This window comes from Alkalilacustris brevis, assembly GCF_003350345.1.
Lineage (GTDB): Bacteria > Pseudomonadota > Alphaproteobacteria > Rhodobacterales > Rhodobacteraceae > Alkalilacustris > Alkalilacustris brevis.
Genome location: NZ_QNVJ01000054.1, coordinates 55,471 through 110,809, shown reverse-complemented (window position 1 = coordinate 110,809; position 55,339 = coordinate 55,471). Strand labels below are relative to the sequence as shown.

The 55,339-nt window shown below is 65.7% G+C and carries 57 protein-coding genes (2 of these 57 running past the window's edge); 20 read left to right on the top strand and 37 right to left on the bottom strand.

Annotation, left to right across the window (positions count from 1 at the left end):
- The 6 genes from DQ229_RS08330 to DQ229_RS08305 all read right to left on the bottom strand — a co-directional run.
- A protein-coding gene (locus tag DQ229_RS08330) for an extracellular solute-binding protein (protein ID WP_114965807.1) crosses the window boundary here: on the bottom strand, positions 1–105 show its beginning. It extends 888 nt beyond the left edge of the window; the window shows 105 of its 993 coding nt (coding positions 1–105); it begins with the start codon at positions 103–105; its stop codon lies beyond the left edge, outside the window.
- A 220-nt stretch (positions 106–325) separates the two neighbouring features.
- A complete protein-coding gene (gene cueR / locus DQ229_RS08325) occupies positions 326–730 on the bottom strand; it encodes a Cu(I)-responsive transcriptional regulator (RefSeq protein WP_114965806.1) in 405 nt (134 codons plus the stop codon).
- A gap of 22 nt (positions 731–752) precedes the next feature.
- On the bottom strand, positions 753–3,311 hold the full coding sequence (locus DQ229_RS08320) for a heavy metal translocating P-type ATPase (protein WP_114965805.1): 2,559 nt from the start codon (positions 3,309–3,311) through the stop codon (positions 753–755).
- 56 nt (positions 3,312–3,367) lie between these two features.
- Positions 3,368–4,729, bottom strand: a complete 1,362-nt coding sequence (locus DQ229_RS08315; RefSeq protein ID WP_114965804.1) for an MATE family efflux transporter — start codon at positions 4,727–4,729, stop codon at positions 3,368–3,370.
- Positions 4,722–5,231 (bottom strand): PaaI family thioesterase, encoded by a 510-nt coding sequence (locus DQ229_RS08310; RefSeq protein ID WP_114965803.1) that lies wholly within the window; start codon positions 5,229–5,231, stop codon positions 4,722–4,724. The genes DQ229_RS08315 and DQ229_RS08310 overlap by 8 nt, the downstream gene beginning before the upstream one ends.
- Positions 5,228–5,689, bottom strand: coding sequence for a PaaI family thioesterase (locus DQ229_RS08305; protein ID WP_114965802.1), 462 nt, complete (start codon positions 5,687–5,689; stop codon positions 5,228–5,230). Before DQ229_RS08305 ends, DQ229_RS08310 begins: the two co-directional genes overlap by 4 nt.
- Positions 5,690–5,994: 305 nt before the next feature.
- Here DQ229_RS08305 and DQ229_RS08295 point away from each other — a divergent pair, with 305 nt between their 5' ends.
- From DQ229_RS08295 to DQ229_RS08280, 4 genes are all read left to right on the top strand, one after another.
- Complete coding sequence (locus DQ229_RS08295) at positions 5,995–6,438, top strand: MerR family transcriptional regulator (protein WP_238381003.1); 444 nt, start codon at positions 5,995–5,997, stop codon at positions 6,436–6,438.
- Positions 6,439–6,557: 119 nt separating this feature from the next.
- Entirely contained in the window at positions 6,558–6,770 is a 213-nt protein-coding gene (locus DQ229_RS08290; protein ID WP_114965799.1) for a hypothetical protein, read from the top strand.
- Between the two features lie 23 nt (positions 6,771–6,793).
- On the top strand, positions 6,794–8,005 hold the full coding sequence (locus DQ229_RS08285; protein ID WP_114965798.1) for an acetyl-CoA C-acetyltransferase: 1,212 nt from the start codon (positions 6,794–6,796) through the stop codon (positions 8,003–8,005).
- Between the two features lie 48 nt (positions 8,006–8,053).
- On the top strand, positions 8,054–10,231 hold the full coding sequence (locus DQ229_RS08280; RefSeq protein ID WP_114965797.1) for a 3-hydroxyacyl-CoA dehydrogenase NAD-binding domain-containing protein: 2,178 nt from the start codon (positions 8,054–8,056) through the stop codon (positions 10,229–10,231).
- Here the strand turns inward: DQ229_RS08280 and DQ229_RS08275 are convergent.
- Entirely contained in the window at positions 10,228–10,878 is a 651-nt protein-coding gene (locus tag DQ229_RS08275; RefSeq protein WP_114965796.1) for a sulfotransferase family 2 domain-containing protein, read from the bottom strand. The two genes, DQ229_RS08280 and DQ229_RS08275, sit on opposite strands and share 4 nt — an antisense overlap.
- A 162-nt stretch (positions 10,879–11,040) precedes the next feature.
- On the opposite strand from DQ229_RS08275, the gene DQ229_RS08270 reads away from it, so the two are divergent.
- On the top strand, positions 11,041–12,063 hold the full coding sequence (locus tag DQ229_RS08270) for a M48 family metalloprotease (protein ID WP_114965795.1): 1,023 nt from the start codon (positions 11,041–11,043) through the stop codon (positions 12,061–12,063).
- A 268-nt stretch (positions 12,064–12,331) separates the two neighbouring features.
- Here DQ229_RS08270 and DQ229_RS08265 read toward each other — a convergent pair whose 3' ends face one another.
- The 5 genes from DQ229_RS08265 to DQ229_RS08245 form a co-directional block, all read right to left on the bottom strand.
- Positions 12,332–13,405 carry an SPOR domain-containing protein gene (locus DQ229_RS08265; RefSeq protein WP_114965794.1) on the bottom strand — a complete coding sequence of 358 codons (1,074 nt, stop codon included), beginning with the start codon at positions 13,403–13,405 and terminating at the stop codon, positions 12,332–12,334.
- A 98-nt stretch (positions 13,406–13,503) separates the two neighbouring features.
- Entirely contained in the window at positions 13,504–14,133 is a 630-nt protein-coding gene (gene upp, locus DQ229_RS08260) for a uracil phosphoribosyltransferase (RefSeq protein ID WP_114965793.1), read from the bottom strand.
- Positions 14,126–15,115, bottom strand: coding sequence for an adenosine deaminase (locus DQ229_RS08255; RefSeq protein WP_114965856.1), 990 nt, complete (start codon positions 15,113–15,115; stop codon positions 14,126–14,128). Before DQ229_RS08255 ends, upp begins: the two co-directional genes overlap by 8 nt.
- Positions 15,115–16,317: a phosphopentomutase gene (locus DQ229_RS08250; RefSeq protein WP_114965792.1), complete on the bottom strand. Its 1,203-nt coding sequence runs from the start codon at positions 16,315–16,317 to the stop codon at positions 15,115–15,117. The genes DQ229_RS08255 and DQ229_RS08250 overlap by 1 nt, the downstream gene beginning before the upstream one ends.
- 1 nt (position 16,318) lies before the next feature.
- Positions 16,319–16,711: a cytidine deaminase gene (locus tag DQ229_RS08245; protein WP_162300803.1), complete on the bottom strand. Its 393-nt coding sequence runs from the start codon at positions 16,709–16,711 to the stop codon at positions 16,319–16,321.
- Between the two features lie 157 nt (positions 16,712–16,868).
- On the opposite strand from DQ229_RS08245, the gene DQ229_RS08240 reads away from it, so the two are divergent.
- The gene (locus DQ229_RS08240) at positions 16,869–19,148 is read left to right on the top strand and encodes an NADP-dependent malic enzyme (RefSeq protein WP_114965790.1); all 2,280 of its coding nucleotides are present in this window, start codon (positions 16,869–16,871) and stop codon (positions 19,146–19,148) included.
- 44 nt (positions 19,149–19,192) lie between these two features.
- Here DQ229_RS08240 and dxs read toward each other — a convergent pair whose 3' ends face one another.
- The 6 genes from dxs to DQ229_RS08210 form a co-directional block, all read right to left on the bottom strand.
- Positions 19,193–21,121, bottom strand: a complete 1,929-nt coding sequence (gene dxs / locus DQ229_RS08235) for a 1-deoxy-D-xylulose-5-phosphate synthase (RefSeq protein ID WP_114965789.1) — start codon at positions 21,119–21,121, stop codon at positions 19,193–19,195.
- A gap of 48 nt (positions 21,122–21,169) precedes the next feature.
- Entirely contained in the window at positions 21,170–22,042 is an 873-nt protein-coding gene (locus DQ229_RS08230) for a polyprenyl synthetase family protein (RefSeq protein ID WP_114965788.1), read from the bottom strand.
- Positions 22,039–22,281, bottom strand: a complete 243-nt coding sequence (locus DQ229_RS08225) for an exodeoxyribonuclease VII small subunit (protein ID WP_114965787.1) — start codon at positions 22,279–22,281, stop codon at positions 22,039–22,041. The genes DQ229_RS08230 and DQ229_RS08225 overlap by 4 nt, the downstream gene beginning before the upstream one ends.
- On the bottom strand, positions 22,278–23,213 hold the full coding sequence (locus DQ229_RS08220) for a histone deacetylase family protein (RefSeq protein ID WP_114965786.1): 936 nt from the start codon (positions 23,211–23,213) through the stop codon (positions 22,278–22,280). Before DQ229_RS08220 ends, DQ229_RS08225 begins: the two co-directional genes overlap by 4 nt.
- Before the next feature lie 62 nt (positions 23,214–23,275).
- Positions 23,276–23,989, bottom strand: coding sequence for a response regulator (locus tag DQ229_RS08215; protein WP_114965785.1), 714 nt, complete (start codon positions 23,987–23,989; stop codon positions 23,276–23,278).
- Positions 23,986–24,495, bottom strand: coding sequence for a MarR family winged helix-turn-helix transcriptional regulator (locus DQ229_RS08210; RefSeq protein ID WP_114965784.1), 510 nt, complete (start codon positions 24,493–24,495; stop codon positions 23,986–23,988). The genes DQ229_RS08215 and DQ229_RS08210 overlap by 4 nt, the downstream gene beginning before the upstream one ends.
- A 176-nt stretch (positions 24,496–24,671) precedes the next feature.
- On the opposite strand from DQ229_RS08210, the gene DQ229_RS08205 reads away from it, so the two are divergent.
- Complete coding sequence (locus DQ229_RS08205; RefSeq protein WP_114965783.1) at positions 24,672–25,541, top strand: branched-chain amino acid aminotransferase; 870 nt, start codon at positions 24,672–24,674, stop codon at positions 25,539–25,541.
- A 123-nt stretch (positions 25,542–25,664) separates the two neighbouring features.
- Here the strand turns inward: DQ229_RS08205 and DQ229_RS08200 are convergent, their stop codons facing one another.
- The 7 genes from DQ229_RS08200 to DQ229_RS08170 form a co-directional block, all read right to left on the bottom strand.
- Positions 25,665–25,877 (bottom strand): hypothetical protein, encoded by a 213-nt coding sequence (locus DQ229_RS08200; RefSeq protein WP_114965782.1) that lies wholly within the window; start codon positions 25,875–25,877, stop codon positions 25,665–25,667.
- 106 nt (positions 25,878–25,983) lie between these two features.
- Positions 25,984–26,538: an ActR/PrrA/RegA family redox response regulator transcription factor gene (locus tag DQ229_RS08195; RefSeq protein WP_114965781.1), complete on the bottom strand. Its 555-nt coding sequence runs from the start codon at positions 26,536–26,538 to the stop codon at positions 25,984–25,986.
- A 98-nt stretch (positions 26,539–26,636) separates the two neighbouring features.
- Positions 26,637–27,053: a cupin domain-containing protein gene (locus DQ229_RS08190; RefSeq protein ID WP_114965780.1), complete on the bottom strand. Its 417-nt coding sequence runs from the start codon at positions 27,051–27,053 to the stop codon at positions 26,637–26,639.
- Between the two features lie 11 nt (positions 27,054–27,064).
- Complete coding sequence (locus DQ229_RS08185) at positions 27,065–28,435, bottom strand: NAD-dependent succinate-semialdehyde dehydrogenase (protein ID WP_114965779.1); 1,371 nt, start codon at positions 28,433–28,435, stop codon at positions 27,065–27,067.
- A complete protein-coding gene (locus DQ229_RS08180) occupies positions 28,432–29,220 on the bottom strand; it encodes a TIM barrel protein (protein ID WP_114965778.1) in 789 nt (262 codons plus the stop codon). Before DQ229_RS08180 ends, DQ229_RS08185 begins: the two co-directional genes overlap by 4 nt.
- Positions 29,220–30,281, bottom strand: coding sequence for an Ldh family oxidoreductase (locus DQ229_RS08175; RefSeq protein ID WP_114965855.1), 1,062 nt, complete (start codon positions 30,279–30,281; stop codon positions 29,220–29,222). Before DQ229_RS08175 ends, DQ229_RS08180 begins: the two co-directional genes overlap by 1 nt.
- A 32-nt stretch (positions 30,282–30,313) precedes the next feature.
- On the bottom strand, positions 30,314–31,384 hold the full coding sequence (locus tag DQ229_RS08170) for an isocitrate/isopropylmalate dehydrogenase family protein (protein ID WP_114965777.1): 1,071 nt from the start codon (positions 31,382–31,384) through the stop codon (positions 30,314–30,316).
- A gap of 124 nt (positions 31,385–31,508) precedes the next feature.
- Between DQ229_RS08170 and DQ229_RS08165 the strand changes: the two genes are divergently transcribed.
- Positions 31,509–32,183, top strand: coding sequence for an IclR family transcriptional regulator (locus DQ229_RS08165; RefSeq protein ID WP_114965776.1), 675 nt, complete (start codon positions 31,509–31,511; stop codon positions 32,181–32,183).
- Positions 32,184–32,247: 64 nt separating this feature from the next.
- Here DQ229_RS08165 and DQ229_RS08160 read toward each other — a convergent pair whose 3' ends face one another.
- A complete protein-coding gene (locus tag DQ229_RS08160; protein ID WP_114965775.1) occupies positions 32,248–34,230 on the bottom strand; it encodes a hypothetical protein in 1,983 nt (660 codons plus the stop codon).
- Positions 34,231–34,382: 152 nt separating this feature from the next.
- Entirely contained in the window at positions 34,383–35,609 is a 1,227-nt protein-coding gene (locus tag DQ229_RS08155; RefSeq protein WP_114965774.1) for an ATP-grasp domain-containing protein, read from the bottom strand.
- Positions 35,610–36,108: 499 nt separating this feature from the next.
- Between DQ229_RS08155 and DQ229_RS08150 the strand changes: the two genes are divergently transcribed.
- Positions 36,109–37,422: a sodium-dependent transporter gene (locus DQ229_RS08150; RefSeq protein ID WP_114965773.1), complete on the top strand. Its 1,314-nt coding sequence runs from the start codon at positions 36,109–36,111 to the stop codon at positions 37,420–37,422.
- 77 nt (positions 37,423–37,499) lie between these two features.
- The gene (locus DQ229_RS08145; RefSeq protein ID WP_114965772.1) at positions 37,500–37,928 is read left to right on the top strand and encodes an acyl-CoA thioesterase; all 429 of its coding nucleotides are present in this window, start codon (positions 37,500–37,502) and stop codon (positions 37,926–37,928) included.
- 8 nt (positions 37,929–37,936) lie between these two features.
- Here DQ229_RS08145 and DQ229_RS08140 read toward each other — a convergent pair whose 3' ends face one another.
- The gene (locus tag DQ229_RS08140; protein ID WP_114965771.1) at positions 37,937–38,587 is read right to left on the bottom strand and encodes a carbonic anhydrase; all 651 of its coding nucleotides are present in this window, start codon (positions 38,585–38,587) and stop codon (positions 37,937–37,939) included.
- Positions 38,588–38,739: 152 nt separating this feature from the next.
- Between DQ229_RS08140 and DQ229_RS08135 the strand changes: the two genes are divergently transcribed.
- A complete protein-coding gene (locus DQ229_RS08135) occupies positions 38,740–39,129 on the top strand; it encodes a hypothetical protein (RefSeq protein ID WP_114965770.1) in 390 nt (129 codons plus the stop codon).
- 100 nt (positions 39,130–39,229) lie between these two features.
- On the opposite strand, the gene DQ229_RS08130 is transcribed toward DQ229_RS08135, so the two are convergent.
- From DQ229_RS08130 to DQ229_RS08115, 4 genes are all read right to left on the bottom strand, one after another.
- On the bottom strand, positions 39,230–39,466 hold the full coding sequence (locus DQ229_RS08130; protein ID WP_114965769.1) for a hypothetical protein: 237 nt from the start codon (positions 39,464–39,466) through the stop codon (positions 39,230–39,232).
- A complete protein-coding gene (locus DQ229_RS08125) occupies positions 39,463–40,125 on the bottom strand; it encodes an acyl-homoserine-lactone synthase (protein WP_238381002.1) in 663 nt (220 codons plus the stop codon). Before DQ229_RS08125 ends, DQ229_RS08130 begins: the two co-directional genes overlap by 4 nt.
- A gap of 133 nt (positions 40,126–40,258) precedes the next feature.
- Entirely contained in the window at positions 40,259–40,960 is a 702-nt protein-coding gene (locus tag DQ229_RS08120) for an autoinducer binding domain-containing protein (protein ID WP_114965768.1), read from the bottom strand.
- A gap of 216 nt (positions 40,961–41,176) precedes the next feature.
- Positions 41,177–42,133, bottom strand: coding sequence for an L-malyl-CoA/beta-methylmalyl-CoA lyase (locus DQ229_RS08115; protein ID WP_114965767.1), 957 nt, complete (start codon positions 42,131–42,133; stop codon positions 41,177–41,179).
- 282 nt (positions 42,134–42,415) lie between these two features.
- Here DQ229_RS08115 and dgcN point away from each other — a divergent pair, with 282 nt between their 5' ends.
- The 3 genes from dgcN (at position 42,416) to DQ229_RS08100 (ending at position 45,406) form a co-directional block, all read left to right on the top strand.
- Positions 42,416–43,420 (top strand): N-acetyltransferase DgcN, encoded by a 1,005-nt coding sequence (dgcN, locus tag DQ229_RS08110; RefSeq protein ID WP_114965766.1) that lies wholly within the window; start codon positions 42,416–42,418, stop codon positions 43,418–43,420.
- A 101-nt stretch (positions 43,421–43,521) separates the two neighbouring features.
- Positions 43,522–44,487 (top strand): N-acetyl-D-Glu racemase DgcA, encoded by a 966-nt coding sequence (gene dgcA / locus DQ229_RS08105; RefSeq protein WP_114965853.1) that lies wholly within the window; start codon positions 43,522–43,524, stop codon positions 44,485–44,487.
- A gap of 67 nt (positions 44,488–44,554) precedes the next feature.
- Positions 44,555–45,406 (top strand): D-amino-acid transaminase, encoded by an 852-nt coding sequence (locus DQ229_RS08100; protein ID WP_114965765.1) that lies wholly within the window; start codon positions 44,555–44,557, stop codon positions 45,404–45,406.
- 25 nt (positions 45,407–45,431) lie between these two features.
- Here DQ229_RS08100 and DQ229_RS08095 read toward each other — a convergent pair whose 3' ends face one another.
- Complete coding sequence (locus DQ229_RS08095; RefSeq protein WP_114965764.1) at positions 45,432–45,746, bottom strand: DUF1244 domain-containing protein; 315 nt, start codon at positions 45,744–45,746, stop codon at positions 45,432–45,434.
- Between the two features lie 165 nt (positions 45,747–45,911).
- Here DQ229_RS08095 and pyk point away from each other — a divergent pair, with 165 nt between their 5' ends.
- From pyk to rplT, 4 genes are all read left to right on the top strand, one after another.
- On the top strand, positions 45,912–47,357 hold the full coding sequence (gene pyk / locus DQ229_RS08090; protein WP_114965763.1) for a pyruvate kinase: 1,446 nt from the start codon (positions 45,912–45,914) through the stop codon (positions 47,355–47,357).
- A 40-nt stretch (positions 47,358–47,397) separates the two neighbouring features.
- The gene (locus DQ229_RS08085; RefSeq protein WP_114965762.1) at positions 47,398–47,622 is read left to right on the top strand and encodes a hypothetical protein; all 225 of its coding nucleotides are present in this window, start codon (positions 47,398–47,400) and stop codon (positions 47,620–47,622) included.
- Positions 47,623–47,756: 134 nt separating this feature from the next.
- The gene (rpmI, locus tag DQ229_RS08080) at positions 47,757–47,957 is read left to right on the top strand and encodes a 50S ribosomal protein L35 (RefSeq protein WP_114965852.1); all 201 of its coding nucleotides are present in this window, start codon (positions 47,757–47,759) and stop codon (positions 47,955–47,957) included.
- 12 nt (positions 47,958–47,969) lie between these two features.
- A complete protein-coding gene (gene rplT, locus DQ229_RS08075; protein ID WP_114965761.1) occupies positions 47,970–48,332 on the top strand; it encodes a 50S ribosomal protein L20 in 363 nt (120 codons plus the stop codon).
- 84 nt (positions 48,333–48,416) lie between these two features.
- Here rplT and DQ229_RS08070 read toward each other — a convergent pair whose 3' ends face one another.
- Positions 48,417–49,190, bottom strand: a complete 774-nt coding sequence (locus DQ229_RS08070; protein ID WP_114965760.1) for a glycerophosphodiester phosphodiesterase family protein — start codon at positions 49,188–49,190, stop codon at positions 48,417–48,419.
- A 40-nt stretch (positions 49,191–49,230) separates the two neighbouring features.
- The gene (locus DQ229_RS08065; protein ID WP_238381001.1) at positions 49,231–50,286 is read right to left on the bottom strand and encodes an MBL fold metallo-hydrolase; all 1,056 of its coding nucleotides are present in this window, start codon (positions 50,284–50,286) and stop codon (positions 49,231–49,233) included.
- A 186-nt stretch (positions 50,287–50,472) separates the two neighbouring features.
- On the opposite strand from DQ229_RS08065, the gene DQ229_RS08060 reads away from it, so the two are divergent.
- Positions 50,473–51,450, top strand: coding sequence for an L-threonylcarbamoyladenylate synthase (locus tag DQ229_RS08060; protein WP_114965850.1), 978 nt, complete (start codon positions 50,473–50,475; stop codon positions 51,448–51,450).
- Here DQ229_RS08060 and DQ229_RS08055 read toward each other — a convergent pair.
- Complete coding sequence (locus DQ229_RS08055; RefSeq protein ID WP_114965759.1) at positions 51,447–52,019, bottom strand: YqgE/AlgH family protein; 573 nt, start codon at positions 52,017–52,019, stop codon at positions 51,447–51,449. The two genes, DQ229_RS08060 and DQ229_RS08055, sit on opposite strands and share 4 nt — an antisense overlap.
- Before the next feature lie 169 nt (positions 52,020–52,188).
- Between DQ229_RS08055 and DQ229_RS08050 the strand changes: the two genes are divergently transcribed.
- A complete protein-coding gene (locus DQ229_RS08050; protein ID WP_238380999.1) occupies positions 52,189–52,986 on the top strand; it encodes a protein-disulfide reductase DsbD domain-containing protein in 798 nt (265 codons plus the stop codon).
- A 40-nt stretch (positions 52,987–53,026) separates the two neighbouring features.
- Here the strand turns inward: DQ229_RS08050 and DQ229_RS08045 are convergent, their stop codons facing one another.
- On the bottom strand, positions 53,027–55,339 hold the 3' portion of the coding sequence (locus DQ229_RS08045; RefSeq protein WP_238380998.1) for an efflux RND transporter permease subunit. It continues 1,158 nt past the right edge of the window; only the last 2,313 of its 3,471 coding nucleotides appear in the window; its start codon lies off the right edge, out of view; its stop codon occupies positions 53,027–53,029.

Below are 55,339 nucleotides of genomic sequence, written 5' to 3'. Positions count from 1 at the left end.
GACGAGCGTTTCGCCCCGGCCCGAATAGAGTGTCAGTTGCTGCGCGCTCAGCGGCGTTGCCGCTACTGCTGCCAGCGCGAGTATGGTGTTGCGAATACCATTCATGTTGAACCCTTTTCCATTTCTGCTGCGACAATGTCGCAATCCCTTGCAGGAACAGGATCCCGGTAGAATGCCCCTCAAGGCGGAGCGCCTGCCTCTCGCGCCCGTCCCCATGACGGCCGCTCAATTCCTACGCAAGTACTCGGGTATTTGAGGCCGCCGGGACAGTCAACTGAAATTATCAGGAATTCGGCGCGCCATGATGCGCCAGGCTGTCACACTCTCATTCGCGGGCTTTTGCGGGGGCATCGGCCAGATCGCGCAGGATCGGGCAGTCGGGCCGGGTATCGCCCGCGCAGGCGGCAACCAGCGTGGAAAGCGTCGCGCGCATTTCTTCCAATGCGGCGATCTTCGCCTCGATCCGGTGCAGGTTTTCCTTCGCGACACGCTTCACATCCGCGCTGGCGCGGCTGCGGTCTTCGTAAAGCGCAAGCAGGGTGCGGCAATCATCGATGCTGAAACCCAGTGCGCGGGCGCGGGCGAGAAAAGCCAGCTTATGCAGATCCGATTCGCGAAAGGCCCGATAGCCGTTGGCATCACGCGGCGGCCGGACAAGCCCGATCTCCTCGTAATAGCGGATGGTCTTCGCCGGCAGCCCGGATCTGGCGGCAACTTCACCAATGTTCATGGCCGTTCCCCTTGCCTGTGCATTATTGCGCCGGGGCCGGAGCACCGCGCGCGGCCGGCATTTCGCGCGGCGGCTCCGATGCTGCCGCAGCGGTCGCCTGCGCAGCCAGAACCGGGCGCAGGCGGCGCAGGCGCAACGCATTGGTCAGCACGCAGACACTCGATGCGGCCATCGCCCCGGCCGCCAGCATCGGCGACAGCAGCACGCCCGCCACCGGGTAAAGCACCCCGGCTGCCACCGGAATCAGCGCGGTATTATAGCCGAAAGCCCAGCCCAGGTTCTGCCGGATATTGCGCATGGTGCGGCGGCTGACCTCGAGCGCGTTGACGACACCACCCAGATCGCCCGACATCAGAACCACATCGGCGCTTTCGATCGCGATGTCGGTGCCGCTGCCGATGGCAATGCCCACATCGGCCTCGGCCAGCGCGGGCGCATCGTTGATGCCGTCGCCCACAAAGGCGACCTTGCCTTGCCCGCGAAGTTTGCGCAGCGTCTCGACCTTGCCGTCGGGCATCACTTCGGCCTCGACAGTGTCGATGCCCAGCTCGGCCGCGATGTGCTCGGCGGTGGCACGCGCATCGCCGGTAATCATCGCCACCCGCAGCCCGCGGGCCTTGAGTGCCGCAATCGCCGGCGCAGTAGAAGGTTTGAGCGGGTCGGACACCCCGATCACAGCGGCAAGCTGCCCGTCGATGGCAGCAAAGAGCGGCGTGCGCCCGGTCTTTGCCAGCGCGTGGGCGCGGGCCTCCAGCGGCGCAACCTCAACCCCCTCCTGCGCCATGAAACGGGCCGCACCGATGCGCAGCGCGCGCCCTTCGACCGTGGCGGCGACACCCATGCCGGTGCGCGCGTCGAACGCTTCGACCTCGGGCCAGTCGATGCCGCGTGCCTCGGCCCCGCGCAGGATCGCCTGGGCGATGGGATGCTCGGAGCGCGCCTCGACCGCCGCGACCAGCCGCAGCACGGCATTGGCCTCGAACCCTTCGGCAGGGTCGAGGTCGGTCAGTTCCGGGCGGCCACGGGTGAGCGTGCCAGTCTTGTCGAAGGCCACCACTGAAACCCGATCCAGCGCCTGCAACGCATCGCCCCGGCGAAACAGGACGCCCATCTCAGCCGCGCGGCCGGTGCCCACCATGATCGAGGTGGGCGTGGCCAGCCCCATCGCGCAGGGGCAGGCGATGATCAGCACCGAGACCCCCGCCACCAGCGCCATGGTCAGCGCGGGATCGGGGCCAATCGCCAGCCAGACCGCCACCGTGACAACGGCCACGGCCATGACCGCCGGGACGAAATAGAGCGTGACGCGATCCACCAGTGCCTGGATTGGCAGTTTGGCGCCCTGGGCTTCTTCGACCATGCGGATGATCTGGGCCAGCACCGTATCGGCCCCCACGGCCACGGCGCGATAGCTCAGGCTGCCGGTGCCGTTCACCGTGCCGCCCACCAGCCGCGCGCATTCGGCCTTTTCCGCCGGCACCGGCTCGCCCGTGATCATGCTCTCGTCGACCCATGAGCGGCCCGAAATCACCTCGCCATCGACGGCGACCTTCTCGCCGGGGCGCAGACGCAGGACATCGCCGGGCTGGATCTGGTCGACCGGCACTTCGTGCAGCTTGCCGTCGCGCTCCACCGTCGCGCTGCGGGCGCGCAGCCCCATCAGCTTTTCGATGGCGGCCCCGGTGCGGCCCTTGGCGCGCGCCTCAAGCCAGCGCCCCAGCAAGATCAGCGTGACGATCACCGCCGCCGCCTCGTAATAGATGTTGCGCGTGCCTTCGGGCAGAAGCCCCGGCAGGAAGGTGGCCACCACCGAATACCCCCAGGCCGCGCCGGTGCCGATGGCCACCAGGGCGTTCATGTCGGGTGCACCACGCAGAAGCGCCGGGAAGCCCGCCCTGTAAAACCGCAGCCCCGGTCCGAACAGCACCGCGGTGGTCAGCACGAACTGGATCACCCGGTTGGCCTGCATCCCGATGGTTTCGTGAATCCACTGACCGAAGGCGGGGATCAGGTGATGCCCCATTTCCAGCACGAAAACCGGCAGAGTCAGCGCCACCGCCAGCCAGGTGGCGCGACGCAGGGTTGCAATCTCGGCCTCGCGGCGGGCGCCGGTGCTTGCGGCTGCGCCTTCTGCGCCGGTATCGCCGCTGTCACGAAGGCGCGCGGCATAGCCCGCTTCGCGCACGGCTTCGATCAGGGCGGAAGGGTCGGCCACGCCGATCACGTGGCGTATCTGCGCGGTTTCGGCGGCAAGGTTTACACTGGCCTGCACCACGCCCGGCACGGCCATCAGCGCGGCTTCGACCCGGCCCACGCAGGAGCCGCAGTGCATTCCCTCGATTTCAAGGGTCAGGTCGCCTTCGGCGGGCGGATAGCCCGCTTTGCGCAGCGCCGCGATGACGGCGCCGGGCTCGGCCCCTTCGACACGCAGCGTCTTGGCCGCAAGATTGGCGGAAACCCTGCCTGCGTCAGGAATAGTCGCGACCGCCCGCTCAACCCTGCCTACGCAACCGCCACAGGTCATGCCGTCGATCTGGAAGGTGATCGCTTCACCCGAATTTGATGCGTTACTAGTGTTCATGTGCTTCTTTGCCCCTGCCGATCTGCAGGGATATGGGCCTTCCAGCTACTGGAAGGTCAAGCCCCTGCGCGGGACGCATGTGCCTCTTCATGGGCGATCCGGTGCTCGAGCCCGGGATAGTAGAGACCCAACCCCACGGCCCGCACCGCATTCAGCACCAGAACCCCCGCCCATAACCCGTAGTTTTCGACAAAGGGGATCAGCACCATCACTGTCACGCCATAGGCGATGGCCGCGATCAGCATGGTGATGCGCATGGCGCGGGTTTCGGTCGCGCCGATGAAGATGCCATCCAGCATGTAGGCTGGCAGGCTAACCATCGTCGCGGCGACGACCCAGGGCAGAAAAATGCGCGCCTCCGCCTGCACGCCGGGTTCTTTCGCCATCAGATCGATGACCCACGGCCCACCCGCCAAGTAAGCCAGCGAAAGCCCCCCTGCCATCACCAGGCCCCACAAGCTCGAAAGCCAGGCGGCCCGGCGCAGCGAGCGGACCGACCGCGCCCCCGCCGCCTGCCCCACCAGCGCCTCGGCGGCAAAGGCAAAACCATCGAGCGCGTGCGAACTGATGTGCAGGAATTGCAGCAGCACCTGGTTCGAGGCCAGCGTCACATCGCCGAAACCGGCAGCGATGAATACAAAGCTGATGAAGCTGATCTTGAGCAGGATGGTGCGGATCATGATGTCGTTGTTCACCCGCATCATCCGCTTGAGCCGCGCGCGGTCGAACACCCGCGGCCAGTCGCGCCAGGCATTGCCCGCAAAGGCCGCGCGGCACAGCCACAGCCCGATCATCAGGCCCGAGATCTCGGCGATCAGCGTGGCGATGGCGACGCCGGGCACGCCCCAGCCCAGCCCCAGCACGAACCACAGATCGAGCGTGATGTTCAGCCCGTTGATCCACAGTTGCAGCCCCAGCACGGCGCGCGTGCGCTCGGTGGCGATCAGCCAACCGGTCACCGCGAACAGCCCGATGGTGGCAGGCGCGCCCCAGATGCGGATCGTCAGATAGCTGCGCGCCAGGTCCTCGACCTCGGCACTGGCCGGGGCCATGAGGAACGCACCGCCAATGATCGGCACCTGCAGCAAGATCAGCGTAAACCCGGCGACGAAGGCGATCATCAGTGCCCGCATCAGGATCGCGCCCGTTTCCGCCGGGTCGCGCGCCCCGCGCGCCTGTGCCACCAGCCCTGTCGTGCCCATGCGCAGAAAGGCGAAAATCCAGTAGACCGAGGTGATGACGATCGCCCCGATCCCCACGGCGCCGATGGCTGCGGCACTGCCAAGCTGCCCCACCACGCCGGTATCGACTGCGCCCAGGATCGGCACGGTGGCATTGGCCAGCACGATGGGGATGGCGATGTTCAGCACCCGCCGATGCGTCAGCGGGCCGATGGGGGATTGCGCGCGCTCAGCCATCCTTGCGCCCTGGCATGAGGAAATGCACCGTCGCCTGCGCGAAGGGTTTTGCGCGACTTTCCTGCCAGGCCTCGGCCCGCACCGAGGCATAACGCCGCCCGGCCCGGATCACGAAAGCCCGCGCACAGGCATCGGCGGGCTGGCCGGCGCGCAGATAGTCGATGCTGAAATCAATGGTGCGCGGCAAGGGCGGCAGGCTGTCGCCGCCGCCTTCGGTTCCGGTTGCGGGCAGCGTTTCCAGATCTGCCCAGATCAGGGTTCGAGACAGTTCCAACAGCGCGCTGATTTCCAGAAGTGCGGCCGTCGCCCCGCCATGCAGCGCCGGCACCATGGGGTTGCCGATCAGCTTACCCGAGAACGGCAGCACCAAGGTCAGCTCATCGCCATGCCGATCAAGCCGAACGCCCAGGAAATCCAGAAAGGGCACGCGCCCGGCCAGCGTTCCCAGAAGCGCGTCGCGGCGCAATTCCATGCGCTGGGGGTCTGCGGCCGGGGCGCTCATGATGCAGGCACCGTGGCGGGCAGATCGCGTTCGGCGGTGAAGGCCCCCGTGGCGCTGGCAACCGGGCGCGCGGCGTCTTCGTCAGTGGCCACCGCACGCACGAACACGACCGAGCGGGTGACATGATAGCATTCGGCCCGCGCGGTAATGCGCTGCCCCGGCGTGGCCGGGCGCATGTAATCGATGCGCAGATCGAGCGTCGCGGCCGCATGCACGCCCGGCACGCTCAGCACCGCGGCGCCGCCCGAGGTATCCATCAGCGCCGAAACCGCCCCGCCATGAATGACCCCGCTGTCAGGATCGCCCACAAAGCGCAAATCATAGGGCATCGACATGGTGGCCTTCCCCTCCCCGATGGCATCAAGCCGCATCCCCAGCGCACGCGCGTAGGGCAGGGTATCGAGAAATTCGCGGGCCATGCGTAATGCGCTGTCATCGCGGGTACCTTTCGGGCTCATCGGTGCATCCCCTTTCCGCCACAGTCTTCGCCGTTGCGGCAAATGGGCGCAAGGCCGATTTCGGCCGGGCAGATCACGGGCAGGGGCACCCCGGCATTCCGCCCGGTTTTACAGGCGGCAACGCCAGAGGCACCGCCCCGCGCAAAAACGGGTATGGAGCGCCGGAGGGAAAAATGATCAAAAAACTTCTTGCCTTGCCCCATGACGCTGCGTCATTTTGACCATCAGGTAAACTTTGCTTGCCTCTCGCGACCCTCAGGAGCAGATGCAGGCCCGAAAACTCAAAGTAAAACAGACGATCCGACATGACCCGACTGAGCCAGATGACGCCGACCTGTTCGCAAAAGCTTCTGACCATCCGCGAAATGTGCGACCGCTTCGATGTGACACCCCGCACCTTGCGCTTTTACGAAGCGAAGGAGTTGATCGCGCCGCTGCGCGAGGGCCAGAAGCGGCTGTACACGAAACGTGACCGCGCAAGGATGAAGCTGATCCTGCGGGGCAAGCGCTTTGGCTTCTCGCTCGAGGAAATCCGCGAGTTGCTTGAGCTTTACCGCCGCGACGACCGTGAGCTGACGCAATTGCGGCGCACCCGCGAACTGGCGCTTGAGCGCCTGTCCGACATGGAACGGCAGCGCGCCGAGCTGGACGAGGCCATCACCGAATTGAAGTCGGAATTGGCCTGGGCCACCGATGTTCTGGAAAAGGGCGACCTGGAGGCCGCCCGCGTAAGACACGCAGTGGGCTGAACGCGCCGGCACGGCCAAACGCAAGAACGGGCGCGGCGCAATTTCCGAGTCGTCAGGTGATTCCACATCACTCCAAATTGCTCTAGGCTGGGCGCAGGATTTTCCGACGCGAGGGCCCAATGCCGAAACGTCTGCGTCTGACCCGCCGCTTTCCCGTCGCGATGACCGAAGACGGCTATCGCCGGCTACGCCGCTTTGCCCATGATGCCGGGCTGGACGAGGGCGAAGCGCTGTCCTTCCTGTTCGAGAACTTCGATTCCATAACCCATCACGAAAATCTCACCCACCGGTTGCGGCTGTTCAACAGCGAACTAGCCGCGCGCAAACGCTGACCGGGGGCACGGGAGTTTCGGGCATGAGCGACGCCTATATCTTTGACTCGGTGCGCACCCCGCGCGGCAGGGGGCGGGCCGACGGCGGCCTGCACGAGGTGACGGCGCTGCGACTTTCGGCGCTGGTGCTGGATGCGCTGCGCAACCGGTGCGAAATTGCCCCCGACGCCATCGAAGACGTGATCTGGGGCAACGCCACGCAGGTGGGCGAACAGGGCGGCTGCCTTGCGCGCAGCGCCGCGCTGGCCTCGGGTTTTGCCGATACGGTGCCAGGGCTTTCGATCAACCGCTTCTGCGCCAGCGGGCTCGAGGCGGTGAACCTGGCTGCCGCACAACTGCGCGCCGGTCTGGGCGAGGCCTATGTCGCCGGCGGGGTCGAGATGCTCAGCCGCGTTCCGATCGGCTCGGACGGGGCGGCCATTGCCGTCGATCCAACGCTTGCGATGGAAAAGTGCCTTGTCCCGCAAGGCATCGCCGCCGACCTGATCGCCACCCTGCACGGGTTCGGCCGCGAGGATGTCGATGCCTATGCCGTGCAATCGCAGCAGCGCGCGGCAGCGGCCTGGGAAGACGGGCGCTTTCACAAATCGGTCGTTCCGGTGCGCGACATTAACGGGCTGATGATCCTTGATCGCGATGAACATATGCGCCCGGAAACCGACATGGCGGCGCTGGCCGCGCTCAAACCCGCCTTCCGCGAGCAGGGCGAGGGGATGCCGGGCTTCGACGCGGTTGCCCTGATGCGCTATCCGCAGCTTGAGCGGGTGAACCATGTGCATCACGCGGGCAATTCCAGCGGTATCACCGATGGTGCGGCGGGAATGCTGATCGGCACGCGGGCCTTTGGCGAACGCTACGGTCTGCGCCCGCGCGCGCGCATCCGCGCCACCGCCCGCGTCGGCACCGACCCCACCATAATGCTGACCGGCCCCGTTCCCGCCACCCGCCGCGCGCTGGAGGCAGCAGGCATGGAAATCGGGGACATCGACCTTTTCGAGGTGAACGAGGCATTCTCAGCCGTGGTTCTGCATTTTCTTCAGGCTTTCGGGGCTGACCCCGAACGGGTCAACGTGAATGGCGGTGCCATCGCGATGGGCCACCCGCTGGGGGCGACCGGCACGATGATCCTCGGCACGTTGCTCGATGAACTTGAACGCCGCGATGCCGCCACGGGGCTTGCGGTGCTGTGTGTCGCCACCGGCATGGGTGCGGCCACGGTAATCGAAAGGGTATAGGGCCATGCGGATTGCCACTGTTCGCCCCCCTGTCGTGAAAGACGCGCCATGAGCGATTTCCACTATCGCCTTGGCAAGGATGGCGTGGCCGTCATCACCTGGGACATGGCCGCGCGCTCGATGAACGTGATGACGCTGGCCGGGCTTGAAGACCTCGATGCGCTGATCGGCATTGCGCTGGACGAACCAGAGGCCAAAGGCGTCGTGATCACCAGCGGCAAGCCGGATTTCGCGGGCGGCATGGACCTTGGCGCGCTGGTCGCGCTCAGGCAGCAGGCCGGCGGCTTTCCCGCGCAGGGGCTGTTCGAGGGGCTGATGCGCATTCACCGGCTCTTTCGCCGAATCGAACAAGCGGAAAAGCCCGTTGCCGCTGCGCTGCCTGGCACCACTGCGGGCATCGGGCTCGAGCTTGCGCTTGCCTGTCACCACATCATCGCCGCCGACCGTGCCGAGGCGCGCATCGGCCTGCCGGAAATAAAGGTGGGCCTGTTTCCGGGCGCCGGGGGCACCACGCGACTGGTGCGAAAGCTGGGGCTGCTTGCCGCCGCGCCGTTACTGCTGGAGGGCGGGATGCTGCCGCCGAGGGCCGTGAAATCCCTGGGCGTGGTCGATGACCTTACCCCGCCCGAGGCGGTGCTTGAAACAGCCCGCGACTGGGTGCTTGCCGCCGGGCCCGACGAAATCACCAAGCCCTGGGACCGCAAGCGCCACCGCATTCCCGGCGGCGGGCCGTATTCTCGCGAGGGGTTCGAGCTTTTCGCCGGGGCGGCAGCCATGGTGAACGGACGCACGCAAGGTGTGTATCCAGCGGCGCGCGCAGCCCTCAGCGCAATCTACGAAGGCGCGCTGGTGCCTTTCGACACCGCACTCAGGATCGAGGCGCGCTGGTTCGTCAACACCCTGCTCCACCCCAGTGCCGAGGCGATGATCCGCACGCTGTTTCTGGACAAGCAGGCCATCGAGAAAGGCGCGCGCCGCCCCGCCACGCACCCCGTCGGCAAACCCGTAAAACGGCTTGGTGTGCTCGGCGCGGGAATGATGGGCGCAGGCATCGCCCATGTCGCGGCGCGCGCCGGTGTCGAGGTGGCGCTTCTGGATGCCGACGCGGAAGCGGCAGAGCGCGGCAAGGCAGCCTCGGCGCGGCTGACCGAACAGGCGGCAAGACGCGGCAGCCTCAATCCGGGGGCCGCCGAGGCCGTGCAGGACCGGATCACCCCCGGCACCGATTACACCGCGCTCGCCGATTGCGATCTGATCATCGAGGCCGTGCCCGAAGACCCCGGCCTGAAGGCGCGTGTGCTGGCACAGGCCGAGGCGGCCGCCGGGCCTGACTGCGTGATCGCCAGCAACACCTCAACCCTGCCGATCACCGATCTGGCGCGCGCCTTGCAGCGGCCGGGGCGATTCCTGGGGCTGCATTTCTTCTCGCCCGTGGAAAAGATGCTCCTGATCGAGGTGATCCGGGCCGGAGAAAGCGGCGACGCTGCGGTGGCGCGGGCGCTCGACTTCGCAGGGCAGATCGGCAAGACGCCGATCCTGGTGCGCGATGCGCGGTTCTTCTATGCCAACCGCTGCATCATTCCCTATCTCCACGAAGGGTTGCGGCTGCTGGATGAAGGGGTGGCGCCTGCCCTGATCGAGAACGCCGCCCGGCTGACAGGGATGCCTGTGGGGCCGCTGCAACTGCTCGATGAAGTGTCCATCGAGCTGGCTGCGGGCATCGCCCGCGCAACCCGCGCGGCAATGGGGGCACGCTACCCGGACGCAGCCGCGGATCGCATCCTGTCCGCCATGCTCGACGCAGGCCGCGCCGGGCGCAAGGCGGGCGCAGGCTTTTACGACTATGACACGCGCGGCAAACGGCAGGGCCTTTGGCCGGGGCTTGCAGAACTGGCCGGAGGGGCACGGGTGGACCCCGACCTGGCAGAGGTTAAGGACCGGCTCCTGTTCGTGCAGGCACTGGAAGCCGTGCGCGCGCTGGAGGATGGCGTGCTTGAAGACATCCGCGAAGGTAACCTTGGCGCGGTGCTGGGCTGGGGGTTCGCGCCGTGGTCGGGGGGGCCGTTCTCGTGGCTCGACATGCAGGGGATCGACACGGCACTGGCCCGAAGCGAGACATTGCAGGCCACCCACGGCCCGCGCTTCACCCCGCCGAAACTTCTGCATGACATGGCCCGCGACGGGCGGCAGTTTCACGCACCATTGGCGGGGCAAGGCGCCGCCTAACCGAAGGAATACCCAAAGCGCGCGATATCCACCTGGCACAACTCGGCGATCCGCTCGGCATCTGCCACGCTGTAGTAGCTGCGGTAATCGCGCGGGCGGTTGGATTGATTGACCCGCTCAAGCGGCGGCAGGCGCAGGCCCAGCCGGGCCTCGACCTGGCGCAAATCGTCCTGCAGGTGCTCGAACCGCAGCCAGAGGTCGCAATGTTCCCGCCCGGCGCCGTCGCACAGGTAGCTGACATAGGGGTTGGCGCGCTGCGCGGCCCCGGTCATCGGATGCGCCAGGAATGCCGGAAAATCGCACGATTGCGCCAGCCGCACCGCCGGGTGATCGAAGCCTTGGTCACGCAGCCAGCAATAGTAGCTGACCATCCTGTCCCAGGGGTTGCGCACGATAGAAAAGATGAACATGCCGCCAAGGACCTCGCGCGTGACCAGCCCTTCGATATCAGCCAGGGCCGAATGCTTCCACAAGCGCCCGGCGGTACGCACCCCTTTCAGGCGGTGGCGGCGCCGCTGCGCCTTGGGCGTGTCGCCGATCAGGATGTCATCGGCTTTCGCCCGTGCCTCCAGCGCCAACGCCACCGCGGTTCCGCCTGTTTTCGGGATATGCACGAAAACATACCCGCGGCCCGGCGAAATGATCATCGCCCTGCCCCTCCCTGGTCATCGCGGCGCGTCGTCATCAGCATTGCGCGCGGCGCACAGGCACGCAAGCAGCGATTGTGACGCGCGGCGCGCTGGGGTATCCTGCGGCAAAAGCCGCGGCAGGCGCGGTTTCACGGCAAACGGGCAGGGCCGGATCGCCCAATGACGGCGCTCAAGAAATACGCAAAGCTGGAATGCCCCGGCCTCTGGCGGGCCTCGCCCGGGGATCAGCGGCGCGATGTCATCGTTTCGCTTGGCGAGGCCTCGCTCGTGCTATCCGACAGCCGCAGCGAAACGCCGCTGGCGCATTGGTCGCTGCCAGCGGTCCGCCGCCGCAACCCCGGCACGATACCCGCCGTGTTCAGCCCTGACATCGACGCGGCCGAGACGCTGGAACTGAACGAGCCGGCAATGATCGAGGCACTGGAAACCGTGCAGCACAGCCTGCGCCGGGGGCGGCAGGGGCTGCTGCGGTTGCGGGTGGTGCTTTCACTGGGAATACCGGCGTTCCTGTTGCTCTTCTTCGCCTTTTCGCTGCCTGACGCGGTGATCCGCCATGCCTCGTCGGTGCTGCCCCAGGCAAAGCGGGCGGAGATCGATCAGGTCATCCTCGCCGATCTGCGGCGCGAAGGGTACGAGATCTGCGCCGCGCCCGCCGGGCTGCGCGCGCTCAACCGGCTGCAGGAGCGGCTGCTTGGCCCGCGCGCGCCACGCATTGCCGTTCTGGGCGAAGGCGCGCTTTCGGGCGGGCTGGCCCTGCCGGGTGGCACCATCCTGCTTGCGCAATCGGCAATCGACAACCACGACACGCCCGAAATCGCCGCCGGGCATATCCTTGCCGCACGGATGCAGGCCGAAACCGATGCGCCCCTGCGAGCGGCCCTGCAGGCCGCGGGTCTGCGCGCCGTGGTCGTGCTTCTGACCACCGGCGATCTGCCCGAAGGCGCCCTGCGCGGACACGGCAGCACACGGCTGGCCGCCCCCACCGTCACGCCCGACCATGACACCCTGCTTGCCCGGTTCGAGGCAGCGGGGGTCGCCTCCACGCCCTTTGCCTATGCGCTCGACCCCTCAGGCGAATCCACGCTGCGCCTGATCGAGGCCGACCCCTACCGCAACGCATCCCCCCCCACGCTGCTAAGCGACGGAGATTGGGTCAGCCTGCAAGGGGTCTGTGGCGGCTGAGCATTTGGCGGGAGGAATGGCCTCACACCCCTTGGCCGCCGGTTAAATGGTGCGCCAAGCCGCGCCATCGAAAGGCCGCGGGCTGTCGATCCGGACAGCGGAACGGAGCGCTTTATCCCGGCAAACCCGCAAGACATGCAAAAAATGCGCCTGCGCCTGCCAAATCGACAGGCCGGAGGGGCGGCCTGTCGATGGCGCGGCGGGCCTGCGGCCCTTTATTCCGCGAAAATGTTTCTGGCGTTTCCCTTCCGCAAACCCCGATAACGCCCTAACGGCGGATAAACGCATCTGCGAAACCCGCCTGGCGCGCAGCCTGAAGTGCCGAGTTCAGATCGCCCTGCGCCGCAAGCGGGCCGATGGAAACCACCTGAAGGGTCTGGCCGCCCGCGCGCATCTGTCTGGTCGCCACAGGCAAGCCCATCGCCTTGAAACGCTCCGCCGTGCCGCGCGCGTTATCGGGCACACCGAAGCTGCCCACCTGCACATAACTGCCCGGGACCGAGGCTTCGGTGCGCACGGGCGCCTCGGGCACCGGCACCGTGGCCGAAGGGCTGCGTGTAGAAACGCTGGCCGTATAGGGCCGGGTGGCAGCCGGGTTTTCGACAAGCTGCGCGGGCACGGTATCGGTCCAGACGCGGCGCATCTGCGCGTCCCCCGCGGCGGTGCGCGGGCCGCGATGCGGGTTAAGCCGGTCATCGTTCCAGGCGGGCCGATAGCCTTCAGGGATCGGCCTTGGCGCAACTCCCTGCGAAACGCGCAGGGGGCTGCCCGGGCCAACACTCGGCTGCCCGTCAACGGGGTGCTCGGCCTGCGGCCCGCAGCGCACGGGTGTGGCGCCGGTGCGCGACTGCTCGCGTCCGACCGGGTCGTAATTCGGGCAATGGTCAACCGCCCCTTCGGCCACGTGAAGCGGCGCGGCCTTTGCCGGCGCAGGTGCCGGAGCCTCGAGCGCGGGGGCCGGCGCAGCCGCAGCCCGCGGTGTGGGCTGCCGGGCAGGCGCGGCCGGTGCAGGAGCGGGCACGGGATCGGCCGCCGCCGTGGTGGCAGGCGCCTCGTCCGGCACAGGCGCTACTCTCTCGTCGGGCGCGCCAGCCATCTGCACGGTGGGCACAAGCCCGCAGATCGGGTTGCGATCCTTGTCGAAGCGCGGCACCCAGTTCAGCTGCCCGCCAAAGCCTGCACGGATGAAGGCGCAGCCCGTGCTGTCAACATACTGCACACCGGTGAAGGAGCTTGGCGGCAACTCGGCCGGAACATAAGGATCACGCCCGCTCTGCGCATTGGCGGCCATGGCAGTCGTCGCAGCCGCCAGCGCGGCGAAGCCGAAAATTCGTCCGAACATCACTTTCCCCCGTGGCAATTCAGGCAAAAGCATGACGTTTGAGCGCGCTTTAGTAAAGGGGTCAGGCCGCAGCCCCGAATGCCCGCAACTCAGCGCGCCTACCGGGTGCCGTACATCCGGTCGCCAGCATCCCCAAGGCCCGGAACGATATAGCCCTGCTCGTTGAGCTTTTCGTCAAGTGCGGCGGTCACGACCGGCACGTCAGGGTGCGCTTCGGCCATGCGGCGCACGCCTTCGGGTGCGGCCAGAAGGCACAGAAAGCGGATGTTGCGTGCGCCCGACTGCTTCAGCAGGTCGATCGCCGCCGCCGAGGAATTGCCCGTGGCCAACATGGGATCGACCACGATCACCAGCCGCTCGCCCAGATCGGACGGCACCTTGTAGTAATACTGCACGGGCTTGAGCGTCTCTTCGTCGCGGTAAAGCCCGACAAAGCCGACCCGCGCCGAGGGAATGAGTTCGAGAATGCCATCGAGCAGCCCGTTGCCCGCGCGCAGGATCGACACCAGCGCCATCTTGCGGCCCGCCAGAACGGGCGCGTCCATTTCGCACATCGGGGTTTCGATGCGGCGGGTGGTCATTTCCTGCTCGCGGGTGATCTCATAGGCCAGCAAATTGCTGATCTCGCGCAGAAGCTGACGGAAAACGGCGGTCGAGGTCGCCTTTTCGCGCATCAGGGTCAACTTGTGTTGCACCAGCGGGTGGCGCACGACGGTCAGGTTATCCATGGTCAGGGGTCTCCAGTCTTTGCAGGATGCGCTCCCGCGTGGTGGCATCGCAAAAGGCCGCGCGGGCGGCCGTCCGGTTGATTTCAAGGAAACGGTCAGCCCCCCAGCCGAAGGCATCGGCAAGGCGCTGATACTCAAGGCTCAGGCTTGTGCGAAAGAACGGCGGATCATCGGTGGAAAGGGTGATCGCAACGCCCGCCTCGGCCAGTCGCGCGACAGGATGCGCAGCCCAGTCGCGATAAAGGCCCAGCGCGATGTTTGAGCCGGGGCAGACCTCAAGCACGGTGCCCGTCTCGGCCAGGGTTTCCACCAACGCGGGGTCTTCGACGGCGCGCACGCCATGACCGATCCGGGCCACGCGCAGATCAGCAAGCGCCGCGCGCACGCTTTGCGGCCCGACCCATTCGCCGGCATGAACGGTCAGGCCCAGCCCGGCCTCGCGCGCGCAGTCGAAGCCCCAGGCGAAATCGCGCAAGGCACCGCGCGTCTCGCCGCCGCCCATGCCAAAGCCCACCAGCCAGTCGCCCGCAGTTTCAGCGGCGCAAAGGGCCGCGCGCCGGGCCTTGTCGGGGCCGAAATGGCGGATGGCGGTGGCGATGCCGCGCAGGGTGATGCCGTGGCGGTGCTCGGCGTTCTCGGCGGCCTCGCGGATGGCGGCAAGGTACTCGCGCCAGGCACCCAGATCACCGCCGCCGCAAAAATCGGGCGCGATGAAACATTCGGCATAGATCACGCCATCTTCGGCGCGGGCCTCAAGCATGGCCTCGGTCAGGCGATAGTAATCCTCGGGGGTTCGCAACACGCTGGTGGCGGCCTCGTATATCCGCAGGAAGCCTTCGAAATCGTCAAAGGCATAGCGTCCGGCCTCGTCGAACACCCGCGCGAGGGTGATCTGGTGTTCAGCAGCGATGCGCCGGACCAGATCGGGCGGCGCCGCACCTTCGAGATGCAGGTGAAGCTCGACCTTGGGCAGATCGCGCATCATTGCAGAAAACTCCTTCCCGGCCCCGACAGTGCAACGCCCAGATGCGCCGCCACGCTGGCGCCCACATCGGTGAAAGCGCAAAGCCCGATCTGCCCCACCCCGGCGCCCGCCGCAAGCACCGGGACGCGCTCGCGGGTGTGATCAGTGCCGCGAAAACTGGGGTCATTGCCGTGATCGGCGGTGAAAATGGCCAGATCGCCGGGCCGCAGTGCATCGATCAAGGCGCCTGCGCGGGTATCGAACCATTCCAGCGCGCGCGCATAACCGGCCACATCGCGGGTGTGGCCGTAAAGCGAATCGAACTCCACGAAATTGGCGAAGACCAGCGCACCATCCTCGGCGGTATCGGCCAGTTGCAGCAGGGTTTCGGCCAGATCGGCATCCGAGCGGCCTTTGTGGTGGTGATCGATCCCGCGGCCCGAGAATATGTCACCCACCTTGCCCACTGCATGCACCGCCCCGCCCGCCGCCTGGACGTGATCGCACAGCGTGAGTGCGGGCGGCGGCATGGCGAAATCACGCCGGTTATGGGTGCGGGCAAAGCCCGTCGCAGCCGTGCCGGTGAAGGGCCGCGCAATGACACGCCCCACCCGCATCGCGTGCAGTTGCGGTGCCAGTGCCGCGCAAAGGTCCCACAGCCGCTGCAGCCCGAAGGCCTGTTCATGCGCGGCGATCTGAAACACACTGTCGACGGATGTGTAGCAGATCGGCCAGCCGGTGCGCAGATGCTCGGCGCCCAGTTCCTGCACGATGGGAATGCCGGCCGCATGACAATTTCCCAGGATGCCATCGGTGCCCGCCAGCGCACAGACCCGCGCCACCAGATCGTCGGGAAAGGCCGGGCGGGTGATGGGAAAACGGTGCCATTCCCAGGGCACTGGCGCGCCGGCCAGTTCCCAATGGCCCGAGGGCGTGTCCTTGCCGCGCGACACTTCGGTGGCCGCCCCCCACAGGCCCTGCGGCACGGCCCCTAACCCCGGCGCCCGCAGACCCGAGGCCAGCGCGGTCGCCGCACCGAGGCCCAGCGCATCGAGCCGGGGCATGTGCAGCGGCCCGCTGCGGCCCTCTTCGGCGCGGCCCTCGGCACAGGCCTGCGCGATATGGCCCAGCGTATTGGCCCCGGCATCGCCGTATTCGACGGCATCGGGCGCACCGCCGCAGCCCACCGAATCCATCACCACCAGGAAGGCGCGCGGCATCTCAGCCGCGCCCGCGATGGCGGGGCGAGAACGCGCCTGGCAGCAACTCGCCCAGCGTGGCCCGTTCGATCTGGCCGCTCAGGGTGGCCATGATAACGGGCGTGTCCGGCCCGGCAAATTCGGCAATGCGCTGGCGGCAGCCGCCGCAGGGCGTGATCGGCACAGGGCTGTCGGCGATGATGCAGATCTCAAGGATCCGGCGCTGTCCCGCCGCGACCATGGCGGTGATTGCGCCGGTTTCGGCACAGGTGCCCTCGGGCGAGGCGACATTCTCGACATTGCAGCCCACAAAGACTGCACCGCTTTCGCTGCGCAGCGCCGCCCCGACGGGAAAGCCGGAATAAGGCGCATGGGCCAGATCCCTGACCGCGCGGGCGGCATCCAATAGCGACATGAGGCGAGCCTTCGGTTGTTGCAGCGCAACCTTGCGCTGTGACATCGCCGGTTTCAAGCCGGCGCGCCACTCATGGGGCCAATCCGGCACGCGAAGCTATTTCACGCCATGCCGCGATGGGCTAAGACCGGATCGACAGATCAAGGGGGACACGAAAATGAGCGATGCAAGGCAGGAAACGGCACGACAACTCGCGCTCGATTATCACGAATTTCCCCGCCCCGGCAAGCTGGAGGTCCGCGCAACCAAGCCGCTGGCCACCGGTCGCGACCTGGCGCGGGCCTATTCCCCCGGCGTTGCCGAAGCCTGCCTCGAAATCAAGGCCGACCCCGCCAACGCGGCGCGCTTTACCTCGCGCGGCAACCTTGTGGGGGTGGTGTCGAACGGCTCGGCGGTGCTGGGGCTTGGCAATATCGGCGGACTGGCGTCCAAACCAGTGATGGAAGGCAAGGCGGTGCTGTTCAAGCGCTTTGCCAATATCGACTGCTTCGACATCGAACTGGAGGAATCCGACCCCGAGAAATTGGCCGAGATCATCTGCGCGCTCGAGCCCACCTTCGGCGCCATCAACCTGGAAGACATCAAGGCGCCCGACTGCTTCATCGTCGAGCGCATCTGCCGCGAGCGCATGAACATCCCCGTCTTTCACGACGACCAGCACGGCACCGCCATCGTCGTGGGAGCGGCGGCGACCAACGCGCTGCATGTCGCCGGCAAGCGGTTCGAGGATATCAAGATCGTCTCGACCGGCGGCGGCGCGGCGGGCATTGCCTGCCTGAACATGCTGCTCAAGCTGGGCGTGCAGCGCGAGAACGTCTGGCTGTGCGACATTCACGGACTGGTCCACGAGGGCCGCGAGATCGACATGAATCCGCAAAAGGCCGCCTATGCGCAAGCCAGCGACAAGCGCGACCTCGACGAGGTGATCGACGGGGCCGACCTGTTCCTCGGCCTGTCCGGGCCCAATGTGCTGACCCCCGAGATGGTCAAGCGCATGAACGCGCAGCCGATCATCTTTGCCCTGGCCAACCCCGCGCCCGAGATCATGCCCGACCTGGCACGCAGCGTGGCGCCCGATGCGATCATCGCCACGGGGCGGTCGGATTTTCCCAACCAGGTCAATAATGTGCTGTGCTTTCCGTTCATCTTTCGCGGCGCGCTCGATGTCGGCGCGTCCGAAATCAATGACGCGATGCAACTGGCCTGCATCGACGGGATCGCCCAGCTTGCCCGCAGCGCCACCAGCGCCGAGGCCGCCGCAGCCTATCAGGGCGAGGCGATGACCTTCGGCCCCGATTACCTGATCCCCAAGGCGTTTGACCCGCGGCTGATGGGGGTGGTGGCCACTGCCGTCGCCCAGGCGGCAATGGAGTCGGGCGTGGCGGCCCGGCCGATCGAAAACTTGGAACAGTATCGCAGCAAGCTGGACGCATCCGTGTTCCGCACCGCGCTGATCATGCGCCCGGTATTCGACGCCGCACGGCAGGCCAGCCGCCGCATCGTCTTTGCCGAGGGCGAGGACGAGCGCGTCCTGCGCGCGGCCAATGCGATCCTCGAGGAAACCACCGAAGTCCCGATCCTGATCGGGCGCCCCGACGTCGTCGCCACACGCTGCGAGCGCGCGGGGCTGCCGATCCGCCCGAACCGCGATTTCGAACTGGTCAACCCCGAGGACGATCCGCGCTATCGCGACTACTGGGAGACCTACCACCAGTTGATGGAGCGCCGCGGCGTCACCCCCGACATCGCCCGCGCGGTCATGCGCACCAACACCACCGCCATCGGCGCCGTGATGGTGCATCGCGGCGAAGCCGACAGCCTGATCTGCGGCACTTTCGGGCAGTTCCTGTGGCATCTGAAATATGTCACCCAACTCCTGACCACCGAAAAGCTGCGCCCGGTGGGCGCGCTCAGCCTGATCCTGCAATCCGAAGGCAACCTTTTCCTGGCCGACACCCAGGTCCACCCCGAGCCGACACCGCTGCAGATCGCCGAAACAGCCATCGGCGCGGCCCGTCATGCCAAGCGTTTCGGGGTCGTGCCCAAGGTGGCGCTGTGTTCGCATTCGCAGTTCGGCAATCTCGATACCGAGTCGGGGCGCCGGATGCGCGAGGCCATGGCGATCCTCGATGCCAATTCGCCCGATTTCGACTATGAGGGCGAAATGTCGGTCGATGCCGCGCTCGACCCCGATTTGCGCGCGCGGATCTTTCCGCATTCGCGCTTCGGCGGCGCGGCCAATGTGCTGGTCTTCGCCAGCGCAGACACGGCAAGCGGCATCCGCAACATGCTGAAAATGCGCGCCGGGGGGCTCGAGGTCGGGCCGATCCTGATGGGGATGGGCAACCGCGCCCATGTGGTCACCCCCTCGATCACCCCGCGCGGGCTGCTGAACATGTCGGCCATCGCCGGCACCCCGGTGGCGCATTACGGCTGACCCCACAGCCTGCGGCGCGGCCCCGGCGGTTGGGGCGCGCGCCGTTACGCCCGCCGCGCGCCCATGTCAGCCACACCCAGCACCGACAGCACGCGGCGCTCAATGTCTTCGGCGTTCATCGCGGCCACCGCATACATGTCGCGCGGGTTGGCCTGGTCGATGAATTCGTCAGGCAGCACCACCGAGCGGAATTTCAGCCCCACGTCAAACACACCCTCGTCGGCCAGAAGCTGCGCGACATGGCTGCCGAAACCGCCAATCGCGCCCTCTTCGATGGTGATCAGAGCCTCGTGATCGGAAGCCAGACGCAGGATCAGGTCGCGGTCCAGCGGCTTGGCGAAACGCGCATCCGCCACGCTGGGCGAGATGCCGCGCGCCTGCAGCCGCTCGCAGGCGGCCTGCACCTCGGCCAGCCGCGCGCCAAAAGACAGGATCGCCACGCGCTTGCCCTCGCGGATCATCCGGCCCTTGCCGATCTCGAGCGGCACGCCACGCTCGGGCATCTCGACGCCCACGCCCTCGCCCCGCGGAAAGCGAAAGGCAATCGGGCCCGTGTCATGCGCGGCGGCGGTGGCGACCATGTGCACAAGCTCGGCCTCGTCGGCGGCGGCCATGACCACAAAACCGGGCAGATTGGCCAGAAAGGCCACATCGAAGCTGCCCGCATGGGTCGCCCCGTCGGCCCCGACCAGGCCGGCCCGATCAATGGCAAAGCGAACCGGCAGGCGCTGGATCGCAACGTCATGCACCACCTGGTCATAGCCGCGCTGCAGGAATGTCGAGTAAAGCGCGCAGAAGGGCCGCAGGCCCCCGGCGGCCATCCCTGCGCTGAAGGTCACGGCGTGCTGTTCGGCAATGCCCACATCGAAACAGCGGCGCGGGAACCGTTCGGCAAAAAGGTTCAGCCCGGTGCCATCGGGCATCGCGGCGGTGACCGCGACGATCTTTTCGTCGCGCTCGGCCTGCGCAAGCAGGCTGCGGGCGAAGACACCGGTGTAAGCGGGCGCGTTCGAGGGTGCCTTTTTCTGCTTGCCGGTGACCACATCGAACTTTGCCGTGGCATGGCCGCGATCCGGCGCGCCCTCGGCGGGGCGATAGCCCTTGCCCTTTTGGGTGATGGCATGAATCAGCACTGGCCCGGTTGCGCGCTCTTTCACCATGCGCAGGATCGGCAGAAGCTGATCCATGTCATGCCCGTCGATGGGGCCGAGATAGCGAAAGCCCAGCTCCTCGAACAGGGTGCCGCCTACCGTCATGTGCTTGAACAGCTCGCGCGCACGCTTGGCACCTTCCTGAAACGGCGGCGGCAAGAGGCCCAGCGCGCCCTTGGCCGCAGCGCGCAGATCCTGGAACGGGGCGCCCGCGTAAAGGCGCGACAGATAGGATGACATTGCGCCCACCGGCGGGGCGATGGACATTTCGTTGTCGTTGAGGATCACAATCAGCCGCTTGCGCAGGAAGCCTGCGTTGTTCATCGCCTCATAGGCCATGCCGGCGCTCAGGGCGCCGTCGCCGATCACCGCGATGGCGTCGCCCAGCCCGTGTTCGGGTGCGCCGCCCAAATCGCGCGCCACCGCAAAGCCCAGCGCCGCCGAGATCGAGGTCGAGCTATGCGCCGCGCCGAACGGGTCATAGGGCGACTCGCTGCGCTTGGTGAAACCCGAAAGCCCTCCCTGCTGGCGCAGGGTGCGGATGCGGTCGCGCCGGCCGGTCAGGATCTTGTGCGGATAGCTCTGGTGGCTGACATCCCAGATGATCTTGTCACGCGGCGCGTCGAACACTGCATGCAGCGCCACGGTCAACTCGATCACGCCCAGCCCCGCGCCCAGGTGCCCGCCGGTTTCCGACACAGCGCTGATTGTCTCGGCGCGCAGCTCGTCGGCAAGCTGGTGCAACTGCCGGTCGGACAGATCCTTCATGTCGGCCGGGGTTCTGACCTTGTCGAGCAGCGGCGTGTCCGGTCTGTCACTCATGGCCCTGGCTCCTCCGCCCAGCCGGCCATCATGCCGGCTGCGGGCGTTTCAATTTTCGCGGGAGATAACGAAGCGTGCAATGCCCCGCAAGGTTTCCGCCTGCGCGCCATAAGGCGCAAGCGCGGCCTCGGCCTCGGCCACCAGTTCGGCGGCACGCTGGCGTGCGCCTTCCAGCCCCAGCAGGCTGACAAAGGTTGCCTTGCCCGCAGTGGCATCCTTGCGCAGGCGCTTGCCCGCCTTGGCGGGGTCTCCCTCCACGTCAAGGATGTCGTCGGCGATCTGAAAGGCAAGGCCCAGCGCACCAGAAAAATGCGCAAGCGGTGCAGGGTCGGCCCCGGCCAGCCGCGCGCCCGCGGTTCCCGCCCAGCCGATCAGCGCGCCGGTCTTGCCGGCCTGCAGCCGCGTGATCTGTTCCAGCGTCAGCGGCGTTTCAGCGCGCTCGGCTGCCAGATCGAGCGCCTGCCCCAGCACCATCCCCGCCGCGCCCGCCGCCTTGGCGAGTGCGGCGACCAGATCCATGCGGCGCTCGGGTTCGGGGGCGCATGCGGGACAGGAGAGGATTTCGAAGGCCAGCGTCTGCAGCGCGTCACCCGTCAGCACGGCAGTGGCCTCGTCCCATTTGACATGCACGGTCGGGCGGCCGCGGCGCATGTCGTCATCATCCATCGCGGGCAGATCGTCATGCACCAGCGAACAGGCGTGCATCGCCTCGATCGCGGCGGCGGCATGGACGGCCTGCCCGGCGGGAATGCCGTGCAGCGCCGCACCTTCGATCACCAGAATGCCGCGCAGCCGCTTGCCGCCCACCACTGCATGGGCCATTGCATCGCGGATATCGCTTGCCGGCTGTGTGGCGATCGCCTCGAGCAACCGTGCCTCGATCGGATGCCCCCACGTATCGAGGGCCTTGGCAAAGCTCATTCTGCCTCGAGCGGGCCAGTTCCGGCCGGCACGCCGTTATCGCCCAGGCGGATCTTCTCGACCTTTTCCTGCGCATCGCGCAGCTTGGCATCGCAATGGGCGCGCAGTTTCGCCCCCCGCTCGTAAAGCGCAATCGATTCCTCGAGCGCGACCTCGCCCTGCTCAAGCCGGGCCACGACCTGCTCGAGCTCGGTCATGGCCTCTTCGAAACTCATCTCGGCAAGGGGCTTCTCGGTCATGCGTCGTGCTCCATCAACACCCGGACATGCGCGGCAACCGACTGTGCCAGCGCGTCCACATCATACCCCCCCTCAAGCACCGAGACCAGCCGTCCTTTTGCATGGCGCACCGCCAGATCGCTCAACCTACGGGTGATCCAAGCGAAATCCTGCTCGTCCAGCTCAAGCTGGGCCAGCGGATCGGCGTGATGCGCGTCAAACCCAGCGGATACGATCACCAGCTCGGGCGCGAAAGCATCAAGCCAGGGCAGCGCATCAGCCTCCCACAGCTCGCGGAAGCCGGTGCCGCCAGTGCCCGGCTGCAAGGGCAGGTTGCGAATGTTGTCATGTGCGCCGCGCTCATCCGCATGCCCGCTTCCGGGCCAGAGCGGCATCTGGTGCGACGAGGCGAAGCGCACGCGCGGCTCGTCCCACAAGAGCGCCTGGGTGCCATTGCCGTGATGAACGTCGAAATCCACCACCGCGACACGCACCAGCCCGTGATGATCGAGCGCATGCTTCGCCGCGATGGCCGCATTGCCGAACAGGCAGAACCCCATCGGGCGCGCGGCCTCGGCATGGTGGCCCGGCGGGCGCGTGGCGCAAAACGCGTTTCGCGCGCGGCCTTCGATCACGGCATCGACAGCCCGCACCGCCGCCCCCGCAGCCGCCAGCGCCGCATCGAACGAGGCGGGGCTCATGTGCGTGTCGGCATCCAGCGCCACAATGCCTGACTCCGGGGTCGCCTCGTGCAACGCGGCGATATAGCTTGCCGGGTGACAACGCAGGATTTCCGCCTCGGGCGCCAGCGGTGCGGTTTCACGGGCAAGTGCCGCGAATTCCGGCGCATCAAGCGCGGCCTCGACCGCCTCGATCCGCGCCACGCACTCGGGGTGGCCCGGCGGGGTCTGGTGGCGGCGGCTTTCGGGGCTGGTGATCAGAAGCGTCGTCATGGCGGCACGCTAAAGCGCGGCCGGCAGATCGGCAAGGCCCGCCCGCCAGACGCGAGGGGCCCTCAGTCGGTGACCAGCATGTAGCCTTCACCACGCACCGTCTGCAGATAGCGCGGCTGTTTCGGGTCGGTCTCCAGCTTGCGGCGCAGGCGGGTGATCTGCACATCGATCGCGCGTTCCTGCGCCTGCCCGGCCAATTGCCCGCGATCACGGCCCAGTTCCTCGACCAGTTCGCTGCGGGCGACAGGCTCGCCCGGGCGGGCGGCAAGTATCCGCATGAGCGCGGCCTCGGTCACGGTCAGCCGCACGGGCGCATCACCCCGCCACAATTCTCCTCGTTCAAGGTCATAGCGCACGGCCCCCATGTAAAGCAGCTTGGGCAGCACCGTTTCCTGCGGCACACGGCGCAGGATCGCACTGATCCGCAGCAACAGCTCTTTCGGGTCGAACGGCTTGGGCAGGTAATCGTCCGCGCCCGCCTCGAGCCCGGCGATCCGGTCATCGGTTTCGCCCCGCGCCGTCAGCAGCAGCACGGGGGTGTCACGCTCCTGCCGCAGGGCGCGGGTCAGGCTCAGCCCGTCCTCGCCGGGCATCATCACATCCAGCACGACAAGGTCGAAGTCCAACCCCGCCAGCAGCCGGCGCGCATGGGCGGCATCGCGCGCCGCCGTTACCCAATAGCCGCGCGTCTTGAGAAACCGCTGCAACAGGGTGCGGATGCGTTCGTCGTCATCGACGATCAGGATATGCGGGGCGTGGTCGGCTGCCGTGCTCATGAGCGCCCCTCCCGCAGCGATAGATACTGATGCCGGATCTCGTCATCCATCATCGCCTCGAGCACCTGGCGGAACCCGGCCACCGCCTCGGGGCCGGCGGCGCGGTACGCCTTGCGCATCCGAGCCCGCTGGGCCTTGGAAAGCTCACGCTCCAGCGCTTCGCCCTTCTCGGAAAGGTAGAGGTGGCGCTCGCGCTTGTCGCGCCGTCCCACCCGGCTGACCACCAGACCATCGGCAATCAGGCGCCGCAGCACCCGGTTGAGCGACTGCTTCGTCACCCCGAGAATATTGAGCAGGTTGTTCACCGTGGTCCCCGGCATCCGGTTGATGAAATGCAGCGCCCGGTGATGGGCGCGGCCGTAATCCATACCTGAAAGGATGCGGTCGGGGTCGGCGGTGAAGCCGCGATAGGCGAAGAACATCGCTTCGATCCCCTTGCGAAGCTGCTCGTCGGTCAGGAACAGGAGGTTCTCGCCACCTGCCGGGGGGCCGCCGGTATCGGTCATGCGCCGCTCCGTTATTGCCGGGTCTCGCTGAGGGGGGATTTTAAGTCAGCTATGTTGACTTTCCAAGAATCAATTGCTAGCGCTTTTCCTGAAAATGCGCAACATTATGCCCGGTCCGGACCTATTTTGCGCAACATTGCACAATCAACCGCGCATGGCGCGAACGGGAGGGGCCCATGGCCGGAGCTTACGACGATCGCGACGGACATATCTGGATGGATGGCAAGCTGCTGCCCTGGCGCGAGGCAAATGTCCACATCCTGACTCATGCACTGCATTATGCCTCGTCGGTTTTCGAGGGCGAGCGCGCCTATGGCGGCAAGATATTCAAGAGCCGCGAACACTCCGAGCGGCTCCAGCGCTCGGCCCGGCTGATCGATTTCGAGATCCCCTGGACCGTCGATCAGATCGAGGAGGCCAAGGCCGAGGTGATGAAGGCCAGCGGGCTGAGTGACGCCTATGTACGCGCGCTGGCCTGGCGCGGCGCGGGCGAGGATATGGGCGTGGCCTCGGCCCGCAACCCGGTGCGGCTGGCGATTGCCGCCTGGGAATGGGGCGCCTATTACGGCGACGCCAAGACCCGCGGCGCGAAGCTCGACATCTCGAAATGGAAGCGCCCCTCGCCCGAAACCGCGCCCAGCCAGGCCAAGGCGGCCGGGCTCTACATGATCTGCACCATGTCGAAACACGCCGCCGAAGCCAAGGGCTGCTCAGACGCGATGATGTTCGACTATCGCGGCTATGTGGCCGAGGCGACGGGCGCCAACATCTTCTTCGTGAAGGATGGCGAGGTGCACACGCCCAAGCCCGACTGCTTCCTCAACGGGATCACCCGGCAGACGGTGATCGGCCTGCTGGATGACCGGCAGATCAAGGTGCATGAGCGCCATATCGAGCCGGGCGAGTTGGAAAGCTTCCAGCAATGCTGGCTGACCGGCACCGCGGCCGAGGTCACACCGGTGGGGCAGATTGGCGATTACAATTTCGAGGTCGGCAACCTGACCCGCCAGATCGCCGAGGATTACGAAAAACTCGTGCGGGCCTGAGCTGCCCTGTCCCGGTTGCGCCTAAGCCCGCAAGACAGGCGCTTGCGGGCGGTGTCGGGTGCCTTCGGCGAGGATATTTGGGCCAAGAAGATGGCACCGGCACGCAAGCTGTTCAGATAGCGGTCATCTTGGGCGGAACGCGCCGTCGCCCTGACTGCGGCGCAGGATATCGAGGAAGGCGCGCAAGCGGCGGCTCTGGTCGGGGGCCGGGCGGCGCATGTGCAGGCTGCGTGAGGTAGGGTGCGTGCCCTCGCCCGCCCCGGCATCAAGCATCAGGTAGGGCGCCATCCGGTTTGCGGCACCTTTGCGCGGCTGGTCGATGATATGTCTGGTCATGGTGTTTCCTCCCTGAACTGCGCAGGTCGGGCAAGCGCCGTCGCAGCGCTGCCATGACAGACATATAGGAAGCAAGGGCGCGCGATATAACCGCGCCGTCGCACGTCTAGCGTGGAGAGCGCTTGGCCAGAATGCGCTGCAGGGTGCGGCGGTGCATGTTCAGGCGCCGGGCAGTTTCGCTCACGTTGCGGTCGCATTGCTCATAGACACGCTGAATGTGTTCCCAGCGCACGCGATCGGCGGACATCGGGTTTTCCGGCGGCGGCGGCAGGGCCTCGCCCTGGCTGAGCAGCGCGCTGGTGATGTCGTTGGCATCGGCGGGTTTTGCCAGGTAATCGACCGCGCCCATCTTGACCGCCGCCACCGCCGTGGCAATCGCGCCATAGCCAGTCAGCACCACGATGCGGCAATCGGGCCGGCTTTCGCGCAAGGTTTCCACCACATCAAGCCCGTTGCCATCGCCCAGCCGCAGGTCGATCACGGCATAGGCCGGCGGACGCGCCTGCGCGATGTCGCGGCCCTCGGCCACGGTATCAGCGGTGACGGGCTCAAAGCCGCGTTTTTCCATGGCGCGGGCCAGCCGCCTGAGAAACGGCTCGTCATCATCGACCAGCAACAGGGTTCTGTCCGCCCCTGCGGCAAGCTGTTGTTCTTCCTGCATGTTCCGCGTATTCCCCGTTAATTTGCAACAGGACAATAGGGCGTCGCCCGGCGGGGGTCAATTTGATCACGATTCAGGCGCAGGCGCGGTGGCCACGGTCAAAGCCTTTTCGCCTTTTCGTGCTCGTCGTCGATGGTCTGCGCGATGCCGGTCTCGACCATGGTGCGGGTGGCGTCGATGTCGGCATATGTCCAGAATATCCGCATCGGCCCGTCGCTTTCATTCAGGAAACGGTGCGGCACACCGGCGGGAAGCCAGGTGGTATCGCCGGCTTTCAGGTGATGGCGCACACCGTCGATCTCGGCCACGGCCTCACCTCCGAGGATCATCACGCTCTCCTCGCAATTGTGAAAATGCACGCCGATCTTCGCGCCCGGGTCGAATTCGGTGATGCCGTTGATCACGCTGGTCGAGCCGCAGCCACGTGTCACCAGCGGGATGGTGCGCGCACCGTTTCCACGGTCGTTCACGGGCAATTCGGCGGGGCGCAGGATGGCGGCTTGCTTGTCTGTCATGTGATCTCTCCTCACCTGGCCGGGCCGGTCCAGACGGTTTTCATGTTGGTGAATTCGCGCAGGCCATAGCTGCCCAGTTCGCGCCCGTAGCCTGATTTCTTGATCCCGCCGAAGGGCAGGCGCGGGTCCGAGGCGACCATGCCATTGATGAACACCGCGCCGGCATCGATTTCGCGCGACATCCGGCGGGCAAGCGCGGCGTCACCCGTCCAGACCGCGGCGCCGAGGCCGAATTCGGTATCATTTGCCAGGGCCACGGCCTCTTCGGCGCTGGAACAGCGGATGACCGAGGCAACCGGGCCGAACAACTCTTCGCGAAACGAGGTATGCGCGGGCGTCACGCGATCAAGAAGCGTTGGCGCATAGTAGCAGCCCGGCCCCTCAAGCGGCGCGCCGCCGATTGCCAGCGTGGCACCATCGGTGATCGAGCGTGTCACCTGGTCGTGCAGTTCGTCGCGCAGATCCCGGCGAGCCATGGGGCCGATCTGGGTGGCCGGGTCCATCGGATCGCCGGTTTTCAGCGCCCGGATGCCCGCCGCGAAAGCCTCGGTAAAGGCCTCGGCGATGTCGTCATGCACGATGAAGCGCTTGGCGTTCACGCAAGACTGCCCCACATTGATGAAGCGCGCCTTGACCGCGACCTGCGCGGCGGTGGCGATATCGGCATCGGGCAGCACGATGAAGGGGTCGGACCCGCCAAGTTCCAGCACCTGCTTTTTCAGCGCGCGCCCGGCCTGGCTGGCGACGATCTGCCCAACCTGGGTGGAGCCAGTCAGCGTGACGGCGGCGATGCGGTCATCTTCGATCATGGCGGCAACGCCGGAGGACGGCACCAGCAGCGTCCGCATCAGCCCGTCGGGGCAGCCCGCCTTGCGCATCACATCCTCGATCGCAAGTGCGCAGCGCGGCACGTTCGCCGCGTGCTTGAGGATCGCGCCGTTGCCCGCGGCCAACGCGGGCGCGGCAAAGCGGAAGAACTGCCAGAACGGGTAATTCCAGGGCATGATCGCCAGCACCACGCCCAGCGGGTCGAACACCACCGCCGAATGCGTGGCGTTCGAGCCGATTTCCTCATCGGCCAGAAAGCGCGGGGCGTTCTCGGCGTAGTAATCGCAGGTGAGGGCGCATTTCTCGATCTCGGCCAGCGACTCGGTGATCGGCTTGCCGATTTCCTCGGTGATCAGGCGGGCGAAGCGGTCCTGCCCCGCGCGCAACTCGCGCGCCATGGCGGAAAGCAGGCGCGTTCGGTCAATCACCGAAACGCGGCGCCAGGCGCTCTGTGCGCCGGTTGCGGCACTCAGGGCCTGATCGACCTGCGCCTCGGTGTGAAGGTCGAATTCGGCGACCAACTCGCCGGTGGCCGGATTGATGGACTGCATCATGAGCGTGTCTCCTTGACTTGGCGAGGCATTGCCACGCGCATTGACGCCCAATCGGGGAGCCAGTTCAGGTGGTCGGGGCCGGTGGGATGGTATTCAAAGCCGACCGCTCCGGAAAAGCGTAGCTCGTACAGCGTCGCGAGGACAGGCTCGAACGCGATTGCGCCCGTGCCGGGCTCGCCACGGCCGGGATGATCGGCGATATGGACGTGGCCAAGCCACGGCGCGGCTGCGCGCAGCGCGGCGACCGGGTCGCAGCCGCTGGCGCAAGCATGGAAGGTGTCGATCAGCACCGACAGCCGCCCGTCCATGTCGGCCGCCAACGACAGCAGAGTATCGACCGACGCCATGAAATAGCCGGGAACGGCAGCCTCGCTGATGGCCTCGGCTAGCAGGCGCGGGCGGCGCCCTTCGCACAGCGCTGCGGCTGCTTCGATGTTGCGCCGGTAGGTGGCCGCATCGCCGCCCACCCCCGCCATCGGATGCACGAAGGGGCACTCCACGCCCTCGGCATAGTCAAGCGCGCGGGCGAAGCCATCGCGGAATTCGGCCTCTCGCCCGGGCAGACTGGCCAGCCCCTTTTCGCCCGGATTGCCCGTGCCCGAGGTCATCTGCGCCAGGCGCAGGCCGTTTTCGCCAAGCAACGCGCGCAGCCGCGCCGGCGGCAGGGCGGTTGGGTCGGGGTGCTCCACCGCGTCAAACCCTGCAGCTCGCGCGGCGGCGAAACGCTGCTCCAGCCGCAGGTCGGTGAACAGATAGCCAAGATGGGCGGAGAACAGCAACGCCATCAATCCACCCCTTGGAGCGGCGCGATGGCGCGCGTCCTGGCCACCTTCGCCAGATCGGCCAGCACGTCATCGGTGATCGGAATGCCGGATTTCTGCCGCGCGGCCTCGGCCCGGGCCTCGGGCTCTCCGGGCATGAGCACCTCGTCCACCCCGGCGGCGCGGGGCAGGGCCTTGATGCGGCAGTTGAATTCTTCCATCCGGGCCTCGAAATCGGTCATCGACAGGAACAGGTCGGGCCGGATGGCAAAGAACAGGTGCCCCACGTTCTGCGGTTCGGAATGGTCGAAGTATAGGCTTTTGACATCGCCGCCATAATTCGCGCCGGTCAGCGCCCCGGCCATCAGGTCCATCATCGTGCCCAGGACCGAGCCCTTGACCCCGCCGAAGGGCAAGCACACGCCCTCGAACGCCCTGGCGGCATCCGTCGTGGGGTTGCCGTCGCTGTCCAGCGCGAGGCCGGGCGCGATCGGGTCGCCCCGCTGCGCGGCCAGGCGAATCTTGCCACGGGCGACCACGGTCATCGCCATGTCCATCACGAAAGGTGCCGATTTCCCCCCCGGTATGCCCGCGGCAATCGGGCTGGCCCCGAGAAAGGGCGCGCGGCTTCCCCACATGGCGATGGCAGGCGACGAGTTGGTGAAGACCATCGAGACATAGCCGCGCTCGATCGCCTGAAGGGCATAAAGCGCACCCATCCCGAAATGCGTCGAGCGGCTGACCCCCACCATGCCGATGCCCGCCTCGCTGGCCAGATCCATCGCGGTATCCATCGCCAGATGCGAGGGCAGGAACCCCATGGCATTGTCGGCATCCAGATGCGCGACAGCGCCGGCGACCTTCTCGACCTTGATGTCGGGGCGCGGGTTGACCAATCCGCGCTCCAACCGCTCCAGATACATCGGGATCCGCGCCACCCCGTGCGAGTCGACGCCGCGCAGGTTGGCCTTGACCAGATCACACGCGACGGTGCGGGCGTCGTCGGGCGGCAGGCCCGCGCTTTCAAAGGCCGCGCGGGCAAAGCTGCGCAGCGCGTCGGCGGCAACCGTTTTGGTGCTGGTCATGCGGGTCTGCTCCTTCGCCGGGGCCGTGGATTTCATCCGGCGTCGGTGATGGCCTTCGCCACCTGCCGCGCGAAGGCCTCGGTGCCCAGGGTGCCACCAAGATCACGGGTGCGGCTGGCCGGGTCGGCCAGGGTGCGGTCAAGCGCGGCCAGCATGGCCCGCCCCGCCTCGACCAGGTCGGCCCGCTTGCGGTTTGCGCCCATCCACTCCAGCAGCATTCCGGTCGAACCGATCAGCGAGGCCGGGTTGGCGATGCCCTGCCCTGCAATATCCGGGGCCGATCCGTGCTGCGCCTGCGCCATCGCCACGCCGTCACCGGCATTGACCGAGGCCGCAAGCCCCAGGCTGCCTGAAAGTTCCGAGGCAAGATCAGACAGGATGTCGCCGAACATGTTGGTGGTGCAGATCACGTCGAAATCCTCGGGGCGCCGCACCAGATGCGCGCAGGCAGCATCGACGATAAGCTCCTCGTATTCGACATCTGGGTGGCGCGCGGCCACCTCGCGGCAGCATTCCAGAAACAGCCCATCGGTCAGCTTGAGCACGTTCTGCTTGTGCACCACGGTGACCTTCTTGCGCCGCTGCATGGCGCCTGCAAAGGCCGCTTCGGCGATCCGAGTCGAGGCATGGCGGGTGATGCGCCGCATGGCGATGGTGACATCGGCTGTCACATGAACCTCGCCCGTGCCGGTGTACATGCAACGGTCAGCATAGAAACCTTCGGTGTTCTCGCGGTAGATGACCATGTCGAAGCTTGCCCCGGTGCGCGAGGGCAGGTCGGGGCGCGTTGCCGCCGGGCGGATATTGGCAAAAAGGTCGAGCCGCTTGCGCAACTCGCCCGATGGGTTCAGCCCGCCCTTTTCGCGCGCCGGGTAATCCAGGTGCGACACCGGCCCGAGGATCAGCGCCTCGGCCGCGCGGGCCGCCTCGAAGCTGCTATCCGGCAGGGTCGAGCCATGTTCTTCAAGGGCCGTGAACCCGATCCCTATCTCGGTATACGCGAAGCCGAAACCGAATCGGTCATCGACCGCATCGAGAACGAGGCGCGTGGCGGCACTTATTTCCGGGCCGATCCCGTCACCGGGGAGGATTGCGACCTTCATCGGTTTGTTTCCTTTATCTTCAGAGCGGGGTCGGGTGGTCTGCAACAGGTATGCCGTGTGCCTAGACAATCCGCCTTGTTCTTGACAATGCAAAAGCAAACGCATTTCGCCTGGGAGAACGCCGATGGCGACAAGAACCGAGTCCGTGGAGCGGGCCCTGTCGATCCTGTCGGCCTTCAGTGTGCGCCGGCCGAGGATGACACTGGCCGAACTTGCGCGGGAAACGGGGCTGCACAAGAGCACGATCCTGCGGCTCACGCGGTCCATGGCAATCTACGGGTTCATCGACCGCGACGCCGAGGGGCGGTTCTCGATCGGGGCCAGCGTCTGGCACCTGGGGCTGATCTTCCGGCAGGAATTCGACAGCGGCGAGACGCTGCGCCCGGTCCTGCGCCGCCTGGTCGAAGCCACAGGCGAGACGGCGTCATACTTTGTGCGCGCCGGAAACGACCGGGTGTGCCTTTACCGCGAGAACATCTCGAACCTGGTTGAATACGGTGTCGAGGAAGGGATGCGCCTGCGGCTGGGCACCGGCGCCTCGGGCCTGGTGCTGCGCCATTTCACGGGTGAGGCCCTGGCCGACCTTTCCGCCTTCAACAAGAACGGCACGGTCGATCTGGAATCGACCCGCAACCCCAATATCGCCTCGATCTCGGCACCGGTGTTTTCCTCGACGGGCCAGTTCCGCGGGGCGTTGACGATATCGGGTCTGAACACGCGCTTTACCGAAGTTGTGCGCACCGCGGCAATCCCGCTTCTGGAAGAGGCCGCGCGCGACCTGGCCGACAGGGTCGACTGAAACCCGGCACACGCGGCAATGCGCGACACGGTCCAAGCCATCAGCCTTGGTCAATACGGGTGTTTCAGAAGCGGTTGCTTGCCCAGCTTTGCTGCGCCATTTCGCAGATGCGCGCGACCTGGGCATCCTCCACTGGCAGGGTCATGGCCGCAGGCAGCCCGTCATCGTGAAAAATATAAAGCCGCGAGGCGAACTGATCGAACGGCAGGGATGCCTCGCCCAGCCGCTCTCCATTGCCATGTGTCGAGACAACGATGCCATGGCCCCAGTCCTGCCCGCTGTCGTTGTTCGGGTTGAAGAAATACACCCGCATCCCGCCCGATTGATCGAGCGCGACACGAATAATCGAAATCGCGTGCCAGCCGACGAAGGCGCCGCTGCTGTCGGTAACGGCGATCCCCGCGGGCTGCGGGTGAATGACTGGCTCGTTGCCGTTATGGAGCGGGTGATAGGCCGTGTGGAACTCGCGAATGAACGCTTCGTGGTCCTTCAGCAGGCCGGTGGCGACATCGACGGCGATGTGAAACGCACGCCCCACCCACCATCCGTGAAGCTCGGGGTTGATCCAGCGATGCGGGTCTTCTCCGCGCCCGGCAACGCGCCGCCCCATCTCGGCATAGACGCGGTCCAGGTGCGGCACCAGCAGAACCGAAACCGGATCGGCATCAAGTGGGGCCTGTTGCGCAAGCCCGGCTTGCAAAAGGCTGGAGTCCAATGGCTGGCCCTCGAAATGCATGACAATGCAGTCCTTGCTTGTCACCTGCGCGAGCAGCCAGAGCAGATAGTCAGGGTCATTGAGCGCCCACATGGAAAGTGCGCGGGCCGCCTGGCAGGTCGGGTTGTTGCCCTGCCCGATCCCCAGCGGCTGCCCCAGCAGCATCATGACCCCCGCGACAAGCCGCTGCCGCGCTGTCACCTGTCCGCCGAAGGCAATGCTCAGGATTTCCTCGCAAGCCGGAGTCAGCGCCGTCCCCAGCAGCCGCCAGAGCGATGGCGCGATGGGGGGCGAATAGAGGATCCCGCGTTCCAGCATCAGCGCGATGCCAAGCACCGACTGGGCGGTTCCGGGCCGCACGGCCTCGTCGATCAACTGCTGAACGAGCGGCTGATAGCAGCGCAGCGAATCGAGGCCCGTGCTGCTCAGCCCGAGTGCGGCAGGCAGCAGATGCGTATGTGCACTGTCTAGAATGAAGCGCAGGAACTCGGCGTGGTAATCCGAGACAAGGCCGGTGTCGTGCATCGCGCGGGCCATGCCGGTTGCCTCGGCCTGCAAGCTGCCCGTGTCGGCGGATTCCAGGCGCTGGCGATAAACTTCCAGCCCGGGGTCTTCGCGGCACAGGTCGGTCGGGCCGAACAGCGCGCTGATCAGTCGGTCGGCGCCCAGTCTGGTTTCGCTGGCCGAAAGGCCGTTTTGTCCTTCGTCCAGCGCAATGGCGATCTGAAGGATCATGGATTTCACATGCTCGACCTGCAGCGGGCGCTGCCGCAGGATGCGCCAGACCTCATCGACCAGCCGCCCCAGGATACCTTCGGGCCCGACCGCCTCCAGCAGGCGTTGCAGCAGTTGGTCCACCACCGGGTCCAACTCGCCCGCGTTGACGCGGGCGGCCTCGTGCGCCGCGCCAAGGATGCGGTCGAGATTGAGCGCCAGAACCTGGGTCAGGAAGTGGCGCGCATGTTCAAGCGGCAGTCCGGGTTGCGAATGCTCGCCACGGACCACGGCAAGAAACCGCAAAAGATTCAGGCATTCGAGCACCACCATGCGCGAATCGGACGAGGCCAGCGTATTGCCCACAAGCCGGGGCACAAGCCCGGCGGGCACGGCCCAGTCGGTTCCGCTGAAGATGCCGGCGCGATCGAGCTCGGCCGCCCGCGCTTCCAGTGCGGCCAACCCTCCCGGCTGTTTCATCAGCCGTTTGGCCGAGTCCAGAACGCGGCCCTGATACGAAAACTTGCCGGCGGCGGATGCCTCGGCCAGTTGCCGCGACACATGGTCGAAGCTGCGCAAGAAAGGCTCGATGGGGTTGTCTTGTGATGTCATGGCCATTCCGGGTTTATCCTTTCGGGCCACTCCTGCCGTCCGCTGCCCGGGCCGCTTCCTCTGGCCGAATGGTCGTCCGTATCGCCGCAAAATGCAAGGTCATGCGGCGCACGGCCCCAAACACACCACAAATTGTGGTGTGTTTGGGGGGTCGAGCCTCACACATAGTAGTCGAGATCTTCCTGTGCCTTCAGCAGGTCGCGCAAGCGGTGCGGATCTTCCCCGAAGAAATAGACCAGCCCCCAATGCGTGCCGAAGGCCGTGCGCTTGGTGACTTTCTGCTCATGCGGCGGCGAAAGCTCGTGAAACTCGAAATAGGGGTCGTTCTCGGTTTCGGGCGGAATGCTCAGGTCGCTCACCACACGCCGGCGCGGATACACCCCGAAACAACCGGCATGGCCCATGGCATCCTTGACCGGCTCGGGGAAGAAGGCGTCCAGTTCTTCCTGCGTCGCCTTTGGGTCAAAGGCCAGGACAAGGGCCTGATAGGCATTGAACCCGTAGGCACGTTCCAATAGTTCGAAAACGTTAAAGCCGGGCGGGCGATAGGCGACCTCACCGAAATACATCGTGCCGTCATTGGTGACGAAGTATTCGGGATGGATGAAGCCGAAATCGATGTCGAAGACCTCGATCAGCTTTTCGATCTGCTGCTCGATTCGCGGCCGCCATTTCTCAAGCTCGGGCGTGGCAGGAACGAACACCGAATACCCCAGCGAGACATACTCCGAGATATTCAGGAACTGGATCTTGCGATCCTTGATCCAGGCCTCGACCGCGAACTCCCAGCCATCAAGGTGCGATTCCAGCAGGGCGGGAAACTCCTCGTCGGCAATGGCAGCGACATCGTCGGGCGTGCGAATCACGCGGTGACCAAGGCAGCCGGCCTTGTCGAACGCCTTGAAATGGATCGGGTCGTTAGGGTCGCCATCGAGCTTAAGCAGCGTCTGGTTGACCCTTTTCAGAAAGCGGATGACATCCGAATGATCCATCGCCTCCTCGAAGATGCCGACGCGGATGCCGCCAAGCTGCGCACGCCGCTTCATCAGCGACTTGTCGCGAAACAGCATGGACTGCCCAAGCAGCCGCGGGTTGTCCAGCAGCACGGAATTGACCGCCCCGGCCCATTCCACGGTTTCCTCGAACAGCGGAATCGCGACATCGACACCCATTTCCTTGAGCTTCGTTGCCAGTTCGTATGACCTGTCGTTCAGGCGCTCGAAATCCCAGCTGATGAACGGGATGTCGTGCTGTTCGGCATATTCGGCCGCCCAGTCAGGGGCGACAATCAAATAGCGCCTGTCGAACTTTTCCAGCGCGTCGATGCAGCGCAGGCTCCAACCCAACACCGCGATATAGCCCTTGTTCGGGTCTTTTGCTTCCATGATCGCTCCCAACATTTTGCGTGAGCCGCCGATTTGTTCGGGCGGCTCGTATTAACTTCGATAATCAAAGTAACACGCAGCGGACATCAATGGCAAATCAGGCATATTTCATAGGATTGTTTCATATATTCCATTCTCGGGAAGGAAAGCAAAAGAAATATAGTTCGTTTTGCTAATTATATTTCTCGCACGGCAAGCGCCCTGCCGGACCATGCCATGGCCCGTGGGCAGTGCCCGTGAACGCGGGCTCAGGCCACCGCGATCACCTCGCCCGAGGCCCACCGATTGCCGCAATCGATGGTCGCACCGCACCATCCTGAGTATCACCAGCTCGGAAAGCCATGGTTCCGGCAAGGAGCCATGGCGGCAACAGGCACCGGCCCTTATGCTTGACGATTTACGAGCGGCAACTCTGGTGCCGCCCCGCCGATTTGAATGTCACTGCAGCGCCCGTTAGGGTCGATAGCCGATTACGGGGCAACTCCGACACAGGAGCAGCATGACCGAAGCACATCTGACTCGCGAAGCCCGCGCGCAATGGTCCTCGGAGCCTGCCTTCGTCTTCTCGATGGCGGCGGCGGCCGTGGGGCTGGGGAACCTCTGGCGCTTTCCCTACATGGTGGGCGAGAACGGCGGCGGCGCCTTCATCCTAGCCTATCTGCTGGCGCTGGTGATCGTCGCGATGCCGGTGATGATGCTCGAGGTGGCCGCCGGTCGGCTGACGCAGGGCAGCGTGGTCGGCACCTATCGCGGCATCACGCGGCTGGGCACGGCATATGGCTGGTTCGTGGTGGTTCTGACGATCGTCATCACCTCGTATTACCTGGTCATCACCGGCTGGACACTGGGCTATGCGGTTGATGCCTTCCGCATGCGTGTCGCGGAATTCGACGATTTCACCGCCGGATACAACTCGGTCTGGTATTTCCTTGCAGTGACGATGCTTGCGGCGCTGGTGCTGCTAAAGGGTGTGCGCGCGATCGAGACCTTTTCAAAGGTGCTGATGCCGATGCTTGCCCTGCTGATCGCCGGGCTGGTGGGCGTGGCCATGACCACCGGCGGCTGGGGCGATGCGATGGCGTTCATGTTCACCTGGGATGCCGCCGCGCTGGCCAATCCGGGGTTGTGGTTCTTCGCTTTCGGCCAGGCGTTCTACACGCTCGCGGTCGGGCAAGGCTATCTTGTGACCTATGGCAGCTACATCCCGCGCAAGACCAATGTGCCCCGCGCCACGCTGATCGTCGCCGGGGCCGAGACCACCATCGCGCTGATGGCGGGGTTCATGATCTTTCCCTTCGTGTTCACCCACGGGCTGGACCCCGGCGCGGGAAGCGAGCTGGCCTTTTCCACGCTACCGCGCGTCTTCGAGGCGACCACAGGTGGCGCGTGGCTGGCGATGGCGTTCTTCTTCATGTTCTTCGCCGCTGCGTTCTCATCGTGCCTAGCGGGGTTGAAGGTGATCATCGCCGCCTTCGCCGAGGAGCTGTCGCTGTCGAACGCGCGTGCGGTGGGGGCGACCGGGGTGCTGATGCTGTGCCTTGGCCTGCCATCAGCGCTGAGCTTCTCGCCAGTGCAGCTGACCGTGGCGGGGATGCCATTTCTCGATTTCATGGACCAGTTCGGCGGGACAAATGTGGTGATCGCTTCGGCGGTGATCGGCGCCGGGCTGCTGTGCTGGGTGCTGCCGCCTTCGAAGGTGGTTTATGCGTTGGGCGCGAAATCGGGCTGGTGGAGCTGGCGCATCTTCATCGTCGGGCGCAGTCTGCCTTTCGCGGCGGTCGGGTTCCTGATCTGGCAATTGCTGGCGGGCTGAACCGCCTGCATCTTGTGCCCGGGCCGCACGGCTGTCATGATTCCCGAAGTCGCAATTCGATCGAGAGGTGAACGCCGATGGCCGGATGGCTGGAACTTTGCCGCGGGGTCATCCACCCTTGGCACCAAGATCACTTCGGCCACATGAACGTGCGCCATTACGCACCGTTCTTCGACGATGCAAGCTATCACCTCTGGACCCGGATGGACCTTGCCTATTCGCATATGCAGGCCGAACACGGGGTGCATTGCGTCAGCGCGCAGGCCACCACCCGCTTCGTCAAGGAGCTCGTGGCCGGCGACCTGATCGTGATTGATGGCGCCGTGACGCGGATCGGCACGAAAAGCGTGACCTTCCATCTGCGGATGCACCATGCGGATAACGGTGATCTGCACGCCACTTACGATCTGGTCGAAGTGTTCTTCGATCCGGCGAGCCGCACATCGGCACCGATGCCGGCACCGGTGCGCGAAAAGCTGGCCGCACATCTGGTCAATGCGCCGTGACCGCCCCCTCAGAGCGCGACAAACTCTCCGGCTGCGCCGTCATACTGCTCAAGCGTGCCCGATGCGATGTCGATGCGCAGCCCGTGCAGCGAAAGCCTCTCGGCCCTGACCGCCTCGGCGACGAACGGAAAACCCATAAGGTTCTCGAGTGAAAGCAGGACACCGGCGCGTTCCATCGCGACCAGTCGCGCAGGGCCTTCGCCGGTATCGCTTGTGCGCTCATACGCCGGGCGGAGAAGATCCAGCCAGCGGCCGATCATGCTGTCGGGGGCTTCGAATTCGGGTATACGGCCCTCGCACATGTCATGGCAGCCCTTCACACCGCCGCAACCCGAATGCCCGATCACCACGACATGCGCCACCTTGAGAACCGTCACGGCATACTCCACCGCCGCGGGCGCACCGTGATAGCGCCCCTGCTGGTTCTTCGGGGGCATCAGATTGGCAATGTTGCGATAGAGGAAAATCTCGCCCGCGTCGGCCTCGAAAAGCGCGGTGGCGCTTACCCTGCTGTCGCAGCAGGAAATCACCATGGCGCGGGGGTGCTGCCCTTCGCTTGCCAGATGCTGGAACCAGGTCTTGTTCTCGGCATAGCTCGTCGCCTTCCAGCCGCGATAGCGCATCACCAGATAGCCGGGAAGCGGGCGGGCGAATTCCATATTCTCAGACCTGTTCCTGTTCGTGTCCGGGCGGGGATAGCGCGGATACATTCAAAATTCGAGTTATTTTATCCGCACGCTGCAAGGTTTTCTTTGCTGCCCATTGTCATGTTGCACAGCGGGTGAATAGCAGAAACGCGAAGGGTGTATCCATGACAAATGTTGTCGGCCTCTCTCATGAGGAAGGGGTTATCATAGATGACGTTCCCCTGGTGCGGCTGGTGGAAGTCATGGGAGAAGGCGCCGCCGAAAATGTCGTCAATGCCGCGATGCGCGAGATGTCACATAGAATGGCGCAGATGGAACAACTGTATCAGGCCGGCGAAGCGTTCAGTCTGGGCCGGGATGCCCGGCGTCTGGCCCGGATCGGCAATGAGATCGGCATGACCAGCCTTTCGCTGGTCGCGCGGGATGTCCAGCGTTGCGCCGCGCGCGGCGACATGATCGCGTTCTCGGCCACCTGGTCACGGCTGATCCGAATCGCGGATCGCTCACTTGACGCAATCTACGGCCTGGCGGGCTGCTCGGGACAGGGCAGCTGAAACCTCGTGAGTTGCCCGGCCAGCCGAGCGAGCAGGCAATACCCACGCACTGCTTCCGGCGCCGCCGTGGCGGACGCCGATTCTTGCCGCAGCCCGCCGCTCAGGCCCGCTTGCGCGTCACCTCGAAGACCAGTTCGATGACCGCTGTCAGTTCGTCGGCGCTGCGGGCGCTCTTGATCTGGTCGATGCAGTAATCCCGCAGATCCGGATGGCCGATCGAACGGATCAGTTCCAGAAGGCGCTTCGAGTCCTGCCGGTCAGGCAGCCCTGTCGCGCGCGAAGCCGCAACCTCCGGAAAGGTAACGACCGTTTGTGCGGAGCGCACGGGCGCGTTCATGCTGCCAGCTCCGATTCGAATTCCAGCGCAGCCTCGTCCGGCAGGAACACATCGTGGTGAATCCCGGCATAATCGCGAATGCGCTGCACCCGCTCTTCGCTGCAATCCATCAGCGCGGCCATGGCAACGACCTTGCCCATCTGCTTGGCGCTGCCCAGGTAGTCATAGGGCGCATTGCCCGAGCGCTTCAGCACGCGGTTCATGATCGGGTCGATCACGGCCACGGCATCGGTGACACCGGCTTCCATCGCGTATTCGAAAGCGCCGATCATCACCTCGCTGGTGACGGAAGAAACCGAATTGGGTCCGCGCCCGTGGCTAAGCCGCTCGGTATCGACGCAGAAGCGCGTCGCTTCCCAGAGCTGCGCACTACGCAACGGCGGCTCACCGTCCAGCAGCGACGCGAATACATCCACCAGCATATGCGGGCCTGTTGTCTGAAGCAGACGCATACAGCCGACGACTTCGCCGTGTTCGTTGATGCTGACGACATGGGCCGGATCAAGCTGATCAAAGCGATCCCGCTCTTCGCCGTTTACGACCCGCACATCCCATCCGAGGCGCCCTTCAAAGACGCGGGCCCGGAGGCGATGCATATCGGCCATGATCCTTGGGTATTCGGACCTGTTCAAGGCGTCGATGACGATAATCACTGTCATGCTCCTTACCACCTGTGCGGGGAGTGGTTCCGCGCACTTCCGTAAGGACATTGTTAGTGACGGTGCAATTCTGGTCTATTAGGGAAAACCCGTAGTCGGCGCGGGCGCGCAGGACAGCCCCGGCACCGACGGATCATTCGGGCTGTATATATCCCAGCCTGATGGCCCGGCCAACTGCCTGCGGCGTGGTCAGCGCGCCCAACTTCTCGCGCACGGAACGCAGGTGCACCTCGACCGTGCGGTGCGATATGCCCAGGATATCACCGATGTCCTGCTGCGATTTGCCCGCCGCAACCCATTGCAGGATCTCCTTTTCGCGCATGGAAACGCGCGGCAGGCGCATCACGCGGGCCACGCTGTCATCCTGCATCACCGCATCATGGAAATGCACCGCCGCGGTCTGAAGATCGCCCACGATCTTGCGCTTGAGCTTGGCCCAGTCACCTTCGACGCATTCACGGGTAACGCTGAGAAGGCCGCAATCGCCGAACGGCCCGCGCACCGGAACGGTCAGCCCCTGCGAGAAGAGACCGAAATCGCGTGCCGGGCCGAACACCTTGTCAAACCCTTCGTGACTGCTGAAGCGCTTCCAGTCCACCGGCGCGATGCTGCGCGCCGACAGCGCCAGTGTCGGGTCGATCAGGTGAAACTTGCTCTTCGTGTAAAACCGCTTCCAGTCGTCAGGGTAATTGGCATAGCCCTGCACCGTGCCCGTCACCGGGCTGATCGCCGCATATGACGCATAATCAAGTTCCAGCTTCTGGCAAAGCTGGTCCAGAAACATTCCCCGCGTTGCATCATCGGGCGAATGTGCGCTGAGATCTATCAGGTCCATTTCTGCCTCGACATGCAGCCTGCACAACTGAATGCACACGACAAGGGCGGTTGGCGCAGTATACCAGCCGCATCCACAAAAACGAAATTTGCCGCAATGTCACGCTATTTCGCGGCAAAACAATGGCAAATTGCGCACTCATGGCCACGGCACATGACCGGCAGCCGGCATGTACCCTGCCGGCCAGACGCGCCGCATCGTGCCTGAATCCACACCCTAGATGCCGATCATTTCCGCCTGTCGCACGATCCCTTCGGCCTGCTTGATGCTGGCGATATCCACCAGGCGCCCCTTGTAAACAGTCGCCCCTTCGCCGCGCGCCTTGGCAGCTTCCATCGCGGCCAGGATTTCACGCGCCTCGGCCACAGCCGCTTCGGATGGGGTGAAGACCTCGTTGGCTAGCGCCACCTGCCGGGGGTGTATCGCCCATTTGCCAACCATGCCCAGCGTGGCCGAACGCCGCGCCTGGGCGCGAAAACCTTCATCATCCGAAAAATCGCCAAACGGGCCATCCACCGGCAGCACGCCATGTGTGCGGCAGGCCGCCACGATCGCCGCCTGCGCCCAGTGCCACGGGTCGGACCAGTATTTCTGCCCCTCGCGCAGCATGTAGTAGTCTTCCTGTGTTCCGCCGATCCCGGTGGTGGCCATGCCCATCGAGGCGGCGAAATCGGCCGCGCCCAGGCTCATCGCCTGCAATCGCGGGGTCGCGGCGGCGATCTCCTCGACATGGGTGATGCCGGCAGCCGATTCGATGATGACCTCGAAGCCCAGCGGCCTCTCGCGGCCCGTGGCCCGCTCCACCGCCGTGACCAGCGCATCCACCGCATACAGATCGGCCGCACAGCCCACCTTGGGGATCATGATCAGATCGAGCCGCGGCCCGGCCTGCTCAAGCAGATCGACCACATCGCGATACCACCAAGGTGTGTCCAGCGCATTGATCCGCACCGAAAGTGTCTTTTGGCCCCAGTCCACGCGGCCGATCGCTTCGATCACATTGGCGCGCGCCTGTGCCTTGTCAGCGGGCGCCACCGAATCCTCAAGGTCGATATTGACCACATCCGCCGCGCTGGCCGCCATCTTTTCGAAGATCGCCGGGCGCGAACCGGGGCCGAAAAGCTGGCAGCGGTTGGGGCGCATTGGCGGGCTGGGCTGGACGCGGAAGCTCATCGGGCATGCTCGCAAGGTTGTTTCACGTTTTCCTTCCAGACGGCTAGAATATTACTCCCTGCACTGCAAGGGCGTTGCTGCGCCGCCGCATACCGGCACCCGAACCGGTAAAGGAGAAGTCACGAAACATGCAGAGTAAACCTGAATATTCTTGCTATAAAAACGATAATAGGAGGAGGACATTGCGCAAATGATCACGATTTACGCGTAACTCACCACCATATTCACATCGAACTCCCCTATGCTTGGACTAAATGCCGTATGGCATCACAGGAGACACCGATGACCATTGAGACCCCCTACCTGCTGTTTCTCGGCGATGCGCATGATCCGCTGGCCGCCAAGGTCGCGCAGGGAATCCGCGACTGGCGCCCGGACTATGCCGTCGGGCAATTCCGTATGGAAGGCTGCCGCGCCGACATGAAACTGCCCGACATGACACTCGCCGAGGCAAAGGCCGCCGGCGCGAAAACCCTTGTGATCGGCGTGGCCAATCGCGGTGGGGTGATCTCGCCGGAATGGAAGAAGGTTCTTGTGACAGCGCTGGAGGAAGGTTTCGACCTGGCCTCGGGACTGCACAACCTGCTGCGCGACGAAGAGGACCTGGCCGCGGTGGCGCGTGCCACCGGACGCAAGCTGCATGACGTGCGCGTGCCCTCGGTGAAATATCCGATTGCCAATGGCGAGAAGCGCCGCGGCAAGCGCTGCCTCGCAGTGGGCACCGACTGCTCGGTCGGCAAGATGTACACCGCGCTTGCCATGGAGCGCGAGATGCACGCGCGCGGCATGAAGGCAAGTTTCCGCGCCACCGGCCAGACCGGCATCCTGATTACCGGCGGGGGCGTGCCGCTCGATGCGGTGATCGCCGATTTCATGGCCGGCGCGGTGGAGTGGCTCAGCCCTGATAACGACCCCGACCACTGGGATCTGATCGAGGGGCAGGGCAGCCTTTTCCACGTCTCCTACTCGGGCGTGACGATGGCGCTGATCCATGGCGGCCAGCCCGACGCGCTGATCCTGTGCCACGAGCCTACCCGCCAGCACATGCGCGGCCTGCCGGGCTATGGCCTGCCAAGCCTTGAAGACCTGCGCGACCTGGCGCTGCAACTGGCACGGGTCGGCAACCCCGATTGCAAGGTCGTGGGCATTTCGGTCAATACGGCCGCGATGTCGGAAGAGGAGGCGAAGACCTATCTGGCCGGGGTCGAGAAACGCATGGGCCTGCCTGCGGTGGACCCATACCGCCACGGTGCCGCGCGTCTGGTGGATGCGCTGGCGCAAGTCTGAGGGCTTTGCCCCGGAAACCGGGGTATTGAGGGGCTTTGCCCCTCTGGGGCCTGCGGCCCCATTCACCCCAGGATATTTTGGCCAAGAAGAAGGAACAGGCGATGCTGAAGGTCACGCAGGAGCGGTTTCCGCTGGCCGAGGTGTTCACCATCGCGCGCGGCTCGCGCAGCCATGCGGATGTGCTGACGGTGGAGGTGACGCGCGGCGGGTCGCGTGGCCTGGGCGAATGCGTGCCCTATGCGCGCTATGGAGAGACGCTGGAGTCGGTGAGGGCGCAGATCGAGGGCCTGCCCGAGGGGATCGGGCGCGCGGCGTTGCAGGACGCCCTGCCTGCAGGCGCGGCGCGCAATGCCGTGGATTGCGCGCTATGGGATCTCGAGTCCAAGCAGCAGGGACGCCCCGTCTGGCAACTGGCTGGCCTGCCCCGCGCGCCGGGGCCGGAGATCACGGCCTTCACCCTGTCGCTGGACACGCCCGAGAAGATGCGCGCGGCGGCGCGGCGCCATGCAGCGCGACCGCTGTTGAAGATCAAGCTTGGCACGCCCGATGACATGCCCAGGCTGGAAGCCGTGCGCGAGGGCGCCCCGAAGGCGCGCATCATCGTCGATGCCAACGAGGGCTGGAGCGCCGATATCTACAGCGATCTGGCCCCGCATCTGCTGCGGCTGGGGGTGGCGATGGTGGAGCAGCCGCTGCCCGCCGGCGAGGACGATCTGCTGGCCGGGATCGCGCGACCGCTGCCTGTCTGTGCCGATGAATCCTGCCATGACCGCGCCAGCTTGCCGGGGCTGCGCGGCAAGTATGACATGATCAACATCAAGCTCGACAAGACCGGCGGGCTGACCGAGGCGCTGGCGCTGAAAGAGGCCGCGCTGCGCGAGAGGTATCAGGTGATGGTGGGCTGCATGGTCGGGTCTTCGCTGGCGATGGCGCCGGCGGTTCTGGTGGCGCAGGGCGCGGCGGTGGTCGATCTGGACGGGCCGCTGCTGCTGGCGGAGGATCGCGACCCGCCACTGAAGTTCGATGCCGAAGGGGTTCATCCGGCCGCGCCTGCGCTTTGGGGGTGAGGGGGCTGGACCTGCGCCCCTGCAATCGCCTAAAGGAAGCCGAAACCCGGATTTGGAGAAACACAGCATGAGCCGCATCGTCTATGTGAACGGAGAGTTCCTGCCCGAGGATCAGGCAAAGGTTTCGGTCTTCGATCGCGGCTTTCTGATGGCCGACGGCGTTTACGAGGTCACAACAGTGATCGACGGTAAGCTGGTCGATTTCGACGGCCATGCCGCGCGGCTGGTGCGGTCGTTGGGTGAGTTGGACATGGACGCACCGCACAGCCGGGACGAGTGGCTGGCCATTCACCGCGAGCTCATGCATCGCAACGATCTGGAGAACGGGCTGATCTACCTGCAGGTGACGCGCGGCGCGACGGATCGCGATTTCACCTGGCCCGAAGGGCTGGAGCAAACGGTTGTCCTGTTCACCCAGGCCAAGAATGTCACCGAAAGCCCGGCCGCCAAACGGGGCATTTCCGTCATCTCGGTGCCCGATCAGCGCTGGCGGCGTCGCGACATCAAGACAGTGCAGCTGCTTTATCCGTCGATGGCCAAGATGGCAGCGGTGAGGGCGGGCGCGGATGACGCCTGGCTGGTCGAGGACGGGTTCGTGACCGAGGGCACCTCGAACAACGCATATATCGTGAAGGGCGGCAGGATCGTCACCCGCGACCTGTCGCATGACATCCTGCATGGCATCACTCGTGCCGCCGTGCTGCGCTATGCGCGCGAGGCGCAGATGGAGGTCGTGGAGCGCCCCTTTACCATCGAGGAGGCGCAAGCCGCCGACGAGGCCTTCATCACCTCGGCCTCAAGCTTCGTCACGCCGGTGGTGAAGATCGACGGCACAACCGTCGGGCTGGGCGGCCCTGGCCCGGTGGCGAAGCGCCTGCGCGAAATCTACATCGACGAATCCCGCAAGGCGGCGGTCTGAGCACGCCGACCTTGCGACGGGCCGGTCAAGGCTCGGTCTTGCCCACGTTCTCGGCAAAGGCCTTTTCAAAGGCCTTCTGCTTGTCGGCGCCCGCCTCGGTCTGGTAGCGCGCGCGCCATTCGTCATAGGGCATGCCGTAGACGATCTCGCGCGCGGCCTCCTTGCCGAGGCCCAGGCCCCGCTCGGCGGCTGCCTCCTGATACCAGCGGCTCAGGCAGTTGCGGCAGAAGCCTGCGAGGTTCATCATGTCGATGTTCTGCACATCGGTGCGTTCGCGCAGATGATCGCGCAGGCGGCGGAAGGCGGCGGCTTCGAGTTCGGTTCTGGTCTGGTCATCCATGATCGTGATCTCCCTTTGAGATGAACCTGTGCGGGGCGGGGGCGGGCGTCAAGGCTGCATCTTCATCAAGAATTCATGCCGCCACAGTTGTTCGCCACCGGCAATTCAGCCATACACAGGGCAACCCGGCATGATCAGTGCCGATACGAAGGAAGTTCCAGCCAGATGAGACGCCTGCGCAATGTAAAGATCGTGGCCACGCTTGGCCCGGCTTCCAATGACTACAAGACCATCCGCGCGCTGTTCGAGGCCGGGGCGGATGTGTTCCGCCTCAACATGAGCCACGGCAGCCACGCGGAGATCGCCGAGCGGCACAAGATCATCCGGCAGATCGAGGTCGATGTGGGCCGCCCTATCGCGATCCTGGCCGACCTTCAGGGCCCCAAGCTGCGCGTGGGCACATTTGCCCGTGGCGAGGAGGAGATGGAAGAGGGCCAGGCCTTCCGGTTTGATCTGGACACGGCCGAAGGCGATGCCACGCGGGTGAACCTGCCGCATCCCGAGATTTTCGCAGTGATCGAGCCGGGCTCGGACCTGCTGGTAAATGACGGCAAGATCCGGCTCAAGGTGCAGGATTGCGGCCCGGATTTCGCCGATTGCACGGTGACCGTTGGCGGCACCATCTCGAACCGCAAGGGGGTAAACGTGCCCGATGTGGTGCTGCCGCTGGCCGCCCTGTCCGAGAAGGACCGGGCTGACCTTGAGTTCGTCTGCGATCTGGGCGTGGACTGGCTGGCGCTGTCCTTCGTGCAGCGCGCCGCCGATGTGGAAGAGGCCCGAACCCTGGTGCGCGGCCGCGCCGCAGTGCTTTCCAAGATCGAAAAGCCCGCCGCCGTGAAGGCCTTTGACGAGATCCTCGCCGTGTCGGACGGGGTGATGGTGGCGCGCGGCGATCTGGGGGTAGAGATGCCGGTGCAGAACCTGCCACCGATCCAGAAGCGTCTGGTGCGCCGCACCCGGGCCGCCGCCAAGCCGGTGATCGTAGCCACGCAGATGCTGGAATCGATGATCGAAAGCCCGGTGCCCACCCGCGCCGAGGTTTCGGATGTGGCCACCGCGATCTATGAGGGTGCCGATGCGGTGATGCTCTCGGCGGAATCCGCGGCGGGGCAGTATCCGGTCGAGGCCGTCACCACCATGAACAACGTCGCCATCGAGGTCGAGAGTGACCCGACCTATCGCGACACGATCAGCGCCTCGCGCCGGATCGAACACCACTCCATTGCCGACAGCATCGTCGCCGCCGCGCGCGAGATCGCCGAGACCTCGGACATCAAGGTGATCTGCTGCTTCACCGAATCCGGCACAACCGCCAGCCTGGTCGCGCGCGAACGCCCCCATGTGCCGATCATCGCCATGACATCCGAGGCCAATGTGTCGCGCAGGCTCTGCCTGACCTGGGGGACACACAATGTCGCCACCGGGCCGGTGCTGCGCTTCAAGGATGCGGTGGTCAATGCCGCCCGCGTCGCGCGCGACTACGGTTTCGCCACCACCGCCGACATGATCCTGATCACCGCCGGCGTTCCGTTCAACGTGCCCGGCTCCACCAATATCCTGCGGGTGGCGCCCTGTGACGAAAGATTGATTTTCCGCACCGATCCTGAATAATGCTGCATGGGGGCAGATCGCCCCGCGCGGGGTGTCGCCCATGCAGACGGATTTCTTTCTGGTCGCCGGGATCCTGCTGGCTCTGCTCGGGTTTCCCTCGTTGCTGAGCGCTTTCAGCGAAAGCCGCGCGCCGCGTCTGGCGATGATCCTGTTCATGGCCGGCGGCATCCTGATCGTTCTCGCGGTGACGGGCCGGCCCGGCGGCTACGCCATGGCCGATATTCCCGAAGCCTTCCTGCGGGTCATCGCGACCCTGCGCCGATAGCCGCCCGCTTTTCCAGTTGATGCTTGCACTCGGACACGGGCCGTCCTATACGGCGCGCTCGATCCTGCGTGGCCGGCCCGAGTGGCATGCCGAGTCGCGCAGACTACCGCTCGCACCCGACGAAGGAGACGGAAATGCCCAAGATGAAGACAAAGGCAAGCGCCAAGAAGCGCTTCAAGGTGACGGCAACGGGCAAGGTGCTCGCTGCTCAGGCCGGCAAGCGGCACGGGATGATCAAGCGGACGAACAAGTTCATTCGCTCGGCCCGCGGGACAGCTGCGCTGTCCGACGCGGACGCCAAGATCGTCAAGAAATACATGCCCTACGACCGCTGAGGAGGCTGAAACATGTCCCGCGTCACATCCGGTAAAGTTACCCACGCCCGCCACCGCAAGATCGTCAAGGCCGCCAAAGGCTATTATGGCGCCCGGTCGCGCAACTTCCGCACTGCCACACAGGCCGTCGACAAGGCAAACCAATACGCCACGCGCGACCGCAAGAACCGCAAGCGCAGTTTCCGCGCCCTGTGGATCCAGCGCATCAATGCCGCCGTTCGCGAGATCGACCCCGGCCTGACCTATTCGCGCTTCATTTTCGGCCTGGCACAGTCGGGCATCGAAGTGGACCGCAAGGTTCTCGCCGATCTGGCCGTGCACGAGCCCGAAGCCTTCGGGCAGATCGTGGCCAAGGCGAAGGCCGCGATTTCCTGACAGCGTTCAGGTAACATCAGTTCAGCAAAGGCCGCGCCGGCGATCACCGGCGCGGTCTTTCGCGTCTTACCCGCCGTGCAGTTCTCAAACGCCCGTCCACTGGCCGCGCTCTTGAAGTAGGGCTTTGAGCACGCTTGGCCGGTCGGTCATCAGCCCATCGACCCCGATATCGAGCAGCCGCGCCATTTCAGCGGTGTCGTCAACCGTCCAGACATGCACCTGCAGACCACGGGCATGGGCTGCTGCGATCAGCCGTGGCGTGACCACCCTGACCCCGTGAAAATGGGTCGGCACCTGTAAGGCCCCGCAACGTGGCGCCGGCAGGGGCACCCCCCACCCGGCCAGACAGACCAGCGCCACGCCCAGATGCCCCGGCGACCAGCACAGATCAGGCCCCAGGCGCTGCCGCAGGCACCGTGTGCGCCGCGGATCGAATGACCCCGCGCAGACGCGTTCAAGGGCATTCTGCCGCCGGACCACGGATGCAACCGCAGGCACCGCCGCATCCGATTTCAGATCGAGGTTTAGCCGCGCCTCGGGAAACGCCTCAAGCAGGGCATCCAGCCGGACAAGGCGCGTGCCCTCGGCGCAGCGCAGTTGCGAAAGCTCGGGCCAGTCAAGCTGCGCTACCGCCGTATCACGGCCAAACAGCCGCTTGAGCGTGGCATCGTGATGCAGCACCGCCACCTCGTCGCGGCTGGCCTGAACATCGGTCTCAAGATAGCGATAGCCCAGCGAAACCGCGTGGGAAAAGGCCTCGAGGCTGTTCTCGGGCCCTTCCAGCCCGCCGCCGCGATGGGCAAAGGCCAAAGGCAGCGGCGCGTCGAGAAAGGCAAAGCGGGGGGCGTGTCCTGTCATGCGCCAAGCATGGCCCGAAACGGGCCGGGCTGTCGATGTGTCACGCGCGGCGCGCCGTCGCCCGCCAGAGCCAGGCACCATCGGCGCGGCGGTGGCGATATGCCCGGCCAGTGGCGCGCAGGTGGTTCAGATGCGCCAGCGTCTCGCCCAGGGCAAAGCCATGCAGTTCCGGGCCGATCTCGCGGCGAAAGAGCGGGGCGAAACACTCGATCGCGGTACGGTCATCTGACAGGTGCGTCTCCAGGCGGGCCAGGGCGTCGTGGTGATGTTCGATCAACTGTTGCAGCCGGCGCGGCAGCCCGGTGTAGGGCAGCTTGTGGCCGGGCAGGACACGGTGATCCTCGCGCGCCAGCCCCGCCAGACGGACGCAGGAAGCCAGCCAGTCGCCCACCGGGTCTGCCTCCGGCTCGGTCGGGTGAACCCCCAGAACCGGCGTTATCCGCGGCAGGAGTTGATCGCCGCCCAGCACCAGCGGGCAATCGCGGCTCCAGAACGTGGCGTGCTCGGGGGCGTGGCCCTCGCCCGTGTGAACCTCCCATTCCCGCCCGGCCAGGCGCAGCCGGTCGCCCGCCCGGATACGGCGATACCCCAGCGGCAGCGATGCGGCCCTGTCGGCAAAGTTGAAGGGCCGGGTGCGCGCCCGCTCGGCCAGCATGGCGGGGGGCTCACCCGCCCCGCGCCAGAAAGCCATCTGCTCGGCCGTGGGGCGCTCCTGACTGTCCAGCATCAGCATCCGCGCATAGATCCAGGCGGTGCGGGTGGTCCAGAGTTCGGCGCCATGCTCACGCTGAAACCAGCCCGCCAGCCCGATGTGATCGGGATGATGATGGGTCACGACCACCCGCGCGACAGGGCGCCCGCGCAACGGCCCGGAAAGCAGCCTGGCCCAGGCTTCACGGGTCTCGGCAGTATCGAAACCGGTGTCCACGATGCTCCAGCCATCCGTATCGGCCAGCGCATAGACATTCACATGATCCAACCGCATCGGCAGGGGCAGCCGCGCCCAGAGCACACCATCGGCAACCTCGCGCACCTCACCGGGGGCGGGCGCCTCGGCAAACAGGTGCCGGATCGGCTCGAATTGCGTATCGCTCACTCCTGCGCCCTACCTTTGCCTGCCGCGATTGATGCCGCGCCAGTGTTTCGGGCATCCCCCGAGGGATGTAAAGGCGCCGGTCGATCCGCTGCTTGGCTTTGCCCCGTGGCGCGCGTAAGAGGCAGTCATGGTGGCTGCCGATGCAATGCCACAGCGTTGCCAACCCCGCGGGCCAGTTCGATGACCATGCTTCAGACAGAGCGGCTTGCCAATGATCCCGCCGGACTGCGCCGGGCGGCGGAGCTTCTGGCCGGGGGCGGGCTTGTCGCCTTTCCCACTGAAACCGTTTACGGGCTGGGCGCCGACGCGCGCAACGATCGCGCCGTGGCCCGTATCTTCGAGGCCAAGGGCCGGCCCCGGTTCAACCCGCTCATCGTACACCTGCCCGATATCGAGACGGCGCGCGCCTATGGCCAGTTCGACGATCACGCCACGCGGCTGGCGCAGGCCTTCTGGCCGGGGCCGCTGACGCTGGTGGTGCCGCTGCGCAAGGGTAGCGGGCTTTCACCGCTGGTCACGGCCGGGCTGGACAGCGTGGCGCTGCGGGTGCCGGGGCACCCGGTGGCGCAGGCGTTGCTGACGGCTTTTGGTGGGCCGCTTGCCGCGCCCTCGGCCAACCCCTCGGGCCGGATCAGCCCGACGCGGGCCAGCCATGTGCTTGACGGGTTGTCGGGGCGGATCGATGCGGTGATCGACGGGGGCGAATGCGAGGTGGGTCTGGAAAGCACGATCCTGCGCACCGCCGACGGGCCGCCGGCCCTGCTGCGCCCCGGCGGTATCCCCGCCGAAGCGATCGAGGCCTGCCTTGGCATTCCGCTGGCACCAGACAGCACCGCCGCAGATGAGTGCGGCCAGCCAAAGCCCGACGCGCCCGGACAGCTCGCCTCGCACTACGCGCCGCGCGCGATGATCCGGCTGGACGCCATCGCCGCCGCACCCGGCGAAGTCTGGATCGGGTTCGGCGGGCAGGCAGGGGGCGCGGCGTTCAACCTTTCGCCCGCGGGCGATCTGGTCGAGGCCGCCGCCAATCTTTTCCACATGCTGCGGCAGGCGGATGCATTGGCAGGCCCCGAAGGGCGCATCGCCGTTGCACCGGTGCCCGACAGGGGCCTGGGCCGCGCCATCAACGACCGGCTGCGCCGCGCCGCCGCACCGCGCGATTAGGCGTGCCCCGCGCGGCCCGACAGTTTGACCGCATCGACACCCAGGCTGTGCAGCGCGCGCTCCCATTTCGTGGCATGGTTGCTGCCGAAAACCAGGTCCGTGCCGGCCTCGCATGTCAGCCAGCCATTGGCGAGCAACTCGTTGGCAAGCTGCCCGCCACCCCAGCCCGCATACCCGAGCATCAGCATCGAGCGCAAAGGCCCACGGCCCTTTGCGATGTCTTCCAGTATATCGAGCGTCGCCGTCATGCTGAACGCATCGTTCACGCGCAATGTCGCCGGCCCGGAGCTGTACTCAGACGAGTGCAACACGAACCCGCGCCCCGTCTCGACCGGGCCGCCAATAAACACGCCCGGCCCGGTGACGCCTTCGACATGCGAAATCGAAAGCTGCTCGAGCAGGTCGGAAAAGGCGATGCCGGGTGCTGGCTTGTTCACGATCAGGCCCAGGGTTTCTTCGCTGGAATCGGCACAGACAAACACCACGCTGCGCGCGAAACGCGGATCCTCCATGCCTGGCATGGCAATCAGAAGCTTGCCGCTCAAATCCAGTGAATCACTTGCACCCATTACAACCGCTCGTTCCCACTACACCCTTCACATGCCCTTCATCGGACCCGGGACGCAAGACCACATCGCCCCTCAATTCCGGTCGTTCTCCGCAATGTGACTTTCCCTCGCCGCCGCGCTGACCGATGTTTCACGCATGATTCGCAGACATTCCCACCCAGCCTTCGCCATGATGACGGCAATCGCAGCGCTTTGCCTGCCGGCGGATACGCAGGCGCAATCCATTCGTGCAGCGGACATAATCTCGGCCGAGGTCATTCCAGGGTGGCGCAGCGAAGATGGCACGCATATGGCCGCGCTGCATCTGCGCCTTGCCGACGGCTGGAAAACCTATTGGCGCGCACCGGGCGAGTTGGGCATTCCACCGCGCTTCGAATGGAACGGCTCGCAGAATATCTCTGCCGTTCGGCTGCTCTGGCCGCGCCCGGTTGTCTTTGACCAGCTTGGCGCGAACAGCATCGGCTATGTCGGGGAACTCATCCTGCCGATGGAATTCACGCTGCGCGATGCCGGCGCGCCGGCGCGGCTTGCGACCCAGGTCGAGCTGGGTGTGTGCGAAACGATCTGCGTGCCGGTCTCGCTGGATGTTTCGGCGGAACTGGCGCCTTCGGCCAGTGCCCCCGATCCGGCGATCACCGCCGCCCTCGCCGACCGGCCGCAACCGGCGGGCAGTGCAGGGTTGCGGCAGGTGACATGCACCGTCGAGATGATCCCCCAGGGCATCCGGCTGACGGCACGGATGGAAATGCCGCCGCTCAGCGACCGTGAATTCGCCGTGTTCGAGCTTTCCGACAAATCCGCCTGGATTTCGGACACCGCGACCGAACGCGAAGGCGGGCTTCTGACCGCACGGGCCGACATCATCCCCGGCGGTGATGCCCCTTTCGCGCTTGAGCGATCGGACCTGCGCATCACAATACTGGGCGAGGATAGCGCGGTCGAAATGCGCGGCTGCCCGTCAGGCTGAGCCCCGGGCACCTTGCGCCCCCCATTAAGGAAGCGCACGTTCAGCCCGGCTGGCTGCCCTTGCCCGGCTTCGCACGGCTGCCCGCCAGAAGCATCAGCCCGCCAACCAGATAGGCTGTCAGCGCCAGCGCCAGCGCCCCCATCAGAAACACCGCCACCGCCCCCGGCACCCCGTCGATCAGCACCGCCGCCGCGCGCGGCGGAAACAGCCCTTCGACCAGCCCGGCAAGCGGCGCGAGTATCCCGCCCCGCCAGATCGCGGGCAGCAGTGTCGCGGCCATCAGCGCGGCCATGCCGCCCAGCGCAAGCCAGACCACCACCGAATGCGCCCGCGCCACCCGCCGCGCACCCAACGCCCGGCGCAACGCCTGGCCCAGCCGCCACAGGTCGAACTGCATGGCCAGCATCGCAGGCACCATCAGCAGCACCAGAACCATGCCGAAGCCCAGCCCGTAAACCAGCGTGATCACCGTGGGCTTGAGAAACTCGGCCTGGCTGGAGCCTTCGTAAAGCAGCGGGGTCAGCCCCAGAACCGTGGTCAGCGTGGTCAGCAGCACCGGACGCAGCCTGTTGCAGGCGGCATCGACAATCGCCGGAAACAGCCCCCGGTCGCCCCCGAATTCGTCAACTGTCGTCACCAGCACGATGGAATCGTTGATGATTATGCCCGCCATCCCGACAAGCCCGACCACCGAGAAGATCGAAAACGCCATCCCCCACGAGGCATGTCCGTAAACCGCGCCGATCAGCCCGAAGGGGATCACAGCCATCACCAGAAGCGGCCGCGTCCAGCTTGAGAATATCCACGCGAGCGTCAGGTAGATCCCCACCAGGCAGAGTATGAAGCCCATCAGGGCGTCGCTGAGAAATTCCCGTTCCTGCTCGGCCAGGCCCGAAAGCTCCCAGGAGACGCCGTAATCCTCGGCGATGCGCGGCAGAATGGTGTTACGCAGTTCCTGATTGATCTCGCTGGCGCGGGCCGGGTCGTCTTCGGATATGTCGCCGGTCACGGATACGACGCGCAGGCCGTTCTCGCGCCGTATGGTGGAAAAGCCCGTGCGGCTTTCGACCGAGACGATATCGGCCAGCGGCACATACTGCCCCGAGGCGCTGCGCAACAGCGTCCGGTCCAGGAAATCGGCCGTGAGTTCGTTTTCGGGCAACTCCACGCGGATTCGCGCGGTGCGCGATCCATCGGGAAAACTGGCGGCCTCGATCCCGTTCAGCCGGTGGCGCAGAACCCGGCCAAGCCCGTCGATGGTGAAGCCCAGCGCCTGCCCCTGCGGGGTCAGCGTCAGGCTGAGTTCCTCCTTGTCATAGGCGAGGCTGTCTTCCAGGCCTGAAACCTCCGGCACCGGCATCAGCGCGGATTTCAACGCCTCGGCCGCGGCCTTCAGCGTTTCGGTATCGGCGCCATGGAATCGCACCGAAAGCGAATCGCCCCCCGGCCCGCTGCCCCAGCTTCGGAAACTCAGTGTCTCAAGCTGCGGGTGGCCGATCACCTCGTCCTGCAGGGTCGCGACGAACTGGAACGAGCTGTAGGGCCGCAGGTCGAGATCGATCAGGTCGATCGCGATGGAACCCAGCAGCGCGGGGTCGGTCGATTCGGTCCCGGCCAGGGCGCGGCCCGCATTCCCGCCAATCTGCGCCAGGGCGTAATCGACGGGGTTGCGGCCATGTTCGGCCTCCAACCGTGCCGCCACCGCATCGGTGGCGCGCTGCAATTCGCGCATCATCTCCATCGTGTCGGCGCGCGTTGCGCCGGGCAGCATGGCGAAATTCGCGGTGATCGATCCCTGCTCGGGCGACGAGAAAAAGCGCCATTGCACATCGCCGCGCAGAAACTGCGCCCCCTGCATCGCCAGCAGCAGGATCGCCCCCGCCAGCACCGGATAACGCGCGCGGATCACCAGCCACATGAAAGGCCGGAAAACGGTTTCGCGCATCCAGCGAAAGCCGCGGTTGACCTGCCGCGAGGGCCAGTCATACCAGCGCTCATGGTTTGCCGAAACCAGCGCCCCCTTCATGTGATGCGGCAGGATCACGAAACATTCGACCAGCGAAGCCAGCAGAACCGCGATCACCGTCAGCGGGATATCGACAATCAGGCTGCCGAACCTGCCGCCAATCGCCACCAGCGCCAGAAAGGCGATCACCGTCGTGATGGAAGCCGCAAAGACCGGCAGCGCCATGCGCGTTGCCGCGCGCTCGGCGGCTTCGGCGGGCGCTTCGCCCAACTCGCGCGCGCGCCAGTCGGCATGTTCGCCCACCACGATGGCGTCATCCACCACCAGGCCCAATGTGATGATCAGCGCAAACAGCGACATCATGTTGAAGGTCAGGCCGATGGCATA

Coding starts and splice junctions, on each gene's coding strand:
- cueR (WP_114965806.1), bottom strand. CDS start 730: ATGAACATTGGTGAAGTTGCCGCCAGATCCGGGCTGCCGGCGAAGACC.
- DQ229_RS08320 (WP_114965805.1), bottom strand. CDS start 3,311: ATGAACACTAGTAACGCATCAAATTCGGGTGAAGCGATCACCTTCCAG.
- DQ229_RS08315 (WP_114965804.1), bottom strand. CDS start 4,729: ATGGCTGAGCGCGCGCAATCCCCCATCGGCCCGCTGACGCATCGGCGG.
- DQ229_RS08310 (WP_114965803.1), bottom strand. CDS start 5,231: ATGAGCGCCCCGGCCGCAGACCCCCAGCGCATGGAATTGCGCCGCGAC.
- DQ229_RS08305 (WP_114965802.1), bottom strand. CDS start 5,689: ATGAGCCCGAAAGGTACCCGCGATGACAGCGCATTACGCATGGCCCGC.
- DQ229_RS08295 (WP_238381003.1), top strand. CDS start 5,995: ATGACCCGACTGAGCCAGATGACGCCGACCTGTTCGCAAAAGCTTCTG.
- DQ229_RS08290 (WP_114965799.1), top strand. CDS start 6,558: ATGCCGAAACGTCTGCGTCTGACCCGCCGCTTTCCCGTCGCGATGACC.
- DQ229_RS08285 (WP_114965798.1), top strand. CDS start 6,794: ATGAGCGACGCCTATATCTTTGACTCGGTGCGCACCCCGCGCGGCAGG.
- DQ229_RS08280 (WP_114965797.1), top strand. CDS start 8,054: ATGAGCGATTTCCACTATCGCCTTGGCAAGGATGGCGTGGCCGTCATC.
- DQ229_RS08275 (WP_114965796.1), bottom strand. CDS start 10,878: ATGATCATTTCGCCGGGCCGCGGGTATGTTTTCGTGCATATCCCGAAA.
- DQ229_RS08270 (WP_114965795.1), top strand. CDS start 11,041: ATGACGGCGCTCAAGAAATACGCAAAGCTGGAATGCCCCGGCCTCTGG.
- DQ229_RS08265 (WP_114965794.1), bottom strand. CDS start 13,405: ATGTTCGGACGAATTTTCGGCTTCGCCGCGCTGGCGGCTGCGACGACT.
- upp (WP_114965793.1), bottom strand. CDS start 14,133: ATGGATAACCTGACCGTCGTGCGCCACCCGCTGGTGCAACACAAGTTG.
- DQ229_RS08255 (WP_114965856.1), bottom strand. CDS start 15,115: ATGCGCGATCTGCCCAAGGTCGAGCTTCACCTGCATCTCGAAGGTGCG.
- DQ229_RS08250 (WP_114965792.1), bottom strand. CDS start 16,317: ATGCCGCGCGCCTTCCTGGTGGTGATGGATTCGGTGGGCTGCGGCGGT.
- DQ229_RS08245 (WP_162300803.1), bottom strand. CDS start 16,711: ATGTCGCTATTGGATGCCGCCCGCGCGGTCAGGGATCTGGCCCATGCG.
- DQ229_RS08240 (WP_114965790.1), top strand. CDS start 16,869: ATGAGCGATGCAAGGCAGGAAACGGCACGACAACTCGCGCTCGATTAT.
- dxs (WP_114965789.1), bottom strand. CDS start 21,121: ATGAGTGACAGACCGGACACGCCGCTGCTCGACAAGGTCAGAACCCCG.
- DQ229_RS08230 (WP_114965788.1), bottom strand. CDS start 22,042: ATGAGCTTTGCCAAGGCCCTCGATACGTGGGGGCATCCGATCGAGGCA.
- DQ229_RS08225 (WP_114965787.1), bottom strand. CDS start 22,281: ATGACCGAGAAGCCCCTTGCCGAGATGAGTTTCGAAGAGGCCATGACC.
- DQ229_RS08220 (WP_114965786.1), bottom strand. CDS start 23,213: ATGACGACGCTTCTGATCACCAGCCCCGAAAGCCGCCGCCACCAGACC.
- DQ229_RS08215 (WP_114965785.1), bottom strand. CDS start 23,989: ATGAGCACGGCAGCCGACCACGCCCCGCATATCCTGATCGTCGATGAC.
- DQ229_RS08210 (WP_114965784.1), bottom strand. CDS start 24,495: ATGACCGATACCGGCGGCCCCCCGGCAGGTGGCGAGAACCTCCTGTTC.
- DQ229_RS08205 (WP_114965783.1), top strand. CDS start 24,672: ATGGCCGGAGCTTACGACGATCGCGACGGACATATCTGGATGGATGGC.
- DQ229_RS08200 (WP_114965782.1), bottom strand. CDS start 25,877: ATGACCAGACATATCATCGACCAGCCGCGCAAAGGTGCCGCAAACCGG.
- DQ229_RS08195 (WP_114965781.1), bottom strand. CDS start 26,538: ATGCAGGAAGAACAACAGCTTGCCGCAGGGGCGGACAGAACCCTGTTG.
- DQ229_RS08190 (WP_114965780.1), bottom strand. CDS start 27,053: ATGACAGACAAGCAAGCCGCCATCCTGCGCCCCGCCGAATTGCCCGTG.
- DQ229_RS08185 (WP_114965779.1), bottom strand. CDS start 28,435: ATGATGCAGTCCATCAATCCGGCCACCGGCGAGTTGGTCGCCGAATTC.
- DQ229_RS08180 (WP_114965778.1), bottom strand. CDS start 29,220: ATGGCGTTGCTGTTCTCCGCCCATCTTGGCTATCTGTTCACCGACCTG.
- DQ229_RS08175 (WP_114965855.1), bottom strand. CDS start 30,281: ATGACCAGCACCAAAACGGTTGCCGCCGACGCGCTGCGCAGCTTTGCC.
- DQ229_RS08170 (WP_114965777.1), bottom strand. CDS start 31,384: ATGAAGGTCGCAATCCTCCCCGGTGACGGGATCGGCCCGGAAATAAGT.
- DQ229_RS08165 (WP_114965776.1), top strand. CDS start 31,509: ATGGCGACAAGAACCGAGTCCGTGGAGCGGGCCCTGTCGATCCTGTCG.
- DQ229_RS08160 (WP_114965775.1), bottom strand. CDS start 34,230: ATGGCCATGACATCACAAGACAACCCCATCGAGCCTTTCTTGCGCAGC.
- DQ229_RS08155 (WP_114965774.1), bottom strand. CDS start 35,609: ATGGAAGCAAAAGACCCGAACAAGGGCTATATCGCGGTGTTGGGTTGG.
- DQ229_RS08150 (WP_114965773.1), top strand. CDS start 36,109: ATGACCGAAGCACATCTGACTCGCGAAGCCCGCGCGCAATGGTCCTCG.
- DQ229_RS08145 (WP_114965772.1), top strand. CDS start 37,500: ATGGCCGGATGGCTGGAACTTTGCCGCGGGGTCATCCACCCTTGGCAC.
- DQ229_RS08140 (WP_114965771.1), bottom strand. CDS start 38,587: ATGGAATTCGCCCGCCCGCTTCCCGGCTATCTGGTGATGCGCTATCGC.
- DQ229_RS08135 (WP_114965770.1), top strand. CDS start 38,740: ATGACAAATGTTGTCGGCCTCTCTCATGAGGAAGGGGTTATCATAGAT.
- DQ229_RS08130 (WP_114965769.1), bottom strand. CDS start 39,466: ATGAACGCGCCCGTGCGCTCCGCACAAACGGTCGTTACCTTTCCGGAG.
- DQ229_RS08125 (WP_238381002.1), bottom strand. CDS start 40,125: ATGACAGTGATTATCGTCATCGACGCCTTGAACAGGTCCGAATACCCA.
- DQ229_RS08120 (WP_114965768.1), bottom strand. CDS start 40,960: ATGGACCTGATAGATCTCAGCGCACATTCGCCCGATGATGCAACGCGG.
- DQ229_RS08115 (WP_114965767.1), bottom strand. CDS start 42,133: ATGAGCTTCCGCGTCCAGCCCAGCCCGCCAATGCGCCCCAACCGCTGC.
- dgcN (WP_114965766.1), top strand. CDS start 42,416: ATGACCATTGAGACCCCCTACCTGCTGTTTCTCGGCGATGCGCATGAT.
- dgcA (WP_114965853.1), top strand. CDS start 43,522: ATGCTGAAGGTCACGCAGGAGCGGTTTCCGCTGGCCGAGGTGTTCACC.
- DQ229_RS08100 (WP_114965765.1), top strand. CDS start 44,555: ATGAGCCGCATCGTCTATGTGAACGGAGAGTTCCTGCCCGAGGATCAG.
- DQ229_RS08095 (WP_114965764.1), bottom strand. CDS start 45,746: ATGGATGACCAGACCAGAACCGAACTCGAAGCCGCCGCCTTCCGCCGC.
- pyk (WP_114965763.1), top strand. CDS start 45,912: ATGAGACGCCTGCGCAATGTAAAGATCGTGGCCACGCTTGGCCCGGCT.
- DQ229_RS08085 (WP_114965762.1), top strand. CDS start 47,398: ATGCAGACGGATTTCTTTCTGGTCGCCGGGATCCTGCTGGCTCTGCTC.
- rpmI (WP_114965852.1), top strand. CDS start 47,757: ATGCCCAAGATGAAGACAAAGGCAAGCGCCAAGAAGCGCTTCAAGGTG.
- rplT (WP_114965761.1), top strand. CDS start 47,970: ATGTCCCGCGTCACATCCGGTAAAGTTACCCACGCCCGCCACCGCAAG.
- DQ229_RS08070 (WP_114965760.1), bottom strand. CDS start 49,190: ATGACAGGACACGCCCCCCGCTTTGCCTTTCTCGACGCGCCGCTGCCT.
- DQ229_RS08060 (WP_114965850.1), top strand. CDS start 50,473: ATGCTTCAGACAGAGCGGCTTGCCAATGATCCCGCCGGACTGCGCCGG.
- DQ229_RS08055 (WP_114965759.1), bottom strand. CDS start 52,019: ATGGGTGCAAGTGATTCACTGGATTTGAGCGGCAAGCTTCTGATTGCC.
- DQ229_RS08050 (WP_238380999.1), top strand. CDS start 52,189: ATGATGACGGCAATCGCAGCGCTTTGCCTGCCGGCGGATACGCAGGCG.